Origin of the sequence: Prevotella sp. OH937_COT-195 (assembly GCF_003932845.1) — a bacterium.
Lineage (GTDB): Bacteria > Bacteroidota > Bacteroidia > Bacteroidales > Bacteroidaceae > Prevotella.
This window is the reverse complement of record NZ_RQZH01000011.1, coordinates 1-57,671: the sequence shown is the minus strand read 5'-3', so window position 1 is coordinate 57,671 and position 57,671 is coordinate 1. Positions and strand designations below refer to the sequence as shown.

Sequence of the window (57,671 nt, the reverse complement as noted above, 5' to 3'; positions counted from 1 at the left end):
CCACAAGACGATAGATAAAAGTGGCGGAGGAATAATTGGAGTTCGTGATGAGGGAGGTATAAAACTCATGTTGAACAATGTACAAAATGATATTTATTATCCTGAAATTGCAGATAAAGCAGCTTACATGATGTTCAGTTTGTGCCGTGGTCATTACTTTAATGATTGTAACAAACGTATTTCTCTAACGCTCACAATGTTCTTCTTTCTACAAAATGGCTATCTGTTCGTGGCTCAAAATTTCATGAAAAACATGGAGGAAATAGTACTGGACTTGGCTGCAGGCTGTATGGATAGAGATTTGCTTACAGAGATTATGAATTATTTGGTAAATGACGAAGATTATAGTGAGTCAATATTACTTGGTATTGCAAATGCTCGTGCTAAAAGGTTGGAAATTGAAAAGCTTAGTTATTTTTTGCTTGCGAACTATCTTATTGAGAAGTAGAGTGTTACCTTTTGAATATAGGTAAACAGGTAACGATTTAGAAATGAGCGGAGTGCTTTGAGGCACATTGTTTTGAATAGCCAAAGAACGCTCACTTTTACTGCTTGCAAAGGTACATATTTGCGAGGGAAAGTGAGCGTTCTTGCGTGATTTTCTTCTTAAAAAGTTTTGTCGCAACTGAAATACCACGATGAAAGGAAAAAGTATGCGTATTCATTTACAACCGTTGCGAGCGATTACGGTTGATAAGCTGTCTCCATTTCTGTTCGCACCAATCGGCAATGGGAAGCCCGTTGATGGTGAGGAGCGGTCGCTTCTTCTCATCCTTGATGATACGGATTTCGCTGTCCTCTTCTGTAAATTCTCTCTTGTATAATCCCGAATAGGCTTTAGCCGTTCCTCGCTGGGGAGCTTCCGTGCGATACATCTCCACTATTCTGTCGTCAGAAAAACCCATCTTTCGGAGCATCAGACGGATATTCAAAAGCTGGTAGAAGCCATTGAAGAAGCGTTTTATCCAATTCCGCTCTTCCTCGTAAATCTGCACGGTTTCTTTCAACTCGGCAATGGCTCCGTCCCTTCCCTTGACCGTATCCTGCAAGAGAGCGACTTCCTTTCGGATTTCATTCTTCTCCTTTTCCGAAAGATACCGTTGCCGTTCGGCTTCCTGCTCCAAGTCTGCAATACGCTTCTCTGCTTTGTCAAGTTCGGAGTTGCCAAAGATAGAATATAGCGTTCCTTTCATACGGAGTTTGCCTGCCTGCTTCTCCAACTCTTTTATCTTGGCAGTGAGTTCTGCTTCTTGCGCCTCTTTCTCTTTCGTGGATTTTAGGACTTCCTTGTAATACTCCATCGTGGTGCGGTGCTTGGCTTCCGAACCGTGTACGCCCCGTTCCAATCCGAACCGTTGCATTCGCTTGGCATAACTCGTCTGATAGTCTTCCAACTTTTTGGGCGTGAGCACATCATCTGCACAAAGTCGTACCTTATTCTTCTTTGTCTTGTACTTCCGCTTGCCGTTCTTGGCTTCCTCTTTGGCTTTCCGTCTTTCACCCGTGACAATCGGGACAACTGTGGCGTGAATATGAGGTGTGTCCTCATCTGCGTGCAGTGTGGCTGCGACCACATTGTCCGCCCCGAAAGTGGTGCGAAGCCAATCCATCGTTTCATTGCACCATTCGTACAGGCGTCCTTCTTGCTCTATGCGAGCCATATCTTCTGGTGAACTTGACAGGATAAAGCGTAAGGCTTTGACTTGGTTCTGTGCCACCTTTCGGTAGATACCTGCCGTGGCGATGCGATGCTCTATCGCTTCGGTACGGTTAGTTACATTTGCAGGGAATTGCACCAGCTCTCGATTGAGGTGTGTGCGGGAGGAATCGACGTTACTCGGCATGAATGTACGCGCTATGTGTGCGGTCATTGCCGAGTCGTTTCCTCTCGCCTTGTCTATATGTAAAACGGCGTAGCCCATTGCTTGAAGATTGATTTAGGGGTATCCAAAGGGGCACCGCCCCTTGGCTCAGGAGGGTATTTTTAGCGATAACGGAGTGCAGCGTAAAGAAAATACCCTAATGAGCTATGGCATTTCTTGAAATGTCCGCTCCGCCCTGCTCGTACTTCTTTCTTGTTGAGTTGCATTCTGTGAATGCCTGCACGCTTTGTTTCTAAGTTTGGCTCTGCAAACTTGCTGTTCTGAGGAACTGCCGTAGTTATCGAAACAAAGCCGTTTATTCGCATACATTTTATTTCCTGCATCTTTGAATACCTGATGATAGAATAATGTTGTTTGCTCTGTTTTGCCTTATCATCTAAGTCCTCGTTTACGAGGTGGTATCACCTGTTTTTGCCCTGTTCTTTGGGCAATGTGGTACTCATTGAGGTCTTTGTATCGGGAATAGTGTCGGCTCATATCCTCTACCTTGATGCCTGTCGATTGGATAGCTTGAAGAGCCTGCCGTCCCGCAGGGTCGTTGTCGAAGAAAGCCCGAACGGAGTCGATGCCTTTCTCGTGGAGATAGGCAACGGCTCTATGGATATTACTCACGGAGTTCAGAACGATGGAAGGCGAAATGGCTTCTTTCCCTTTCATCGTGAGAAGGGAAAGGAAGTCCATAACCCCCTCGAAAATGCACAGAGGGGCGTTGTTCGCTTGTCCTGCAATCACGGAAATATCCTTCGGAGCGATTGTGCCTTTGAATGTCTTGTCGTCCCGAAGCTCATACCCTCCTGCACGATTGGGAAAGCCGATGGCGGAGTATTCTCTTCCTCCTACCTCATAGCGAACGTGATGGAGATAGGGGCTTGCCACGGCAAGGTCTATCTTGCGTACCTCTCGGAGATAGCTTTGCAGATGTAGGGGTAACGCTTCATTGATGGAAAGAATACGCCTTGTATTATTGGGTCGCTGTTCGTCCCTTCTCTGCCCTATGTGAGCTTCACGATGAAAGGAAGAAGGGGCGAGGGTTGTTGCTTTCCCTTCGGCAAGATGCGCTATTGCTTCGTAGGCACTGCATCCTCGCATCTTCATCACAAGGTCGATGATGCTTCCGCCTTGGCTCGTGCCGTAGTCGTGCCACAGGTTTTGCCGAAAATCCACTTTCAGGCTGGCATTCGGGTCTTCTCGGTAGGGTGCGTGATAAAGGGCATAGCCGTTGTAACGCTTGGCAGGCTTGATACCGCAGGCGTGCAGATAGTCTGTTATCGGTATCGCCTTGATGTATTGTAGATCGTAAAATCTTGATTTCATAAGTTGATTCGATGATTATTGAGTGAATAAAAAGAGTGGTTCAAACGGTGAAAGGAAAAAGCTCTTTTCTTACGGAGGACGGACTTTCTTGCACTCAAAGCAAAAAGTCTTTCTCTGCTTTTTCTCTTTCACTGTATATCTCCTTTCACAGTGAAAGAAGAAAGTATCTATGGCGTTTCTTATTCGCTTGGTTCTTTTCATTGTTCGTACTTCTTCTGTTTGCTTGGTTTTGAACTTTCATCCGAAACGGGATGCTGAAACCAAGTTACAGAGGCGAACACAGAGTCCCAAGGTTAGTGTGTCTGTTGCTTCGAGGTACAGAGAAATGCTCCGAGAATGGACGACACAAGCAGGAGAAATTGGGACGAAAAGGCTCAAAAGGAGCGAACAGTGAGGAGAACGGCTCTAAAAGCGACTTCATCGGATTGCCAAAGCCTGCATCCTTTTTCTTCGGACGAAAGAGGAGCGTCTGTTTTTATTGGCAGGAGAGCCACTTCATACCATATCAGAGCCACAAGTACGCACTTAGAGAAAAGAGGGTGGAAAGGGTGGTTTGTGCTTGTACATTTGCCTCGGACTTCCTGCTGTTTCCCTCTATTTCATCGGGACTGGGAACAAGGATTTCGCCTGCGTACATTTGCACCGAACGAAGTAAAAATGACAATTAAAACGATATTGATATGAGATTTACCGCCATCGACACCTCCGCTTGGGAGGAACTGAAAAAGAGCATCGAAGAACTGGCTCTTTGTATGAGAGAAGAGTTTGGCACGAAACCCGAAGTCCCCGACCTGTTGCACAACGGGGATGTGTGCCGAATACTGAACATCAGCAAGCGAACGCTCCAACACTATCGGGATACGTCCGTGTTGCCCTTTATCCAAATCGGGCATAAGTGCTATTACAAACGTGAGGATGTGGAAGCACTCCTTGCCAAGTCCAACCGCAAAATACAATGACTATGGAACACGAAATCGTAAACAAAGAAACGCCCGAGATGAAGCAACTCATCTCAGGCATCAGAGCAGTGAGTAAACGCCTTCGGGAGATTGCCCAAACGCACCGTCCGCTCTTCGGGGGAGAAATCTACCTTACGGGGCGAGAGGTCTGCGAACGGCTTTTCGTCAGCCCTCGCACCTTGCAGGATTATCGGGACAAGGGCATTATCCCCTACACCCAAATTGCAGGGAAAATACTCTATCGACTATCCGACATCAACAGATTACTGCAAGAGAATTATCGGAGATAAAGCATTTGCAAGAAGCGTTTTCCTGCCGTTTGGTAATCACACAGAAGAACCTGCCGAATGGTCGTCCAAAAGATACCGAGCAATCTCACCATCGCTCGGTATCTTTTTGCTGATTACTCGGTATCTTTTCGCAATAAATCAAGTACATTTGCGTTATTCACATCATAAGTCTTTTCCTCATGGATTCTGACAATGTAATATAAAGATGGAAAAATGAATACCTCGAAAAAGGATATAAGTGATTTTTTTACCTCAAACGGCTTCAACTTAATAGAAATGGAAGATTTGAGTTTAGATGAGAAGCAGAGCCTGATTAACTTGTGGAATAGAGAATATCCTCAAGGGCTATCTCATTCCTCTCTAAATAGCTTTAATCACTACTTAGATGGATTAAGTAATGCCAAACACTTCCTATTGAAGGAGCTATCTGATGGACAAATAAAAGGTTGGGCTTTCAAATTTTATAGAGATAATGCTCAATGGTTTGCCATTATCTTATCTGCCACCATTCATTCAAAGGGTTTAGGTAGAATGATGATTGAGTTGCTAAAATTACAAGAGTCTGAATTAAATGGATGGGTTATAGACCATGATTTGTACAAGAAAATAGATGGAGATACCTATTTTTCACCTTTGTCATTTTATAAAAAATGTGGATTTGAAGTATTGCTCAACCAGAGAATAAAATCGGATGTTTTATCTGCTGTAAGAATTAAATGGACAACAGAACTTTCAACCAAGGACAATATTGAGTTGAAAAGTATAGTACTAGAATAGTGTAACGATTTTGCTATGTTGTATTTTGATGAGTCAGGCTATACTGGTTCGGATTTAATAAATCCAGAACAACCTTATTTCACATTAGCTTCTGTTAGACTAACAGAGGATGAGGTTGCTGTTATGAAGGAAGAGATAGGTTATGTTGAATGGGGAAAGGAACTCCATTTCAAAAGTATGTATTCAAATTATCAAGGGAGGCAGATGCTAGAAAAAATATTTACTCATCCGCTTATGAATTATGATCATGTACTTCCTTCTTTCGCAAATAAGCGATATTGTATCTATGCAAATATAGTCAATATGCTTATAGAAACTCGCTATCATAACGAAGGGATAAATCTATATGAGGGTGCTAAGAATCTTATACTTGCGAATGGCTTGTATTATTTTGCTCTTTTGCATCCAAACAAGGAGCTTATAGCCAAGATTGAAGGCAATTTCGTTACCATGGTTAGAGAACCCGCTGTTAATTCTATTGCTGATTTCTATAGAACAATAGATAGGCTAAGAAAAAATGAAGATACAGATAAGAGTTTCTGTTGTCTGTTATCTGAAATTCCGCCTACTATTGAATATATAAAGGAGGCTCTCTCTGATAATAAATTTTATATAGACCTAACCGTGCCATTGTTTTCAGCATCTATTCAAGAATGGTATAAGAAAACAGGTATCAAGGAAGATGTATTATTTGACTCTTCCGAACCTTTTTATGCAAACAAAACATTTTTGGAGAGTTTAAGAGATATGCGTGTCCCTGAAACTGAAGTCGGATATGGTAAGGGAAAGCATATTTATCCGCTGCCTGTTGGCAATATGGATATAGTGGAGTCACATAATGAATTTGGCATACAACTTGCCGACATTTATGCAAGTGCTTTAAATTTCGTCCTTACACCACGCACGGATAAGTTTGTTAGATATCAAAACGAGCTTAAAGAGTTATCTATTTTTCAATGTATCCAGTTAAATATAGCTCCGTCAACAAATGATTTTATAGAAGAAAGGATGAAGGAAATAGCAGACATTGATCCTCTTGAATTTCTTTGCAATCACGAAGATGACATCTTTAACTAATCTTTGTTGAAGAAATCAAAGATTTTGGCCTTTATATATTGATTTTTTACCTCTGATTGTGTGGCATATCTAAGATAAATAATTTGTTACATTAAAAAGCATTATGAATAGTCTTTTCTTTTGTGTTGATATTCATCGTCTTGTATTCTTATTTTTGAGAAGATGTGAGGAGTATAGAAAGTTGCGAAGTTGTCTATGTGTTTTTTAGTTTCATCAGCCTCTCCATATCCCTTGCAATCTTTTGGTCGGTGATTTGGGCGTAGATTTGCGTGCTGGCAATAGATGAATGTCCCATCATCTTGGCAATACTTTCTATCGGAATGCCTGCCTCCAAGGTCAGTGTGCCGAAGCTGTGGCGAGCAACGTGGTAGCCCAGCGAAGTACGAATGCCACACGCCAAGCCCACGGCTTTAAGATGGGTCAGTAGTTTACCTTTGCTCATCATATCGGGAAATATCTTGTAATCTTCCTTGCTCTCCTGCTTGGTGTAAAGCGAAAGTATCTGCTCCGCTATCGGATGCAAGGGTATCAAACTCTCCACTTCCGTTTTCTGTCTTGCCTTACGGATATACCGCTTCCCCTCGCTGTTCGTTTCGATTTGCGAAGCTCGCAGGCTCTGCAAGTCGGCAAATGCCAACCCCGTAAAGACGGAGAAGAGAAACATCCTTCGGCTTAGTTCCGCCCCTTCCTCCTGCAACGGGAATGCCAAGAGCCTTGCCACATCGCCCTTGCTCAGGAAACGAGGCTTGCGCTCCACGGCTTCATACTTCACCTCCTCAAACGGATTGAAGCGTATTGTTCCCTGACTGACGGCTCGATACATCAGCCGACTCAACCAACACAAATGCCTGTTTATAGTTGCAGGGGCATAGCCCTCTTTCTTCAAATGGAAACGATAATCATCAAAGAAGTCTGTCGCAAGAGCTGTTAGGGGAATATCCTCCTCTCCACGACTTCGCACAAAGGTGTTGAGCTGTCTGTCGGAACACCGATTATTGCTATACGTTCCCTCGCTCTTACTTTCTCGTTGGGCTTTGAGTTCCTCCGAACTAAGAGCAAGAAGTGTTGTCGGAGTTCTCCCGATACCTTGCAGGTGGTTCTTCAGAAGCTCGGCACTCACTGCTCCATATTTGTAGAGCAAGGTATTGTACCCTTGCTCGATTTCCTCCCGAAAGGTTTGCAGGCGTTGGTTGGTCTTCTTGTCCGTTGTCTCTCCTCGCTTCACACTCCAATCGTGAGGAAGGACACTTTCGCCTGTGGTTATCACTACGTTCGCTCCGTCAATGGTGATACGGCAAAGGATTGCCGTTGTGCCGTCCGCTTTAGTCTTGTTCTTATTGATATAGAATAGGGTTTTGAATGTACTGCGCATAGCTCTTATAGGGTTAAGGTTAGATTTTCAGTGAAAGAGAGAAACCGCTCGAACTCATCGAAGAGTTTCTTCGGGGTAACGTGGGCGTATCGCTCGGTCGTTTGGATATTGCTATGTCCCAACATTCGGCTGACCGTTTCAATGGGAACACCACGTTCCAAGGTAATCAAGGTAGCAAAAGTGTGGCGACCAACGTGTGCCGAAAGGGGAATGGAGATACCTGCCCGAAGTTGCAGAGCTTTGAGTTGGACGAGGTAAGCCGAATAGGCTATGGAAGCAAAAAGAGTGTTGCGTTCACCCGATTGATACCGCTCGATCAAACGCACCGCTTCGGATATGAGCTTCACACGGCAAAGGGTATTGGTCTTCTGTCTGCGGAACTTCAACCACAAAGCTCCCTCATCATCCGTAAAGAGGTGTTCCCGATTAAGGGCAACCATATCGCAATAGGCAACACCCGTATAACAGGAGAAGAGAAAGAGATTGCGAGCGGTCTCCAACTCCACCTCATACGGCTCAAAGGTCAATCCCAGCAACTTATCCAATGAAGCCCTATCCAAAGCCCGAGGCAATTTCTTATTCCCCCGTTCCACCTTGTTGTTCTCGAAAAGAAGTCTGTCGGCAAATCCTTTACGATATGCCAAACGACAAGCCTTCTTCAAACAGATGGAGAGGGTATAGAAATAGCTTTGTGAGAAACCTAATTCGCCTTTTATATACTGCTCAAAGAGAAGAAGAAAATCCTCCGTGATTTGACCGAAGGTTATATCGTCTGTTCTGAATTGTCGATGAATGAACGCCACAAAGTGCTGACGAGCCGAATGATAAATTCTCATTGATACGGGCTTTAGGTCAATCCCTACACGCATCTCCAACTCTTCCAACATCAGGTCATAGCACGCCAAGAAGGTTGTCTGGCTCTGCATACTGCCTTGAAACTGCTCCTTGATGTCTGTTGCCGTGAACACCGCACCTCGCTCGCAAAGGAGTCGATAAGCCGATTGTACCGAAAGAAGCAAGCGTTCCAACTTGCCATTCGTTGCCACCGCTTCACGGCTCTTGCCGTTCAATCTGCTCTCACGAGCATTCCACAGCTTCGGGTCGCACGAGAGTTTACAACTGAATTGGGCGATGGTTCGCCCACAAGTTATACGCCCCATAATCGGAGCCTGTCCCGACTTGTCCAATCCGCTCTTTTTGAGGTAGAGCAACACCTTCATTTTGTCTGTTTGCATACGCTTCTGTTTTTATGGGCAAAGTTACCCGTTATCGAAGCGTTTTCAGCTATGCAAAACGTTGTAATACAAAGCATAAGCACCGTAATTACAGGGATGAGTTACCAAACACTCTTCTATCGGTTACCTTCTCCTGCCTTTTCGTTACCATTCGAGGAATGGACTAACGATTTGGTAACGGAACTTCTGCATAAATCCACGCTTTCTGCACTTAATCCCTCTGTGCAAATCACCGAGATATGGCGCAAATCGCTCTCATTTCCATTTACTTACCTTTCATCCTCATCCTAATACCCTTTACTCGAATAGTTGCAGTATGAAAAATGATTATCGCAAAATTGTTTATCAGGCAATGCTATTTTATTTTTCAAGACATAGATTGTATGATGACATTACCATAATCCAAACGAAAGAAAAATGCAGCCCTCTGTGCTATGACTATATATTTATACAAATTATAGTTCGAGACATTTTAACCCCAATCTGTCATTAGACCGCATTTGCTTAGATTTGCCATTGCCGTCACGCTTCCCAACTGCTTTAGCCCGCTTGCTGATATCTTTGCAGCTATTACATCTCGACGTAGCCCGCTACGCCTTCGATGAAACGGCTGCACATCTGCTCAACAATCGAACAAAACCGGTTGAGGGTTCTAATGACCGATTTGGGTTTAAAACTTCAACTAAAAGATCAGTTGTTATTACAAATGGTGAAGTTTTGAAGGTGTGGTTTCGAATCTTCAACATAAGAGGTAAGGGAAAAAATTGAAATTTTAAACACCAAAAGAAGTCTTTTACAATAATATTGACTAATTTCTCACTTGCCGGTTGATTCTGCATGATTGTATAATTCTTATATCTAACTCACTTTAATAAGAATATTTTCAGTATCTTTGTCTTCATTATAACCGTCCAACGGACAAAATGACAATGAACAAAGAGAAAAATGATGATTGTTTGGTGGCACCGTTGATAGGAATTTCACGGCATCGCATAGGCATCGACGGCAAAGGCGTGGTAACGCTCGTGGCATTCCACGGGTGTACGTTGTCATGCCGATATTGTCTCAACAGGCAATGCCTGAGAGCAGACGGTGTGTGGAAAACCGTTACGCCCAACGCACTTTTGAATGAGGTAATGCAGGACAACATATATTTTCTCGCATCGGGAGGAGGCATCACTTTCGGAGGCGGAGAACCGTGTATGTACGACACATTCATAGAAGATTTCTGCCGGATAATGCCTAAGGAATGGAAAGTAAGGCTGGAAACGGCACTCAACATGGAGCGGCATCATCTTGAAAGACTGATACCCTGCGTAAGTCAATACTATATTGACGTGAAAGATTTGAATCCGGACATTTACAACAGATATACCTCGCAGCCGATCGAACGAATGGTTTCTAACCTGCGGTGGCTGCTGTCGCACGAGGGAATGGCGGCGAAAATAATCGTTCGGCTGCCTCACATACCCGGCTACAACACACCCGACGACGTTGAACGCAGTAGGAAAATACTCACAGACATGGGCGTGGAGAACTTCGACGAGCTCTATTACATCATTCCATCGCGAGAAGAAAAATGATATAAATCTTTTTGTTATACGCCTAATTTGTAGTAATTTTGCAACCGAAAAGAATTATATAACAAGATGGCATTGAAATGTGGTATCGTGGGACTGCCAAACGTTGGCAAGTCAACACTTTTTAATTGTTTGTCGAGTGCGAAGGCACAGGCGGCAAACTTTCCTTTTTGCACAATAGAACCTAACGTGGGCGTGATAACCGTACCCGATGAGAGACTCACAAGACTCGCGGAAATAGTGAACCCGGGACGCATAGTTCCCGCAACGTGCGAAATAGTTGACATTGCAGGACTCGTGAAAGGCGCATCGAAAGGAGAAGGACTGGGAAACAAGTTCCTCGGGAATATACGCGAGACCGATGCCATAATACACGTACTGCGGTGTTTCAACGATGACAACATCGTAAGAGAGGGCGGAGCGGCTGTAAATCCGGTTGAAGACAAGGAGATAATAGATACGGAACTACAACTGAAAGACCTTGAAACGATAGAAGGACAACTGGCAAAGACACAGAAAACGGCTGCCGCAGGCAACAAAGATGCCAAGGTGTTGCTCAACGTGCTCAACGCTTACAAGGAGGTGCTGGAGCAGGGAAAGAACGCACGCACGGTGTCTTTCGAGAGCAAAGAGGAGCAAAAAGCGGCGCACGACTTATTCCTGCTCACAGCGAAACCTGTGCTGTACGTATGCAACGTAGATGAAGCATCGGCAAAGGAAGGTAACGAATACAGCAGAAAAATAGAAGAAATTGCAAGGCAGGAAGATGCCGAGGCAATGGTAATAGCGGCAAAGACCGAAGAGGATATTGCATCGTTAGAGACATACGAGGACAAACAGATGTTCCTTGAAGAACTCGGATTACAAGAGAGCGGTGTGAACCGGCTAATCAAAAAGGCGTATGCGCTGCTTAATCTTGAAACGTTCATCACTGCGGGAGAGATGGAGGTAAAGGCATGGACTTATCACAAGGGCTGGAAAGCACCGCAGTGCGCCGGAGTGATACACACCGACTTTGAGAAAGGATTCATTCGTGCAGAAGTGATAAAGTATGAGGACTACATAAAATACGGTTCCGAAACGGCTGTGCGAGAGGCCGGAAAGATGGGAATAGAAGGTAAGGAGTATGTTGTGCAGGACGGCGACATTATGCACTTCAGATTTAATGTTTAAAGGCTTATGAACGAATTATTGGGTTACATAACATGGAATCCCGATGCCGAGATATTCCGTATCGGAGGACTGGCGGTGCGATGGTATTCGATGTGCTGGCTCGCAGGATTGGCATTGGCATATTTCATCGTTAAAAGACTGTACAAGGAACAGAAAATAAGGGAGGGACTCATAGACCCTCTGTTTATATATTGTTTCGTGGGAATACTCGTAGGGGCACGCATAGGGCATTGTCTTTTCTATGAGCGCGAATATTGGCTGAGTTCGCCGCAGCATGTGTTGGAAATATTCGTTCCAATAAAGTTTATGGCCGACGGTGGCTGGAAATTCACGGGATATGAGGGACTTGCAAGCCACGGAGGCACCATCGGACTTACCGTCATGCTGCTGTTATACTGGCTGAAATTTCGCAAGGAAGGGCTCGGGATATGGCAGATTCTCGACAACATTGCCATTGCAACGCCCGTAACGGCGTGTTTCATACGCCTCGGAAACCTCGTGAATTCGGAGATTATTGGCAAGGTGACCGACGTGCCGTGGGCGTTTGTCTTTGAACGGGTGGATATGCTTCCACGACACCCGGGACAATTATATGAGGCCTTGGCATACGCATTGTTCTTCCCCATAGGGTGGTATTTCTACCGCAAATATCCCTGGCGTGTGGGTACGGGCTTCTTCTTCGGATTGTGTCTCACGCTGATTTTCACTTTCCGTTTCTTCATAGAATACACCAAGGACATACAAGTGGCGAAAGAGGCTGCCATGACGCTGAACATCGGACAGCAACTGAGCATTCCTTTTGTAATGGTGGGTTTGTTCTGTCTCTGGCGCAGTTTCAAGGCGGTAAACAGGTAAAAGGTATTTTCTTCGCGTCATTCGCAGGCGGAGGTGCGGGTCACTTGCCTTTTACAATCTTTTTTATCTCGTTGAGTTTGTTCAGTGCTTCGAGCGGTGTGAGGTTGTTCACGTCGATGTTAAGTATCTCGTCGCGCACCTGCGAGAGCACCGGGTCGTCGAGTTGGAAAAACGAAAGTTGCAGTCCGTCGCGACTTCGGTTGAGTTGTTCTGCCGATGGTTTTCCCACAGTCCCTACCCCGCTGCTGTCGTTCTCTAATTGTTTCAGTATGGTGTTTGCACGCTTCACTATGCTTTTGGGCATTCCGGCAATCTGTGCCACATGGATTCCGAAGGAATGTTCCGAGCCTCCCCGTTTCAGTTTCCGCAGAAAAATCACTTTGTTATCCACTTCTTTCACCGACACGTTATAGTTCTTTATGCGTGAGAAATTCTTCTCCATCTCGTTCAATTCGTGGTAGTGCGTGGCGAAGAGCGTGCGTGCCTGCGCTTTCTTGTGCTCGTGCAGATATTCCACGATGGCCCATGCAATGCTTATGCCGTCGTATGTCGATGTGCCGCGTCCGAGTTCGTCAAACAGTACAAGCGAGCGTGGTGTTACGTTGTTGAGAATGTTGGAGGCTTCTGTCATTTCCACCATGAAGGTCGATTCGCCGAGCGATATGTTGTCCGATGCCCCCACACGGGTGAATATTTTATCCACCATGCCTATGCGTGCGCTCTCTGCCGGCACGAAACAACCCATCTGTGCCATAAGCACTATGAGTGCGGTTTGTCGCAGCAATGCGGACTTTCCCGCCATGTTTGGTCCCGTGATGATTATTATTTGTTGTTTCTCGGTATCGAGTAAGATGTCGTTCGGCACATAACTCTCGCCCGGAGGCAGTTGTGTCTCTATTACGGCATGCCGCCCTCCGCGTATATCGAGTATTTCGCTTCGGTCTATTGCGGGGCGTACATAATGATGTTCCTCGGCACCCTTTGCGAACGACAGCAGGCAGTCGAGCCGTGCTATTATATTGGCATTTACCTGTATCAAAGGAATGTATTCCTGCATCGAGGACACCAATTCGCCGAATATCCGTGCCTCAAGCGATAATATTTTGTCCTCTGCTCCAAGAATTTTCTCCTCGTATTCTTTCAATTCCTGTGTGATGTATCGTTCTGCTTGGGCGAGTGTCTGCTTGCGAACCCAATCAGGCGGAACCTTGTCCTTGTAGGTGTTTCTTACCTCGAGGTAATATCCGAACACGTTGTTGTAGCCTATTTTCAGAGACGCGATACCCGTTTGCTGTGTCTCGCGTTCCTGTATTTTCAGCAGGTAGTCTTTTCCGCTGTATGCTATGTTGCGCAGTTCGTCGAGTTCGCTGTTAACTCCTCTCCTCACTACCCCACCCTTGTTTATCATCTGCGGCGGGTCGTTCTCCACCTCTTTTTCTATGCGTTCGCGCAGTTTCTCGCACAAGTTCAGTCGCTCCCCGACCCTTACGAGAGCCTCGTTTGCGGCATTCATGCATGCATCTTTCACCGGTCGCAATGCGTTCAGTGCCACTTTCAGTTGCACCACTTCACGCGGAGTGACACGCCCCGTTGCCACTTTCGATATGATGCGTTCGAGGTCGCCCATGCAGTGAAACTTCTCATCTGTTAATGTGCGGAAGTCAGGTTGCCTGAAAAAATACTCCACTATGTCGAGACGCTCGTTGATGGCGCGTTCCTCTTTCAGTGGAAACACCGTCCACCGCTTAAGCAGTCTTGCGCCCATCGGTGACACGGTGCGGTCGATTACGTCCATCAGGCTTGCCCCGTCGTCCTGCATCGGCTGCAGCAGTTCGAGCGACCGGATTGTGAACTTGTCGAGCCTTACAAACCTTTCCTCCTCTATCCTTGCAAGCGAAGTGACATGACCTATCTGCGTGTGCTGTGTCATCTCAAGGTATTGGAGTATCGCTCCGCTTGCCGTGACACCGTTGCAGAGATTATCCGTGCCGAAGCCTTTAAGGTTTTTTACCCCGAAATGGTTCAGCAGTTTCTGCCGCGAGGTCTGTTCCGTGAAAACCCAGTCTTCCATCTCAAAGGTAAAGAACTTTGTTCCGAAAGCGCGTTCAAAGTCTGCTTTGCGTCCTCGTTCAAACAAAACCTCCTTAGGTTGGAAATTTCCGAGTAGTTTCTCTATATACTCCGGAGTTCCCTCTCCGGTGAGAAACTCTCCCGTCGATATGTCAAGGAATGCCACGCCGCAACTTCCTTTGCCGAAATGTACCGATGCGAGGAAATTGTTCTCTTTGTGATTGAGAACGTTGTCGCTCATTGCCACTCCCGGTGTTACGAGTTCGGTAATGCCCCGTTTTACCAGTTTCTTTGTAAGTTTCGGGTCTTCCAGTTGGTCGCATATAGCCACCCTCCTACCCGCCCGGACGAGTTTCGGCAGATAGGTGTCGAGCGCATGGTGCGGGAATCCTGCCATTTCGGTTACCGGTTTTCCCGTTGCGCCGTTGTTGCGCCGTGTGAGTGTGATGCCGAGAATTTTGCTTGCTGCAACGGCGTCGTCGCAGTATGTCTCGTAGAAATCGCCGCATCTGAACAGCAACAGTGCGTCAGGGTGCTTCGATTTCAGCGAGAAGAACTGCTTCATCATTGGTGTCAACTCTTCCTTCTTGGTAGCCATTCCTTTTATTTTATTGTAGAATGCAAAGATACTTCTTTCTCTTGAGAATGCCAAGAGTTAGGTTTAAACATTCAAGCAGGAAGCGTATTTTCTTAAATGTAAAGACAAATACGAGACGGAAAGATTGTGTCGGGATTATTTTTTACGGCGTAAGCGGATGAACAAAAACATTCCGGCGAGCACTGCTGCAAGTGCTCCTCCGGAGTAGTATATGGTGGTAGTGGTTGAGGTTTTGGAATTGTTGGTATATAGTTGATTGTCAACAGGGTTCTTGGTGTTGTTCATGACTGTCATTCCCTCGTATTGCAGTCCGCATTCGGGGCACTTTTTCATGTCATCGGTTCGCGTTGCTCCGCATGCCGGACAGAAACGTGCCGATGGAGGGTTTTTGTATTTCACCTCGTAGATGTTCACGGCATTGCCTCCGCAATTTTTGCGACCTTGTGACGTGACGAATACATATCGACCGTCTGAAGACAAGTCGAGTCCCACGGGATAACTGTCCACGCCAATTCGGCAGATTGTTTTCATTGTCTTGGTGTCAACCACATACATCTGACTTACGTTGTTGCAGGCGGCGAAGACATATCGTCCGTCTGGCGAGATGCTTATGGTGCGTGCGCCGGTGCCTACCTTACAGTTTTCCCAGTTATTTGCCGTGGCATTCTTTTTTGTCGTTCCGTTCATGGTCTTTGCCACTGCCATGAACTCTTTCAGCGGCATTCGCTGCACCATTCCGCCGCCGTTGATGCTGAGGTATAGGTATCCGTTCGAGATTACAAGGTGCCTCACGTTGCTCATCATGCCAAGTACGCGACCGAGATATTTCTGTTCCTTAATGTCGATTACGGCAATGCCTCCTCCTCCGCCCATGCAACCAACGATGAGATAGCGGTTGTCCGGTGTGAATACCGTGCCGCGAAGAGCATATCCGCTGCCACTGTCACGGTCTACGGCACGGTTCAGCGGATAGTTGAGTTCGAGTTGGCGATCTACCACGAGAACCATTTTGTGTTGCCACTCTTCAGGCTTTTCGGAGGATATGTCGATTAGTCCGACGGTGTTGTTGCCCCAATGAGATATGGCAACAGTCTTGCCGTCGGGCGAGGTACTTACCATTTTAGGCAACGGACCGGTTTCCATCATTCGCACCACCTTGTCGGTCTTGGTGTCTATCACAGCCACTGCCGACGGGTCTTGTGCATTGATGTCGAAAGTGCGGCGGTAATAAGGCACCCACAAGTAACGCCCTTTGTGACTGAAAGTGCTCTCCACGGGTTTCCCGGAAAAGGTGTTAACATTATTATGATAGTGCCGCCAAGGGTATAATCCCGATGGTTTCGACCATAGTGCATCATCGCGTCCGTCCTTGAACTGATGGTGTATAACGGAGAGTTTCTTGTGTGTCCGGAAATCGTAACTTATTGTGGTACAGCCCTCAAGCGAGTTTACATAGTACTTTGAGCCATCGGGGTGGATGTTGATAGACTTCGGGCTGTTGATGTCGGTGTCGCGAGTGTCGGCACTTCCGCCATAGTTCTGTTTCTTTGCAATCAGTGTCATGGTGATTGCTCCATCGGTTGATTGGGCGGTAGTGCCAATCTTTGGGTGGGAAACAGGCGGCACTTCGGCGAACGACAATGCCGCTACGACAAGTGCAAATGCTGTTGTCAATGTTCTTTTCATTGTGAAAAATATTTGTTTTTGTTTCTTTATTGTGTAAAAGTATGTTGTTTTGATATTGCTGCAAATGTACCGAAAGATAGCCAAATGGCAAAATTTTTCATGGCAAATAATGATTGATAAGTTTATTTTTTGTAATTTTACAACCCGAAAAATATAAATGTTAACATCATGATGAAAAAATTATTATCTACCACAATGTTTATGGCGGTGCTTGCAATGGCATACGCATGCAACACGAATGCACGTCCGCAGGGTGGGGCAGGGGGATCTGTTGAGGAAGACTCTGCCGAATATACCCTCTCGATACTTGTCGCCGGCGACCTTATGCAGCATCAGGGACAGATTAACGCGGCACACAACGGTGACGGAACATACAGTTACGATGAGACTTTTAAGTATGTAAAAGAGGAGGTTAGCAGTGCCGACCTTGCCGTGGCAAATTTCGAAGTGACGCTCGGAGGGAAACCTTACAAAGGCTATCCGTGTTTCTCTGCGCCCGACGAATACCTGAAAGCGTCTGTCGATGCGGGCTTTGACGTGCTGCTTACTGCCAACAATCACTGTCTCGATTCGCGACAGAAAGGATTGGAACGAACCATAGACATGATGGACAAAAACGGTGTATTGCATCTCGGAACTTATAAAAACAAGGCGGAAAGAGACAAGAGCTATCCTTTCATAATAGAACGGAATGGTTTCCGGGTGGTGATACTTAACTTCACATACGGTACTAACGGAATTCGGGTGCAGGCACCAAACGTTGTCAACTACATGGATACCACAGAGATAGCGCGCGACATAAAGAAGGCAAAGACAATGAAACCGGACATAATAATTGCCATTCCGCATTGGGGGATAGAGTACATGCTGCAGCCTGACCGACAGCAACAGGACATGGCGGCATGGCTGTTGAACAAAGGCGTTGACCATGTGATAGGTGCGCACCCGCATGTTCTTCAGCCGATGGAACTGCGCAACAAGGAGCGACGCGGCGGAAATATGGTGGCATATTCGCTTGGAAACTATGTCAGCAACATGACTCGAACAAACACCGATGGTGGAGCAATGGTACGTCTCGATTTCAAGAAACGGGGCGGGGGAGTCACTCTCGAAGACTGCGGTTACAGTCTTGTGTGGGTGTCGCGACCTGCCATTTCGGGTCACAAGAATTTCAGAATATACCCCGTGCATATACCTGACAGCATGCTAAATTCCGCAGAACGTGGAAAACGCAACCTGTTCTACAAGAACATGAAAGCATTGTTCGACAAGTACAATAAAGGGGTGGGGGAGTTGAAATAATTGTTATCTCTGTTAGGGAGTGAAAGAGTTGGAAAATCAAAGAGTTAAGACAATGATTTTTTTATAAGTCATTAAACATCAATTTAACCCGAATCGGTCATTAGAACCCTCAACCGATTTTGTTCGATTGTTGGGCAGATGTGCAACCGTTTCATCGAAGGCGTAGCGGGCTACATCGAGATGCAATGTCTGCGCAGGTGTCAGCAAGCGGGCTAAAGCAGTAGGGAAGCGTAACGGCAATGGCAAATCTAAGCAAATGCGGTCTAATGACCGATTCGGGTTTAAACAAGTGTTGTCTTAACCCCTTGATTTTCCAACTCTTTCATTTCTCAAAAATATATTCTTTACTATTGGAAAAGTCTTCCCCTTTCTCAATGTGCCTCTAACCAGTTTTTCCCCCAACCGCAGTCGGCGATGAGCGGAACACGGAGGCGGTAGGCATTCTGCATCTCTTCGAGAACGATTTTCTCCACGGTCTCTTTCTCCTCGGGAACGACGCTGAAGTTGAGTTCGTCGTGTACTTGCAGTATCATTTTACTGTTGAGGGATAGTTCTTTGAAACGTCTGTAAATGCGTATCATTGCCACCTTTATTATGTCGGCGGCAGAGCCTTGTATGGGAGCATTGATGGCATTGCGCTCTGCGAAATTGCGAACCACGGCATTGCGCGAGTTGATGTCTGACAGGTAACGTCGTCGGTGTAACACTGTCTCGGCGTATCCGTGTTCTCGTGCCATTTGTTTCGACTTTTCCATATAGTCGTGTACCTGTGGGAACGTTTGGAAAAAGCCGTCTATAAGCAGTTTTGCCTCGTTCCGTTCTATATCTAATCGCTCGGCAAGTCCGAAAACCGTTATGCCGTATATTATGCCGAAGTTTGCCCGTTTCGATTTTGTGCGTTCGTCGCGCGTAACATCTGCAATGTCTTTCTTGTATATCGTGGCTGCCGTTGCAGCGTGCAGGTCGTGTCCTTCGCAGAACACTCTAATCATGTTCTCGTCTCCCGAAAGGTGTGCCATGACACGCAGTTCGATCTGACTGTAATCGGCAGAGAAGAACAGGCAGCCGTCGTCGGGAATGAAAGCCTTGCGTATCTCTTTTCCGTCTTCGCCGCGCACCGGTATGTTTTGCAGGTTCGGATCCGACGAAGATAGTCGTCCGGTGGCGGTTATGGTCTGGTTGAATGACGTGTGTATGTGTCCGGTTTTCTTGTTTATCAATTTTGGAAGGGCGTCTATATATGTTCCGAGCAGTTTCTTCAATCCTCTGTGTTGTAATATGTTATCTACAATTTTGTGTTTGTGGCGCAGCGTTTGCAGCACCTCCTCGTTGGTAACAAACTGCCCCGTCTTCGTCTTCTTGGGTTTTTCTGTTATCTTCATCTTGCCAAACAAAACTTCGCCCACCTGTTTAGGCGATGCAATGTTGAATTCTTCACCTGCCAGCATGTATATTTTCTGTTCCAACTCGTGCATTCTGGACGTTAGTTCCTGCGATGTCTCGGCGAGTGAGTCTGTGTCAATCCGCACTCCGTTCATCTCCATTTCGGCGAGCACTTTTACCAGCGGCATTTCTATTTCGTAGAATAATTCCTCCACACCTGCCTCTTTCAGTTTCGGTTCAAGCACGTTTTTCAACTGTAGTGTTATGTCGGCATCTTCGCAGGCATATTCATACACATCGGCCGGCGGCAGCGAGCGCATCGACCTTTGATTTTTCCCTTTGGGTCCGATGAGTTCTTCTATGTGTATCGTTTTATAGTTTAAGTACACCTCTGCCATGTAGTCCATGTTGTGGCGCAGTTCCGGTTGTATCAGATAATGCGCAATCATTGTGTCCCACATCTCGCCGGCGAGGTTAATGCCGTAGTTCGCCAGAACTTCAAGGTCGTACTTTATATTCTGTCCTACTTTAAGGATTGTCGGGCATTCGTATAAAGGTTTAAAAATGTTAACGATTCTTTGTGCTTTCTCTCTGTCCTCCGGTATTGCCACATAGAATGCCTTGTGCGGTTCCACGGCGAAGCTAAGACCCACCAATTCTGCCTCAATGGCATTGGTAGAAGTGGTTTCTGTGTCCAAACTTAATATTTTGTATGTTAATAAAAAATCACAAATTTCGCATGCTTTACTCTCGTTTTCAATAAGTTGATATTCTGTTTTAACGGAATTTAACTGCGATTTTGGCGATGTTTTTTCTTCTTCCGTAGTTTCGTTCGTGAAAAAGCCGAATAAATCTTGTGTTATAACGGTATTTTTTTTCTGTTTTGTTTGGTTTTTCAAAAACTTCTCCGAGAGACTTCTAAATTCCAATTCTTCGAAAATTTTGCGCAGATTTTTTTCATCGGGTTCGGTAAGTTTGAGTTTTTCCAAATCCGGTTCGATAGGCACGTCGGTACGAATTGTGGCGAGGAACTTCGACATCTTTATATCCTCCACTGCCGACTCCACTTTCTTTTTCAACGCTCCCTTCAATTCGTCGGTACGCAACAGCAGTTGTTCTACGCCGCCAAATTGTGAGATAAGTTTCACGGCAGTCTTTTCGCCCACGCCCGGACATCCCGGGAAATTGTCGGCACTGTCGCCCATAAGTGCGAGAAGGTCTATGATTTGTAGCGGGGTGGTGATACCGTATTTTCGGCACACTGCATCGGTGTTCATTACTTCGTAACCTCCGCCGTAGCGCGGACGATATACGAAAACGTTGTTTCCCACGAGTTGTGCATAGTCTTTGTCGGGTGTCAGCATATACGTCTGTATGCCCATTTCTCCGCTTTTCAGTGCCAATGTTCCAATTACGTCGTCGGCCTCGAAACCTTCTGCCTCGAGTATGGGGATTCTCATTGCTGCGAGAATGTCCTTTATAATCGGTACGGAGGAGTGTATATCTTCCGGTGTTGCCTCGCGTTGTGCCTTGTATTCGGGAAATACCTCCGAGCGAAATGTCGATCCGTGCGGGTCGAATGCCACACCGAGATGTGTAGGCTTCTCTTTTTCAATAACCTCGTGAAGCGTGTTGCAGAAACCTAAGACGGCAGAGGTGTTGAATCCTTTGGAGTTTATTCTCGGATTTTTTATAAAGGCATAATATGCCCGGTAGATAAGTGCGTATGCGTCTAAAAGAAACAATTTCTCCATAAATATACTTATTTTACGCTCAAAATTACAAAAACTTTTCCATAAATGCGATAAAAACACTAATTTTGTCGGAAATTTAATGTTTATGGATTTCCTGTCAATCATAAAACAACCCGTCGGCAACGAACTGGAAACTTTCGTCGAATTGTTCAACTCTACCTTGAAACATGAGTATGGACTGCTAAACAACGTACTCGGTCATATACGTCAGCGTGGAGGCAAGCGCATGCGTCCAATGCTTATACTGCTCATTGCCAAGAACTATGGCGGGGTGAATGATGCTACCCTTAACGCTGCCGTGGGGCTGGAACTGCTGCACACGGCGAGCCTTGTACACGACGATGTGGTGGATGAGAGCGACGAACGACGCGGACAGGCATCTGTAAATGCCACTTACAACAATAAGGTGGCAGTGCTTGTAGGCGACTTTATACTATCTTCGGCACTGTTGCGCGTATCGGAAACGGGCGACAGCAGGATAATAAGCAATCTTGCACGTCTCGGTAGGACTTTGTCGATGGGAGAGGTGTTGCAGTTGGCCAACATAGATAACAAGGAAATTTCGGAAGACATTTATTATCAAGTAATAAGGCAGAAAACGGCTGCACTCTTCGAGGCATGTTGCGAAATGGGGGCATTGTCGGCAGGGGTAGATGAGAAAGACACTGCGGAGGTGCGCGAGTTCGGCAGCAACATAGGTCTTGCTTTTCAGATTCGAGATGATATTTTCGACTATTACGACTCGTCGGAAATAGGCAAACCCACGGGGAACGACATGACAGAAGGAAAACTTACGCTGCCGGTGATATACGCATTAAATTCTACCGGAAACGAAGAGATGCTCGCTTTGGCTCGGAAAGTGAAGGAACGTACCGTTACGACTGATGAAATCGCCCGTTTGGTGGCTTTTACAAAGGAAAACGGCGGGGTGGAATATGCTCGTGGGAAGATGGAACATTTTCGTGCTCTTGCACAACAGTTCATATCCCGCAACGTGAAAAAAGACGATGTGGCAAGGGCACTGAACGCATATATAGATTTCATAGTGCAGCGTAATAAATAACGAAAATGTGAAATTTCGTTCCTTTTATCGTTGTCATTTTATAAAAAATGCCTATCTTTGCGCATTACATTGATACAACATGACAGCGAACATTAATGTTAGATTTTGTAAATCCGTAACGATTGTTATGGCGTTGTGTTGCGTGTTGTTTTGCGGAATGATGTATATCTATTTCCGTCCGGACACGCTGAAAATGTTTCATTTTTTCAGATATATCGGTATTCTCGACATTTTGGAGAACATGAAACGAGACCCTTCCGTTGTTTCTTCGTGGGTTCTTTACAATCTTCCGGACGGTGTATGGCTGTTCGCATATACGATAATAATAGGTTGTATATGGAATTTCAAGATAAGAGACTGCTGGATGTTTATTCTCGTAATGCCGACAATATCAATCTCGCACGAGTTCATGCAGATGCCCGGAATAATGCACGGAACCTATGACCCGAATGATGTTTTTGCCTATATCGTAGCCCTTGTGGCAGGCTTTGTATATATTTATTTTATAGAAAAGTTTGCTTTCAAAACCGTAAGAAGGGTGGAACGGCGGCGTACAAGTTCTCTGAAATTATTCCTGACGATGTTTACTTTCTCCTTGTTTGTGCTGCTTGCCATAGGAAGCGACGACACGGTGGGGAGGATAAGTGCAAATACGGGTTGCTCTTTTGAGAAAGTGGAGGAAAACCACGGAGATTAGAGAAAGACTTTGGAGAGTTGGGAAATCAAAGAGATTTTCGACGGAGTTGAAGAGTTGGGAAATCAACTCTTAAGAAATCTCCATCGAAAATCTCCTTAATTCCTGAAAAGTTACCGATATTTTAGAAGAACTTGATTTCTTTTCCTTCTATTTCGCTGAGCAAAAGATTTGCCAAACGGCTTGTTCCGAGACGGAACCACTTGTTTGTGAGCCATTTCTCTCCGAGCACTTCCTTAACTATGGTATAGTATATCATTGCGTCCATAACGGTGTTGAGTCCGCCGGCGGGTTTGAAACCTATCTGGATACCCGTCTCGTCGTAGTACTCTTTGATGGCCTGACACATTACGTATGCAGCCTCCGGAGTGGCAGAAATCTTCTCCTTGCCGGTTGAAGTCTTGATGTAGTCGGCACCTGCATACATCGAAAGGATAGACGCTTTCTTTATGTTTGACGCAGTTACTATATCGCCTGTTTCGAGGATAACCTTCAAATCGTGTCCGTCGCAGGCATTTTTCATCTCCTGAATGTCGTCGCATACCCCTTCGTAGTCGCCCGAAAGGAACTTTCCAACAGACATAACCATGTCAATTTCCGTTGCACCGTCTTTGATGGCGAGTGCCGTCTCTGCAACCTTAACCTCGATACGAGCCTGCGACGAGGGGAAACTGCCGCTCACGCATGCAATCTCAACGCCGTCAACTTCGAGCGTGTCTGCCACGGTCTTGGCAAAACACGGATACACGCATATTGTTGCAATGTGCGGCATGTCTGCATATTCATCGTAAAACTTGTTCACTCTCTCGGTAAAAGCCATTACGCTCTCCTCAGAGTCGGTGGTTTTGAGGGTTGTCAGTTCGATGCTTCCAAAGAGGAATTTCTTAACCTCCATGTTATCGTTTTCCGGCACTTTCTCTTCTATAATCTTCTTTACGGCTTCTTTTACTTTGGCATCGTCAATGTTGCAATCATATTTTGCCAATGCCTGTTCGTACTTGTTTTTCTGTTCCATTGTTTTTATAAATTATTAAATACCATTACTTTAATTTCGGGTTTCTCAAGTGTCGCGTTTTGTCGCGTGTGGTTTTCTTGACGAAACTCTTTCTCAACTCTTCTGTCAGATCAACGCCGGTTTGGTTTGCAAGGCATACCAATACCCACAGAACGTCGGCCATCTCCTCTCCGAGATTAGGCTTTTCGCCCTCTTTAAAACTCTGATCGCCGTAAGTCCTTGCCATTACTCGTGCCAATTCTCCGACCTCCTCGGTAAGGCATGTCATGTTTGTAAGTTCGGAGAAATAGCGTACTCCATATTCTTTTACCCACTCATCAACAATCTCTTGCATCTCTTTGACACTCAGCGTGGGATTTTTCATTTCCATGAAATCGGCAACTTTACGCATATCTTTTTACCTTCTTATGGTTGTAATCGCTACCATGCCGGCACCGGTGGAGTGGTGCGGAGGTGGGATTTACTACTATTCCTTGTTCTTCGTATCAATGCAAATCGTGACCGGTCCGTCGTTTACAAGTTCTACTTTCATGTCGGCTCCGAACTCGCCGGTACCCACTTTTCTGCCGGTCTCTTCCTCGAGTCGGCGACAGAAAAACTCGTATAAAGGCACGGAAATGTCGTGGCGGGCTGCCCTTAGCCATGAGGGGCGATTGCCTTTCTTGGTGCTTGCAAACAGCGTGAATTGGCTTACAACGAGTATGTCGCCGCCCACCTGACCGATACTGAGGTTCATAACACCGTTCTCGTCATCGAAAACGCGCAGCCCCACGACTTTTTTTGCCAACCATTCGGCATCGCTTTCCGAGTCGGTTTCTTCCACTCCCACGAGTATCAGAAAGCCTTTTCCTACTGCGGATTTAACGGTACCGTCTATGGTTACGCTCGCGCGGCTCACCCTCTGTATCACGATTCTCATGGTGCAAAGTTACGGCTTTTTATTTGATTTTACAATTTTAGAATGTCTTTTCTGTTTTTTCGCAATTTGTGCAGGATTGTGATGTGTTGTGAAACAACCGAAATTGCAAATTAAAATCGCCTGTTTTGCTCGTCAAATTCGGCGGTTTTGTTTTCTTGTTTGGTGTAATGTGTCTGATGGTAGAATGTCAAACGTTGTCTGACTTGTGGAAATATTCATATAGAATGTTGGCTTTCGATGCTCCGATTGTTTTTGTAAGTATCTGTAAATCAGCGGTTTTAATTTGTTTTGCGCTCTTCAGCTCCTTTATCAGCAGTTCCTTTGTCTTTGGTCCTATGCCTCGTATGTCATCGAGTTCTGAATGCAGTGCGTGCTTTGACCGCTTTTCTCGGTGGAACGTTATGGCGTATCGGTGTACCTCGTCTTGTATGCGTGTGAGTACACGGAACAATTCGGAGTCGGTCTTGATGCCCACCACCGCTGCCGGGAAGCCGAACAGCAGTTCGTTGGTTCGGTGCCGGTCGTTCTTTGCCAGTCCTGCAATGGCAATGTCGAGACGCATTTCGTCTTCCACTACCTGTCTCACAACCTCCATCTGCCCCTTTCCTCCATCGGTGATGATGAGGTCGGGTAGGGGTTGTTTCTCTTCTTTCAGCCGGGTATATCGTCGTCTGACAACCTCTTTCATGGAGGCGTAATCATCGGGTCCTTCAACCGTTTTGATGTTATATTTACGGTAGTCTGCCTTACTCGGTTTGAGCCCTTTGAACACCACGCATCCCGCCACGGCGTCGCTTCCCGATATGTTTGAGTTGTCGAAACATTCTATGTGGTATGGCATTTTCCGCATACCGAGAGCATTCTGCAATTCCTTCATCAGGCGTGTCTGTTTCTGTTCGGGATTCAGTTTCTCTGCTTGTTTCAGTCGGTCGAAACGATATTGTCTGCCGTTCATTGCCGAAAGTTCCAGCAGGTGTTTCTTGTCTCCGCGGCAAGGCACGGTAATTGTTACGTTGGGTAGTCTTGTTTCGGGCTCGAACGGCAGTATTATCTCTGTTGCATCGCTACCCACCTGCTCGCGTATCTGCATTATTCCCGTGGTGAGAATGTCGTCGGCGGTTTCGTTGAGTTTCTTTTTGAATTCGTATGTAAATGCTTGATTTATTGCACCATTGGTAACGTGCATGTAGTTTATGTATGCTCTTGTGTCGTCCTCTGTGAGTGTGAACACGTCGACATTGGTAATTGTATGACTTACCACCTCGCTCTTTGATGCAAATTTTTCGAGCAAGTTGTATTTTCCTTTCAGTACCTCTGCATCTTCAAAACGCAGTTCTTCTGCTGCCTGCAACATCTTTTCGTACAGCATTTTCTGTACCTCGCGGGTATTCCCTTTTAGTATCTCGCGTGCCTGCGCGATATTTTGTTGATAGTCTTCGCTTGTCTGTTTCCCTATGCAGGGACCTTCACAATTGTGTATGTGGTATTCGAGACATGGCTTGTATTTGCCCTCTTTTATTCCTTCTTGGGTTATGGGGAAGCGGCAGGTGCGTGGGTGGTAGAGTTCTTTTATTATGTCGAGCAGTCCGTACATTGTGCCGACGTTGGAGTAAGGGCCGAAATACTGCCCCCACTTCCTGTTGATGTTGCGTGTTGAGAAAATTCTTGGGAAGTGCTCTTTCGTGATACATATACTGGGATATGTTTTCCCGTCTTTAAGCAGAATGTTATATTTTGGCTGATATTTCTTTATCAGCGAGTTCTCGAGCAGCAAGGCATCTTCCTCCGTATTTACCACAGTATATGTTATATTCCATATCTTGCTCACAAGAACCTTTGTCTTGAAACGATCAACTTCTTTGTGGAAATATGACGAAACACGGTTTTTGAGGTTCTTTGCCTTGCCCACATAGATGATGGTTCCCTCTCTGTCGTAGTATTGGTAACTGCCGGGTTGGGAGGGTAGGGAGGCTGCAATGTTTCTCAGGTGCGCCAAACGTGCTTCGTTTTCTTCCTTTGTCATAAGATTTCGGGTGCTTGTTTCACGTGAAACTTTGCCTTTGTGTATTGCCAAGAACAACAAAACACACTCTCGGAGACTGTTAAATCTGAATGAGGGTGCTTACTTCGATGTCTTTGTCGAATATGTTACGTCCCTCGAAACCCTCATTGACAAGTTCTATTATGAAGTTGACATATACTTTCTTGGGGTTGAATTTTTTCACGAGGTCGCACGAGGCTTTCATTGTTCCGCCCGTAGCGAGAAGATCGTCGTGCAACAACACTACATCGTTAGACGAGATGGCATCCTTGTGTATCTCGATAGTGTCGGTGCCATACTCCTTTTCATAACTCTCTTGGATTGTCTCCGTGGGAAGTTTTCCGGGCTTACGGCACAATATTACGCCTGCACCCAGACGCACTGCGAGTGCCGATGCCAATACAAATCCGCGACTCTCTATGCCCACAACCTTTGTTATTCCTTTGTCTTTGTAGATTTCGTATTGCTCGTCTACCATCTCTTTAAGGCATTCCGCGCTCTTAAACAATGTCGTTACATCGCGGAAGTTCACTCCCTTTGCAGGAAAATCCGGAATACATCTCAGATTGTCCATTAATAATTTGTTGTTCATAATCGATGTTATATATTATTGATTTTTAATTATTTGCATGCTGTTTGTTTCACGTGAAACATTAAGTTCCCTTTTGTTTCCTTTTCATGTCTTGTTCGGCATTGCGTTTTTCACTATCTGTTTGTCACCGCCCCATTAACACGAGTAGTACGTTGATGTCGCTTGGTGAAACTCCGGGAATGCGTGATGCCTGTGCAAGAGTCTCCGGGTTGATTCGTGACAATTTCTGTCTTGCCTCGATTGATATGTGGTTAATCGACATGTAGTCGAATTTTCCTTTAATTTTCATGCTTTCCAAACGGTGCATCTTTTCTGCAATATCCCGTTCTCTTTCAATGTAACCCGCGTATTTCATTCTTACTTCTGCGGCTTCCGCAATTTCCTCTTTTCGGTTTTCGGGTGCGTCGAGAGCCTCTTTCAGTTCGGGAATCATCTCTGCCAACTTGTATATGTCTATTTGAGGTCTGCCGAGAAGTTCTATTGCTTTGCATCCGGTGCGAAGCGGTGTCGTGCCGAATGCTTCGAGCATTCCTTCTGTTTCTTTGGGACTCATCGATGTCTTGCGGCATATTTCGATTATATGCTCTATGTGGCTGTTTTTCTCTTCCCACCAATCAAAGCGGTTGCGGCCTGCAATTCCTAATTCGTATGCCCGCTTTGTCAGTCGTGCGTCGGCATCGTCCTGTCTTAACAGTATGCGGTATTCCGCCCTCGATGTAAACATACGGTAAGGTTCGTCTACACCTTTCGTTACCAAATCATCGATGAGAACGCCTATATACGACTCGTCGCGGTGCATTACGAACCGTGTTCCGTATGATGTCTCCGTGTTGTCGTCGCCCGCTAAGAGCGCGGCGTTTGCACCGGCAACGAGTCCTTGTCCTGCGGCTTCCTCGTATCCTGTTGTTCCGTTCACTTGTCCTGCAAAGAACAACCCCTCTATTTTTTTCGATTCCAACGAATGTTTCAGCAGGGTAGGGTCGAAGAAATCGTATTCTATTGCATACCCAGGGCGATATACTTTCACGTCTCTTAGTGCGGGTATGCACTTCAATGCTTCTATCTGTGCGTTTATCGGCATGCTCGACGAGAAACCGTTGAGGTACATCTCGTTTGTGTCCATGCCTTCCGGTTCGAGGAAAAGCGGATGACTGTGGCGGTCGGGGAATGTCGTGAGTTTTGTCTCTATCGACGGGCAGTAGCGTGGTCCGATGCTGTTTATTTGTCCATTATACAGAGGAGAACTTTCCATGCTTCGGCGTAACACCTCGTGTGATTCGGCGTTTGTGGATAATGTCCAGCACGGCAGTTGTGGCAGCGGTCTTGCTTCTCCCATGTATGAGAATTTGTGGAAATCGGTTTCTCCCGGTTGCATTTCAGTATCTTCGAAATGTACCGAGCGTCGGTCTATTCTTACCGGCGTTCCCGTCTTCATGCGTGCCGATGTTATTCCGTGTCTTGTTATGCTCTCGGTAAAATGTTTTACGGCAGGTTCGGCAATTCTGCCTCCTGCCACCATCTTGTCTCCTATGTGCATCATTCCGTTTAGGAAAGTTCCTGCGGTTATGACCACTGCCTTTGCATGCAGTTCCACTCCCCATATCGTGCGCACTCCCGTCACTCTTTTTATATGACGTGGAATGTAAGTCTTGCTCCCGTTTTCTTTGTTGTTTCCGGCTGTTGCGGTTTCTTGCACAATCAGTTCGTCGGCTTGATCCTGCCAGATGTCAAGATTGTGCGTGTTGTCAAGTACCCTGCGCCATTGCGATATGAACTTTTCACGGTCGCACTGTGCTCTCGGACTCCACATTGCCGGTCCCTTCGAACGGTTCAGCATGCGAAACTGTATGGCCGTGGCATCGGTTATCAGTCCCATCTGTCCGCCCAAAGCGTCTACTTCCCGAACAATTTGTCCTTTCGCGATGCCGCCCACTGCGGGGTTGCAACTCATCTGTGCAATTTTGTTCATGTCCATGGTAACGAGACATGTCTTTGCCCCCATGTTCGCGCTTGCGCATGCCGCCTCGCAGCCGGCATGTCCTCCGCCAATGATTATGACATCGTATTTTAAAATCATATATTTCCAAACATTATGCCGTGCAAAATTACTAAAAGTTTCGTAAATAAGCATTTTATTCTCATTATTTTGAATAATCGATGTAAAAGTGTTAACAAATGGTAAACGTAAATGCTGTTTTTGTTTTCCAAGAGATAATCTGCCCGTTCTCAATGTGTTGAATTACGGTATCCGTTCCGTTGCAACATACATTTCATCGGGCTGTTATGTAAAAACACATATTTTTCATTTTTTCTCCGCCAAATGTTTGAAATATCATTAATTTATGGTATATTTGCAGCCTAAAATGAGCGTGATGATACCTAAAACAAGGTATTTTATCTTAAAAATGCTGTCATATTACATGTGAAGCAAACCTGAATCTAAAGTAATTTTAACATTTAAATAATTCAAAATCAATCATTTATGTGGTTAACAAATTCATCTATTGGAAGGAAGGTTGTGATGTCTGTCACGGGTATCTGCCTTATCCTGTTCTTGACTTTCCACGGTGCAATGAATGTTGTGGCTCTCATTTCCGGTGAGGCTTACAACGCTATTTGCGAACTGTTGGGTTCCAATTGGTATGCCGTAGCCGCCACCTGTGGTCTGGCCGGTCTGGCATTGCTTCACATTTTCTATGCTTTCTGGCTGACGATGCAGAACCGCAAGGCTCGCGGTCCTGAACGTTACCATGAAACGGCACGCAGAAGTGAGGTTTCTTGGGCATCTCAAAACATGCTTGTTTTGGGTATCATAATCCTCTTGGGCATTCTCCTTCACCTGTTTAATTTCTGGTACAATATGATGTTTGCCGAGATAATAGGCATGCATACGGCACTTAGTCCCACCGATGGTTTCGGCTGGATACAGGAGACTTTCAAGAATCCTGTCTATGTTGTGCTATATGTTGTTTGGATCATTGCTATATGGTTCCATCTCTCTCATGGTTTCTGGAGTGCCATGCAGACACTCGGTGTCAACGGCAAGGTATGGTTCAACCGTTGGAAAGTCATCGGTCTCGTATATACCACCGTGCTCATGGCTGTGTTTCTCATCGTTGTCCTCGCATTCGCCTTCGGCTGCGCCCCGAGCCTTTGCTGCGGGAAGTGCTTATGATAGGTGTTCGTCGGGACTATGAACTATTGTAGATTGTAAATTCGAAAATCGTAGATTACATTATGACAAAGACATTAAATTCAAGGATTCCAGAAGGCTCGGTAGCCGAGAAATGGACTAATTATAAAGCACACCAGCGTTTGGTAAACCCCAAGAACAAACTGAAACTCGACGTTATTGTCGTAGGTACGGGTTTGGCCGGTGCCAGTGCAGCCGCTTCTCTCGGTGAGATGGGCTTCAATGTTCTTAATTTCTGCATACAAGACTCGCCCCGTCGTGCTCACTCTATCGCGGCACAGGGAGGTATCAACGCAGCCAAGAATTATCAGAACGACGGAGACTCGGTCTATCGTCTGTTCTACGACACCGTGAAAGGCGGCGACTATCGTGCTCGAGAGGCCAATGTGTATCGTCTGGCCGAGGTCTCCAACAGCATAATTGACCAGTGTGTGGCACAGGGAGTGCCGTTTGCTCGCGAGTATGGAGGCATGCTTGCCAACCGCTCTTTCGGCGGAGCACAGGTTAGTCGTACTTTTTATGCAAAGGGACAGACGGGTCAGCAGTTGCTGCTCGGTGCTTACTCCTCGTTGATGTGTCAGGTAAATGCCAACAAGGTAAAACTCTACACACGCTACGAGATGGAAGACGTGGTAATCGTTAATGGCAGGGCTCGCGGAATCATAGCAAAGAACCTCGTTACGGGAAAATTGGAACGTTTCTCAGCAAATGCCGTTGTAATAGCTACAGGCGGATATGGCAATGCCTATTTCCTTTCTACCAATGCCATGGGCTGCAACTGTACCGCAGCCGTGCAGTGCTATCGCAAGGGCGCGTATTTCGCAAACCCATCGTATGTTCAGATACACCCGACGTGTATTCCGGTACACGGCGACAAACAGTCGAAACTTACACTTATGTCCGAGTCACTGCGTAACGACGGACGTATTTGGGTTCCAAAGAAGATAGAAGATGCCAAGGCTCTTCAGGCCGGAACAAAGAAAGGTTCGGATATACCCGAAGAAGACCGCGACTATTACCTCGAGCGTCGTTATCCCGCATTCGGAAATCTTGTGCCGCGCGACGTTGCGAGCCGTGCTGCAAAGGAGCGTTGTGACAACGGTTTCGGTGTAAACAATACCGGTCTTGCCGTATTCCTCGATTTCTCAGAGTCTATCGAGCGTCTCGGTATCGATGTTGTTCTTCAGCGTTATGGCAACCTCTTCGATATGTATGAGGAAATTACCGATGTCAATCCGGGCGAGATGGCAAACGAAATAAACGGTGTCAAGTACTATAACCCGATGATGATATTCCCGGCAATACACTATACGATGGGTGGTATCTGGGTTGACTACGAATTGCAGACCACCATCGACGGTCTGTTCGCCATTGGAGAGTGCAACTTCTCCGACCATGGTGCCAACCGCCTCGGTGCCTCTGCGCTCATGCAAGGACTTGCCGACGGTTATTTCGTACTGCCTTACACTATCCAGAATTATCTCTCCGACCAAGAGGTATGGCCGCGCATTTCAACCGATTTGCCCGAGTTTGAAGAAGCAGAGAAGGGCGTTCAGAAAGAAATCGACCGCCTGATGGGCATTAAGGGCAAACGTTCGGTTGACTCTTTACATAAAGAACTGGGTCATATAATGTGGGAACATGTAGGCATGGGACGCACCGCCGAAGGCTTGAAAGAAGGCATAGAGTTGATGAAGAAACTCAAGAAAGAGTTTGACACCAACCTCTTTGTGCCGGGAAACAAAGACGGACTCAATGTGGAACTCGACAAAGCCATCCATTTGCGCGACTTCATATTGATGGGACAACTCGTTGCTTACGACGCGCTCCACCGCAACGAATCGTGCGGAGGTCATTTCCGCGAGGAATACCAGACGGAAGAAGGTGAGGCAAAACGTGACGACGAGAACTTCTTCTACGTTGGTTGCTGGGAGTATCAAGGCGACGACACCACCGCACCGGTGCTGATAAAAGAGCCTCTGGAGTATGAAGCGATAAAGGTACAAACACGTAATTACAAGAATTAATATCATGGCAAAAAATATTTCATTCACTTTACATTTCTGGCGTCAGAACGGTCCGAAAGAAGAGGGGCACTTTGATACCCGTCAGATGAAAGATATTCCGGACGACACCTCGTTCCTCGAAATGCTCGACATTCTCAACGAGGATCTTATAAATGAAGGTAAAGAACCGTTCGTGTTCGACCACGACTGCCGCGAAGGTATCTGCGGTATGTGTTCGCTATATATTAATGGTCATCCCCACGGATCGAGTGTCGGTGCAACCACTTGCCAACTCTATATGCGCCGTTTCGAGGACGGACAGGACATTTGGGTTGAGCCTTGGCGTTCTGCTGCGTTCCCCATCATCAAGGACTGTATGGTTGACCGCACCGCTTTCGACAAGATAATTGCCGCCGGTGGCTACACCACCATACGTACGGGACAGGCTCAGGATGCCAATTCTATACTCATTCCGAAGCCCGATGCCGACGAGGCAATGGACGCTGCCAGTTGTATCGGCTGCGGTTGCTGCGTTGCCGCCTGCAAGAATGGCTCTGCAATGCTCTTTGTAAGCTCGAAGGTAAGTCAGTTGGCATTACTCCCACAGGGACGCCCCGAGGCCGCAAAACGTGCAAAGGCAATGGTTATGAAAATGGAAGAACTCGGTTTCGGCAACTGCACCAATACCCGCGCTTGCGAGGCAGAGTGCCCGAAGAACGAGTCTATATCTAACATTGCGCGTCTGAATCGCGAGTTCATCTGTGCAAAGTTCAAAGATTAGACATCTTTTTTAATCATTGCCATACGGCAAACATTTTAGGAACAGGCTGAAATCCGGGCAAGGATTTCAGCCTGTTCTGTTATTTTGTCTTTTAACCCAAATCGGTCATTAGACCGCATTTGCTTAGATTTGCCATTGCCGTTACGCTTCCCAACTGCTTTAGCCCGCTTGCTGCCATCTGCGCAGTCATTACATCTCGACGCAGCCCGATACGCCTTCGATGAAACGGCTGCACGTCTGCTCAACAATCGAACAAAATCGGTTGAGGGTTCTAATGACCGATTTGGATTTAAGACGGTTCGTTAAAATCCGAGCCAAACATTCTATATGGAATGTGTATTTGTCAGACATTATTTTCAAATAATACCCACCACCGTGTGTTGCATACGTTTTTGTGAAGTAACGGCAAGGCAGTCTACAACCTTGTGGCGGGACAGGCAACAAGTCGCGTTATTGTCATAAGTCGTATAGTACGGCAACACCACACAAATATTTCCATACGTCAAAACTACGGTTTATGTATTCATGTTGATACAATAATGCCCGACCATGCAAACGGTCGGGCATTATTTCATGTATTTTCAGATGTCTGTTCCGGTACTTATTTCACTTGTATAGCAAACGATTTGACACCTTCTTCGGTTGTCAGTTGCAGTATCGCAACCCCCTTGTTGATGTCTGCGGTACCGATGTTTTCCATGTATCCGCCCTGTTTCAGCAGTTGTCCTGTTGCAGAGAAGATGCGGAAAGTCTTGTAATTGCCGTTTACGCGTATGCCGTCGGCCGTAACCACCGGTGTCAGTGTACCGTTGTTTTCGCCTGCTGCCGTGTCAATGTCGCTCGTTCCCATTAGTTGTGCGAGCAGTTTCACCACCACCGGCTCTGCGCCTCGTGTCTGTATCATCAGTGCTGCGGCACGGGTTGTCGGGTCGTCGCTCTTGTATCCAATGGCAATTGCTCCTCCTGTTGACGGCAGTTTTTCAGTGTTATACTTGAAGAAATTCTTCATCATCGACGGCAGCAACGTTATTGTAACGGGAGAGTATGCACGTTCCGTGGTAATGTTCAGCGTTTGCGGTTCGGTTCCTATGCCTGTCTGGAAGAAGAACTTGAGGAAATCTTTGTCAACGTTAATCTTCGGCAGGTCTGTGCGTCCGTATGTAAAGTCGTCTATCATAAAGTTGAGCGACGTCTCTTTTCCGCCAACCGGACTGTAGAACGAGTATGCAACGTGGAATTTATCGTCGATGTCAAGTCCTTCAATCTTCGACAAATCTATGCGATAGTCATACCAAGCCTCCGGTTCCACTGTAACTCCCGCCGGTGCATGATCCAACAGATTGATGTAGTGCGGCTTTGCTTGTCCGTCTTTTTCCGTGATGACATACAGTCCGAAAGCCTCCTGTCCGTTCTCCGTCGGGTTGTTGAATCGCAGGCTGAACGTTACCACCTTGCTTTTGGAGTTCTTGTATGAGAGTGTCGGCGATATGAGCCAAGTCTCGTGCTCGCGTTTATCCTCCACTCCCCAGCGGAAGAACGATATTTGTGCCACCTCGTTTTCCACCTCTGTCTGTGCGGCATTTTTCTGGTGCCATGCATAGAACGGGCGTTCGCCTCTTACCGTGATGTTCTGCCATCCGTCGATACCGAGTACGCGAGTATGGCGCAGTCCGTCGAATTTCTCGTTGAGAATGGTCAGTGTTTCGGCATCAGCCGTTTTCACCATGGCATCTTCTATCTTGGTAAACTTCTCTCGTTCCTCGACTTTGTTGACATCGAAAGCCACGCTGTTAACGTTGATTTCCTTTTTGGCGACAAACCGAACGAATGTCGGGCGGTGTGTGTTCACGGTGAACTTACCCTCTGCGTCTGCGGCATTTGCGTCCGTCCAGTGTCCTCCTCCGTCTATCGAGTACTGTGCTTTGCAGTCTGCGGCAATTGTTGCCGGTGTCATAGTAACGGTGTTTACTCCGTTTGCGAGAATTTCGTCGAAGTAGAGAACACCGTCCTTGTCTATTGTTATGTTGTTTGCGGCATTCCATTTACCGTCCAGTTTCCAATATCCGAGGTCGAATTTATGGAAATTCTTCCATGCCTCACCTTTGAAACGCGGATCCATTGTCTGGTCTGCACCGAACTCCTCCACAATCGCTCCCGCGGGTGCCGCTTTGCAAACACCTTTGAGTTGAATGCGCAGTGTGTCGGCCAGAATGCTTGTCAGCATCAGCGTTGCATTGTATTCGCCTGCCTGCTTCGGCTTGAATGTTATTTTAACGGGACCTTGGTATAATGTTTCCGTAGGTTGCGAGTAATAGAACTGCGATTTGTCTATTGTGAACGTGCCTGCCACATCTTGTAGAATTGCGATGTCGACACTCGTTATCACGTTGTTGATGTCGAATTCCACTGTCTGTTCGTCGGTCTTTCCGGGTGCGGCTTTCATCTCGCGCACCATTGTTCCGGCCTTTAATTCCATGCTCGGCGTAGTTCCCGCTTGCTTGAAATATCCCATCAGGATGAGTTTACCCGAATTCTCCGTGTCTGCTCCTCCGAACATCATGGAGTAAGCGTTTGCACCCACGAAAGCCCCTTTCTTTGTCGGGGTTACCGTCAGCATTGCCTTTGTCGTGCCGTTATTAGGTAGTTTTTGCACGCTTAGTTTCATCACGTTGTCAGCATCTGTTCCGCCGAAGTTTGGTTCTTGGTCTGCTGCGAGGTGCATTCCCTGTATTGCCACGGGATATGTTGCCGGCACGCCTACCTCTCCCACTATGGTGCGGTACTGCGGCAATATTGCCACGAGCGGTGTCTTGTCTTTTGTTTCCAAACGTTTCGCGCTGAAATCGTCCATGCGCACTTTGCTTTTGGGTGCCACTACGATGTTGAATATGAGTTTCTCCGCTCCCGCCGGACATACCGTGCGGAATTTCAGTTCTCCCCAAGCCTTCATTCTTCCGAAGAAAAGTTCAGGGTTGCAGATAAAGTCTTTCTCAGCACTTTCTATGTTTTTACCTTCGGCATCCACCCAGTTCAATGCCAGTCTGAATGGTCCTCCGGGCTGTTCCGACCTTTCCGTGAAATAGTGTATGAGACATTCCACTTCATCGCCTTCAACCACCGTTTTTCCGTTTGCCTTAAGATTTATTTCCTGCTTGAGCGAACCAAATGACTCACCGGTTTCTATTCCCACTCCGAAACCGCTGTCCGAGTTATACCTGTCGGTACCTTCGAGTTTCGTCACAGTACCTTCCGTCTGCCATTTCGAAGGCTTGTTGCCGTCGAAGATATAGAAGAATTCGTCTTCGAGAAGTTCCACGGTTGGTGTGTTCGGAGCCACTCCTCCTTTTGCCGAACCTTTTAGCGTTACGGTGGCAACGGCATCTCCCGCCATTATCGTCAGTGTGGCGTTCTTCGCTCCTCCGTTTTTCGGTGTGAAATACACTCCTATTTTTCCGCCCGTTGCGGTCAGTTCCTCCGTAAGCAGCGTAAAGTCGGCAGTGTTGCCGCTCGTCAGTGTTGCAGTCGGATTGCCCGTAAAATTGGCTATCAGCACGTTGATGTCTTTTCTGTAACTCTGTTCGCCTACGTTAACCTGACCGAAGTCTATTTCTTGCGGCATTGCAGTCACAGTAACGGGGAGTTCCCCTGCAACTGTCTTTATGTTCCTTATTCTGAACTGTGCGCGGTTACTACTGTTTCCGCTCGTGGCAAAAGCGATGAAGCCCGTGCCGCTGAGGTTTGCCGGAATTTTCGCACTGAACGCTTTCCAGTCGCCCGGTTTCGAACCTTCCACCCCCGTTATTTCGCCGATTATGGCTTTGGTTGTGCCGTTCTTGTCTATGACCAGCATCTCCATCTTTACGTTGCCCTTAACCAAAGATGCCTCATACTCAAAAGTGAGTTGCTTGTCCGAGAGGTCGCCGAGCGTCATTGCCGGAGAAACGAGGTAACTCTGATAGTCGTTCTTGTCCAAAGGAGTGTTCGACTGCTGGAAATACAAGTTCTTGAAAGGTGCCATCCATCTCTTGTTCTTGTATGTGTAAATTGATTTCCACACCCCGTCGTTGAGTGCCTCCACATACTTTTCCGTAATCGAGATGTCCGATTGCGGATTCTCTTCGCTCAACGACGAGAAATCGAGCGAGACTTGTGCCTGTGTTTTTACCTGACCAAACAGGCACAGCAACAGGCATAGTGCAAGTGCCTTGGTCTTCATTGTTTTTAGTTTTCTCATTTCAGTTTAATTTTGATTTAAATATTTATAAAAGTTAAACTCTTTTTGGACAGATGCGTAAAAATACCCACCGTACAACATGAAGTTGCATGGAGGGAAATACAAAAATGCAAAATCCCGCCCACAAGGAACTGCAATGCAAACAATGGCAGAATCCAAGTAAGCGTGACAAAGTTACGAATAAAACGCCACAACATTGCATCCTTCTTATTTTTTAACATTCCTGCATGTCTCACGCGCCTCCCGTCCGTCAAACATCCCGGCGTTTCAAGCAATGCAAAACAGGTTGAATTGTCTGCCAATTTCGGCTGTTTTGATTTGCAATTTCGCCGAATTTGCACGGCAATTCCGCCTGTTTTGATTTCGCACTGAATATCTCGGGGCATTGAAAAAGATTGCTAAATGTTTATAATAAATAGGTGTTTGCTTGCAAGTAAGGAATTTTATAATTATTTTTGCAACCTAAAATTTTAGTAACAATTTTATTTTTAAACAGTAAAGAATGAACAAACTTAGTTATGGCTTGGGTCTCGGCATCGGTCAACAGTTGGCGCAGATGAACATAGAAGGCTTGAGCATAGACGACTTCGCAGACGCAATCAGAGATGTGACAGAGAATAAGCCGCTGAAGATGGAACACCGCGAAGCACAGGAAATAGTGCAGAAACATTTCGCCGAGCAGGAAAAGAAATTGCAGGCGGAACGTGCGGAGAAAGGCAAAGAGGCAAAGGCAGAGGGCGAGAAATTCCTCGCCGAGAACGCCAAGAAAGACGGAGTGAAAACCACGGCGAGCGGACTGCAATACAAAATCATAAAAGAAGGCAGCGGCAAACAGCCGAAAGCAACCGACAAGGTGCGCTGCCACTATGAAGGTTTTCTCGTAGACGGAACGGTGTTTGATTCGAGCGTGCAGCGCGGAGAGCCGGCAGTGTTCCCGCTCGACGGCGTGATAGTGGGTTGGACCGAAGGACTGCAACTCATGAAAGAAGGTGGCAAGACACGCTTCTTCATACCATACAAACTGGCGTACGGCGAAGGAGGAGCGGGAGCAAGCATTCCGCCGTTTGCAACGCTCGTGTTCGATGTCGAACTGATTGACGTGCTTTAAAACTCGCGACAAACGTCGGCAGAGATTCGTCCGCATTACTTACGTACAATGCCGACAATCCGGTACGGACAAGAAACAAAAGAAACAGAAACAAATAAACATAAAAAACAAGACAATGAAAAAATTAACTTTCTTGGCAGCAATTGCCATGACTGCCGCTTCTTTCACGGCGTGCGACAACACGGCGACAAAAGCCGACCTCAAGACAGATCTTGACACGCTGAGTTATGCCATCGGAATGGCACAGACAAACGGACTGAAAGAGTATCTCGTAATGCGACTCGGAGTAGATACCGCTTACATGGACGATTTCCTCAAAGGAGTGAACGAAGGCGTGAATGCAGGAGACGACAAAAAGAAAAACGCATACATGGCCGGACTGCAGATAGGACAGCAGATAAGCAACCAGATGGTAAAAGGCATTAATCAAGAACTCTTCGGCAGCGACTCCACCCAGACAATCTCACTGAAGAATTTCATGGCAGGCTTCTCTACGTCGGTGCTTGGAGGCAAAGGGCTGATGACATTGGAACAGGCCATGCAGACAGTGCAGACCAAGATGGATAAGATAAAAGCCGTATCCATGGAAAAACAGTATGGTGACAATAAGAAAAAGAATGCGGAGTTCGTTGCAAATTATGCCAAGAAAGAGGGCGTGAAGAAACTCGGTAAGGGCGTTTATTACACCGTTATAAAGGAAGGCAACGGCCCCATGCCGAAGGATACATCGATGGTAACGCTGCAATATGAAGGAAAACTCATCGACGGAACCGTATTCGACAGTTCGTACGAACGCGGAACTGCCGTGCCGATGCGTGTTAACCAAGTGATACCGGGCTTCACCGAGGCTCTGTTGCACATGCCGGTGGGAAGTATCTGGGAGGTATGCATACCGCAGGAACTGGCATACGGACCGCGTGAAGCCGGAAAGATAAAGCCTTTCTCGGCTCTCGTGTTCAAGATAGAACTCGTTTCTTTGGGCGAGAAAAAATAACAAACATAACCCCGGGGAATAAATGAAACCGTGGGAAACAAGGGAGTCGGGGAGCCGGGTAATACAGCGCGCAAACACAGAATGGTGTTCGAAACGCAATGTCCCGATTCCGTGACTCCCTTTATTCTTTACATAATCAAAAATCAAAAAAGTAATATTTATGAAAAAGATATTAATAATGGCAGTGCTTATGGTTGCAGGCGCAGTGGTAACCACGGCAACGGCAGGAAAGAAAGACAAGAAAAAGAAATCTTGCAAGATAACGGCACTCACACAGGTAGAACTGAACAACGACATCGACTCGCTGAGTTATGCCTTGGGATTGTCGCAGAGCAAAGGGCTGAAAGAATATCTCGCCAACCAACTGAAAGTGGATACTACGGATATCTGTCCGTTCATAGAAGGTCTGGTAGAAGTGGTTGGACAACAGTTGACGGAGGAAGATGCGACACGCTTCGCGGGACACTCCATAGGACTGCAGATGGCTAAGAGTATGATACCGTCGATGGAAAACGACATGAAAGCCGCCGACGAGAACAACACCATGAACCGGAAAGCATTCCTTGCGGCATTCGTCAGCGGACTGAAAAACATCCCGACAATGCTCACGAACGAGCAGGCACAGCAGGTTTCGCGCGAAAAGATGAACCGGCTGAAAGAGGCTGCCAACATGAAAAACAAGAAAGCGGGAGAGGACTTCCTCGCCATGAACGCATCAAAAGAAGGTGTGGTGGTACTCCCCAGCGGACTGCAATACAAAGTGCTGAAAGAGGGTACGGGTGCCATTCCAAAGTCAGACGACAAGGTGCGCGTAAAATATGAGGGACGACTCGTAAACGGAAAAGTGTTCGATGCAAGCGCAAAGCACGACGAGAAAGGCGTAACATTCAAACCAAACCAAGTGATAAAGGGATGGACCGAGGCTCTTACCATGATGCCCGTAGGCTCAAAATGGCAACTGTATATTCCGCAGAACCTCGCGTATGGTCAGCGCAATGCGGGAGCAGACATCAAACCATACTCCACACTCATCTTCGATGTTGAGGTAATTGGCATCGAGAACAACGAATAAGACATGGATAAAATAGATGCACTCGACATTAAAATCCTGAAAATATTGTCAGGAAACGCACGCATACCGTTCAAAGACGTGGCGGCAGAATGCGGCATGAGCCGTGCCGCAATACACCAGCGCGTGCAGAACCTGATAGAAGACGGGGTGATAACGGGCAGCAGTTTCGATTTGAATCCGAAATCGCTCGGATACACAACATGCACATACGTCGGCATAACGCTCGAACGAGGGAGCATGTACAAAAAAGTGGTCGAGCAACTGCTGCATGTTCCCGAGATAGTTGAATGTCATTTCACAACGGGACCTTACATGCTGCTCGTAAAACTATATGCACGGGACAACGAACAACTCATGGATCTGCTCAACAACAAGATGCAGAGCATAGAAGGCGTGGTGGCAACGGAAACGCTTATTTCGCTCGAACAGAGCATAAAGAGAAACGTGCCCGTCATTGCGCAGAAATCGTAAGAAAAGACAAGGAAAGATGCGCACATACGACCTGAGAAACCACTTGGGAGAGTTCTACAACAACTATCCGGAGGGCAGACAGCAGCCGGTAATCGGCATAACGACAAACTATGTGGAGCGAGACGCACGGCTTGCCGACAGATATTACATGTCTGTAATAGAAGCGGGAGGAACGCCCGTGCTCATACCACCGGTGGCAGACAGGGATGTAATAGTAAACACTCTCGAAAATATCGACGGACTGTTGCTAACGGGCGGAGCCGACATAAACCCACTGTGGGCGGGCGAAGAACCATCGGCAAACCTCAGCAACATCAATAGTACGCGCGACCTTCCCGAACTGCTCGCAACCCGATTGGCGTACAACCGACACATACCCATACTCGGTATATGCCGCGGAATACAGACATTAGCGGTGGCACTCGACGGGAAAGTGCAACAACATGTGGTTTCAGAGATAAAGCATTCGCAAGATGCGCCGAGAGAGGAACTCACACACAGCGTAACGATAGAACCGGGAACACTGCTGTACAGGATATTCGGAGAAAGAAAACGCATACTTGTCAACAGCATACATCATCAGGCAGTGGCTGCACCGGGCAGACGATTCTCTGTTTCGGCGCATGCCGCCGATGGTGTGATAGAGGCGATAGAGAGCGTGGAATATAAACCGGTGCTCGGCGTACAATGGCATCCGGAATGGCTGCCGGAGGGTGCTCCGCTGTTCGAATGGCTCGTTGACGAAGCCGGGAAATTCCGAATGGCGAAACAACTTCACTGCCGGGTGCTTACGTTGGACACACACTGCGACACACCGATGTTCTTCCATAAAGGCGTGGATTTCGGACATCGCGATCCGGAAATACTCTGCGACCTGCATAAGATGACCGAGGGCAGACAGGATGCGGTAATCATGGCGGCATATCTTCCGCAACCGAAAATGGGCGAAATGTTCTCGCAGAAAGTGGCGTTCGATGTTGACGGACCAACGAAATATGCCGATCTCATTTTCGACAAGATAGAGGAGATTGTTCGGAAAAACCGCCAATACCTAAGCATTGCACGCACCGCAGCCGACTTGTACGAAGACAAACGGAAAGGACGGAAATCCATCATGTTCGGAATTGAGAACGGGCTGGCACTTGGTCACAACCTGCAGAACGTGCGGCATTTCGCACAGCGCGGAGTGGTATATATCACTCTGTGTCACAACGGGGACAATGACATCTGCGACTCTGCAAAGGGCTGTAACACACATGGAGGCTTGAGCAAGTTCGGAAGAGACGTGATACGCGAGATGAACGACTGCGGACTGATGGTGGATCTTTCACACGCAGGCGAGAAAACATTCTATGACGCAGTGGAATTGAGTCGTATGCCGGTGGTGTGCAGTCACAGCAACTGCCGCGCACTGTGCGATCACCCGCGCAATCTCACCGATGACCAACTGCGTGCAATAGCCGGTAAGGGAGGCGTGGTACAGATAACACTTTACCCGGGATTTCTGAGAACACAAGGAGAAGCAACCATTGCAGATGTCATACGTCATCTCGAGCATGCCATAGAGATTGCGGGAATAGACCATGTGGGCATAGGAACCGATTTTGACGGAGACGGAGGGGTGCGCGGAATGGCGGATTCCTCGGAGATGATAAATTTTACACGGCAACTCATGGAACGCAATTACAGCGAACGCGACATACAGAAGATATGGGGCGGAAACTGGATACGCGTAATGGCTCAAGTACAATCGGCGGCAACAAAGAAATAATCATCATGTATATATATGAAAAAATGGGGAGAAAAAGTCTCATCGTGACCATTATTACGGCAATATCTCTGCCGGTATTACTCGGTAGTTGCAAAACCAAAAGACAAACAAATGACGATGCCACACTCGTGGCACAGATACCGACAGGACCTGATTTCAATGCCGACAGTGCGTATAGTTTCTGCAAGGCACAGTGCGATTTCGGACCGCGGACGATGAATTCGGCGGCACACGAAGAATGCGGTAGGTGGATTGCCGACAAGTTCAAGCAATACGGATGCACCGTGACCGAACAGAAAACCGACATAACGGCATGGGACGGAAAGACGCTGAAGTGTACCAATATCATTGCTTCTTACAAACCCGAACATACCACCCGTGTGCTGCTGTGCGCTCATTGGGACAGTCGTCCGTGGGCAGACAACGATACGGACTCCGCCAACTGGCACACGCCCGTAATGGGGGCAAACGACGGGGCATCGGGGGTTGCAGTGCTGTTGGAACTGGCTCGCATCGTGCATCAAGCGGACTCGCTCAAAATGGGCATAGATTTCGTGTGCTTTGATGCCGAAGACTACGGCATTCCTCGGTGGAGCAACGTATCCGATCAAGGCGACTCATGGGCTCTCGGAGCACAGTATTGGGCAAAGAACCCGCACCGACATGGTTACGAGGCGGTATTCGGAATATTGCTCGACATGGTCGGCGGACAAGGTGCACAGTTCTATAAAGAGGGAATTTCGGTACAACTGGCACCGGTGGTGGTCGATAAGATACATGCAGCGGCAAAAGTAGTGGGTTTCGGAAGTTATTTCCCTGACAAGATCGGAGGCAGTGTCACCGATGATCATGTGCCGGTAAACCAATACGCAAAGATACCCACAGCCGACATTATCGCATATTATCCCGACTGCGCACAGAGTTCGTTCGGTCCTGTGTGGCACACCATTAATGACACTATGGACAATATAGACCGCAACACTCTCAAAGCCGTGGGACAGACGTTGGTACAAGTTCTGTTCTCCGAAAACTGACAACCAACTCCGCCGCGGCAGTCCACAAAACATTAATCCGGGCAGAGAGGGGAGCAAATAAATCTGTATTGCTCCCCTTTCTGCCCGGACAACTTTACGACAAAGACCTGCTTGGCTTGGGTTAACACCCTTCCGGCGGTCATGGAAGGAACTCGGCAGCGTCTTTGCCGAAATGTATCAATTCGCGTATCATGCTTGATGAGATGCTGTCGTAACGCGGATCGGCATACAGTAGCAGCGTATCGATATTGCCAATGCGGCGATTTATTACAGACTGTTCTCGCTCATACTCGAAGTCTTTGATTGAGCGCACACCTTTTATAATAAAGTTTGCACCCATGCGGTGTGCGAAATCCACTGTCAGGTCGCCATAGGTATGTACCTCGATGCGCGGTTCGTCCTTGTATATCTCTTTTATCCTGCGGGATCGTTCCTCTGCCGACTGCATGTATTGCTTGCGCTCGTTTACTCCCACTCCGATAATTATGGTGTCAAACAGCGGCAATGCCCGGCTGACAATGTCGGCATGCCCGATTGTGAACGGGTCGAAACTGCCTACGAAAATACCTTTTCTACTCATAAATATCCTCCTCCGGTCTGTCCTCTTCTATTACGAGATTGTCTATTATGAAGTTCTGTCGTTCCATAGTGTTCTTGCCCATGTAGTATTCAAGCAACCGTTGCACTTGATCGGTTTTGTGCAGTGTCACTTGCTCAAGGCGCATGTCCGGACCTATGAATCCGGAAAACTCGTCGGGCGAAATCTCTCCGAGACCCTTAAATCGCGTTATCTCCGGATCCGGTCCGAGGTCGTATATCGCCTGCGCTCTTTCCTCTTCATTGTAGCAGTAGCGTGTTATATAGTCGTTCTTTTTCCCCGCAGTCTTTGTGTCGACATCTTTTATAACTTCCTTGTTCTTTATTTTGGTACGCTTTGCCCGCACTCTGAAAAGCGGTGTTTGCAGCACATATACATGTCCTTTCTTTATCAGTTCGGGGAAGAACTGCAAGAAGAACGTTATTATGAGCAGTCTTATGTGCATTCCATCTACATCGGCATCTGTCGCCACAATTACCTTGTTGTATCGCAGTGAGTCGAGACCGTCCTCGATGTCGAGTGCGGCTTGCAGCAGATTAAATTCTTCGTTCTCGTACACAACTTTCTTTGTAAGTCCGAAAGAATTGAGCGGTTTCCCCCTGAGCGAGAACACTGCCTGTGTGTTTACGTCGCGGCTTTTTGTTATGCTTCCGCTTGCCGAGTCTCCCTCTGTTATGAATATGCACGAGTCTTCCTTGCGTTCGTTTTTCGCGTCGCTGTAATGTATCCGGCAGTCTCGCAGTTTTCTGTTGTGCAGGTTGGCTTTTTTAGCCCTCTCCCTTGCAAGTTTCGTTACGCCCGCCATTGCCTTACGCTCTTTCTCGCTCTCTGCAATCTTCTGCAACATCTGCTCGGCGATATCCGGTTTTTTGTGCAGGAAGTTATCCACCTCGTTCTTTATGAAATCTCCGATGTATTTGTTCACACTTACCCCTTCGGGACTCATGGTCAGCGAGCCGAGTTTTATCTTTGTCTGGCTTTCGAACATCGGCTCCTCCACATTTACCGCTATTGCCGCCGCCATTCCGTTTCTTATGTCTCCGTATTCGAAATTCTTTCCGGCAAACTCTTTTATCGTGCGTGCTATATGTTCTTTGAATGCGCTTTGGTGTGTTCCTCCCTGTGTGGTGTGCTGCCCGTTTACGAACGAGTGGTACTCCTCTCCATACTGGTTGGTGTGTGTGAAAGCGATTTCTATGTCCTCGCCTTTCAAGTGGATTATTGGATACAAACCGTCGTTGGTCATATTGTCGGTGAGCAGGTCTTTCAATCCGTTGCGACTTTGAATCCTGCGCCCGTTGTACATTATTGTCAGTCCGGTGTTCAGGTAAGTGTAATTCCGGAGCATCGTTTCCACGAAATCGTCATGGAAGTGATAGTTCTTGAAAAGTTCGGAATCCGGTTCAAAGAATATATATGTCCCGTTCTCGTCCTGTGTATTCTCCGTGGTATCGTTCTGCATTTCGCCTTTTCTGAACACCACCGAGCGCACTTTTCCTTCGCGATAACTGCTTGCCTCGAAGTGAGAACTCAGTGCATTGACCGCTTTCACGCCCACTCCGTTCAGTCCGACGCTCTTTTTGAATGCCTTCGAGTCATACTTTCCGCCGGTGTTGAGTACGCTGACCGCTTCGACGAGTTTGCCCTGCGGTATTCCCCGTCCGTAGTCACGTATGGCAACACGCAGTCCCTCTTCGATGTCAACCTCGATTCTTTTTCCGGCGTTCATCTTGAACTCGTCGATGGAATTGTCGATAACCTCTTTCAGCAACACATAGATACCGTCTTCCGGCATCGAGCCGTCGCCAAGTCTTCCGATATACATGCCGGGACGCGTGCGCACATGCTCCATGTCGGAGAGATGCCTGATGTTCTCTTCGTCATACTGTACTGTGCCGTTGTTGTCCTTTATCGGCGTGCTGCTTTCAATAAAATTTTCTTCCATCATAGTTCTTTTCATGTTACCTGCCACGGTTTTTTATTTATCCGCGGCATGCCTTTTCCGTCATAACTTTTTCTTGTAACATCTGCGGCTCTTGTGGTGAATATGTTCGAGATACTGCCACTGACCCTGCACCTTGTCGTTTGTCTCCATCTCAACTTGGCTCTCTCCCCATTCGAGTCCGTATTCCTGATAACGCGGAATGAGGTCTGCAAACATCAATGCGTTGGCTCCTTTGTTGCGGTATTCTTTCTTTACGCCTATCAACAACAGATCGACAATCTTTGTTTTGCGGAATTTCAGTGCCATCATCACATGCCACCACCCGAACGGCAGCAACCGTCCGCGCCGGCATTTCTGCAATGCTCTTGCGAGCGATGGTATGGTTATGCCTATTCCCACCAGTTCGTGGTCGGGTGTGTTCCAGTCTTCAATTCCTGTGACAAGGTTGAAATCCACGAGCGGCATCCACATGTCGATATATTGTTTTATTTGCCTTTCGCTCATTTCGCTGTATCCGTACAAGTCTTTGAAAGCCTCGTTTATGAGTTGGAACATCTTAAGTCCGTATCCACCTTTATACACATCTTTCTTCGTGAATTTCTTGACGTGCAGATTATAGCGTTTCTCCACCATCTGCGCCACTTTCGTGTATTTCTCCGGTATATCCTTCGGTATGGGCAGTTTGAACTCCACATAGTCATTGTCTTTCTCCCATCCTCCCAGTCTCTCCATGTGTTCGGGGTAGTATGGATAGTTGTATATTGTTGCCATGGTACCGAGTTGGTCGAATCCCCATGTCAACATGCCTTCCGGATCCATGTCTGTGAAGCCCAACGGACCTATTATCTGATTCATGCCGTGCGCCTTTCCGTAATCTTCTACGGCTTTGAGCAGTGCTCCCGATACTTCTATGTCGTCGATGAAATCAATCCACCCGAACCTTACGCTTTTGCTTCCCCACTTCTCGTTCGCTTTTTCGTTTATTATTGCGGCAACTCTTCCCGCCATTTTTCCGTCTTTGTATGCCATGTAGTACTCCGCCTTGCAAAACTCGAATGCTGCGTTTTTGTCCTTGCTGAGAGTATTCATGTCATCAAGGAACAAAGCCGGCGTGTCGTAAGCATTGCCCTTATACAAGTCGTAATGGAAATCGATGAATGTCTTTAGTTCTTTTTTTGAAGAAACTTTCCTTATCTCTATGTCCGACATATAGATTTATTGGTTTTAATATGACAATATAGGTTGCAAAGTTACTAAATAACCCGCTAACCTCCAAAGGTTTTGAAATAAAGACTGGAAAAGTGACACAAAACGTCGCCTTTATGCCTTAAAAAACATATTTGTCACGGAATAATTCCTGCGTTACGGTATTTTTTCGTAACTTTGTATTTTGTTAAAGCAAGAAAACGGAAAACGAATAATGGAGATGCTGTTGCATTATTGCTGGAAGCACAAGTTGTTTCTTGCGGACAGTTTGATAACTACCGACGGGCAAATCGTCGATATAATCGACACGGGACTGCATAACAACGATGCCGGTCCCGACTTTTTCAATGCCAAGGTGAAGGTGGGCGGAACACTGTGGGTAGGTAACGTAGAGATACATAACCGCTCGTCAGACTGGTACAAGCACGGGCACGATAGCGATGCGGCATACAACAATGTCGTGTTGCATGTTGTCGAGTTTTCCGATGCGGATGTAACGACCTCTTCGGGACGCGTCGTTCCGCAGGTAAGGATAAGTGTGCCGCAATATGTCAGCAGGCAGTATGAGGAACTGTTGATGGCAGACAAATATCCGCCGTGCCATAAGATTGTGCCGAGACTGTCTCAACTAATGTTGCACGGATGGCTCAACACATTGCAGACCGAGCGTCTCGAACAGAAGACACAGGCAATCCTCGCCCGTCTCGAGCAATCGGGCGGCTCGTGGGAGGCAGCCTATTTCGTTACACTCGCACGCAATTTCGGTTTCGGTGTGAACGGCGATGCCTTTGAGACATGGGCGAGGCATATTCCGCTTACGCAGGCAGCACACCATCGCGACAATCTTTTCCAGATAGAGGCGATGTTCTTCGGGCAGGCAGGATTACTCGACGAGGCTGCCATTCCGATACACAGCCGCAACGATGCGGCGCAAGACATTTATCTGTCGAGACTGAAAAACGAGTACGCCTACTTGTCGCACAAGTTCTCGTTGCAGCCGATGGATGCCGGTGCATGGCGTTTCATGAGACTGCGACCACAGAATTTCCCGTACATAAGATTGTCGCAAATCGCCATGCTGTATTACGAACATCGTACGGAATTAAGCCGGCTGTTGGACTGTCGTACATCAGAAGAAATAAGGGAGATGCTTAAGACGCGAGTAACCCCATATTGGGAGAACCACTACACTTTCGGTCGTGCAAGCGGCAAGAGTGCGAAAACTCTCTCGCAAGCATCTTTAAACCTTGTAATAATAAACACGGCGATACCCGTACTCTTCGCATACGGGCGATACGGGCAGGACGAGTCATTCTGCGAAAGGGCTTTCCACATGCTTGAGGAAATGAAAGTTGAGGACAACGGAATAACGAGAATGTGGCGCGACTGCGGCATTGACGCATCTCATGCAGGCGACAGTCAGGCTCTTATACAACTGAAAAAGGAATACTGCGACCGTAAATACTGCCTGCGATGCCGAATAGGATACGAGTATCTTAAAGAGCCGGGGAAATGACGATGCCGCCCAATCTTGCTTTGATAGGTACAAGACATTGAATAAGAAAATTGATCACATCATTTTTAAAAACAAATAATGGCAAACGAAATTAAAATGAACGACGAACATGCAAAGCCTGCCAAAAAGGGCGGCATATTTGAAACACGTATGGAAGTGCGCGACTACGAGTGTGATATAGAAGGTATAGTGAACAATGCGAACTATCTGCATTATCTCGAACACACGAGACATTTGTTCCTTAAACAGTGCGGACTGAGTTTTGCCGAAATGCACCGAAAGGGTATAGATGCCGTTGTGGCGCGCATGACGCTGCAATACAAGGTTCCGCTGCGATGCGACGATGAGTTCATCTCGCGACTGAGCATAAAAAAAGAGGGAGTTAGATATGTTTTCAATCAGGATATAATACGTGCCTGCGACAACAAAATCAGCCTGCGGGCAAAGGTGGAATTGGTGTGCCTCATTGACGGAAAGTTGGGTCGTTCGGAAGAATACGACGCTGCTTTCAATGATTATTTCGAGGAATGACAGACCTTTTCTGTAAAGCAAATCAGTAGTAATCGGTCTGCAACACACAATCAAGTATATCTTGTTTTGATTGAAAACAAAATATGGAATGACAACGGACGTGATGGACGAGAAAGAGATTTTGGCAACGCTCGCCTTGATGCGCATCAACTATTTCAGCCTTTCGGGACTTTCGTTGATGTACCGCAAGACGGGAAGCGCGCTGGAAATATTGGAACATAGGAACAATATAAGAGAAGTGTTCCCCGATGCATCGGAGAAATTGGTAGCCGGACTGCGCGGACTCGATGATGCAATGAGACGTGCAGAGGTGGAAATGGACTTCTGTCGGAAGCACGGCATAATGCCGCTGGCGATGAACGACACACGCTATCCTGCCCGTTTGCGCGAGTGCGATGATGCTCCGCTGCTGCTTTTCTATCGCGGCAATGCCGATCTTAACCAAAAGAGGGTGGTAAACATCGTCGGGACGAGGCATTGCACAGCCTACGGCAAAGACATTGTAAGTCGCTTTGTAAAAGAACTGAAAAATGTTTGCCCGAATGTTCTCATAGTGAGCGGACTGGCATACGGCATCGACATAAATGCTCATCGGTGTGCAATGCAAAACGGTTACGAGACAGTGGGAGTGCTGGCACACGGACTCGACCAAATTTATCCGCCGCGACACCGCGACACCGCGGTACGGATGACAGAGCAAGGCGGGCTTCTGACAGAGTTTTTCACGCAAACCAATGCCGATAAAATGAACTTCGTGAGGCGCAACCGCATAGTGGCGGGCATTAGCGATGCCTGCATACTTGTGGAGAGTTCCGCCCGCGGGGGAGGACTCATAACGGCACGATTGGCACGCGATTATAACCGCGATGTGTTCGCTTTCCCCGGAAGGGTGGGCGACATGTACAGCGAGGGCTGCAACAACCTTATCCGCAACAATGGTGCGGCACTCGTTACATCGGCGCAAGACTTTGCAGAAGCAATGGGGTGGACGGACGATGCCATGCTGGGTAAGGCACGACGGCAAGGCATCGAACGACAACTCTTCCCGCAGATGTCGCCGGACGAAACATTGGTGTTCAACGCATTGCAAAAACAGAACGACATGCAGATAAACATGATTTCGGTAAAAACGAACCTGCCCATAGCCAAGATTACGGCACTGCTTTTCGAGATGGAACTGAAAGGTATTGTGAAACCATTGGCAGGAGGGCAATATCACTTGCTGAGTTAAATGAAAATAGGCAATATCACATTTCCCGAACGGCCGCTGTTTCTCGCACCCATGGAAGATGTTACGGACATCGGTTTCCGCCGATTGTGCAAACGCTTCGGAGCATCGATGGTATATACCGAGTTTGTATCGGCAGAAGCATTGGTCAGATCGGTAAAGAGTACGGTAAACAAACTTACCATTGACGACGGCGAACGCCCCGTTGGAATACAGATATACGGGCGCGACGTGCCGCAGATGGTGGAGGCTGCGAAGATAGTGGAGGCCGAGGCACGCCCCGATGTGATAGACATAAACTTCGGGTGTCCGGTAAAGAAGGTGGCAGGAAAAGGAGCCGGTGCAGGTATGTTGCAGAACATCCCGCTGCTGCTTGACATCACACGAGAGGTGGTAAAAGCGGTGAATACGCCCGTCACGGTTAAGACTCGACTGGGGTGGAACAGCGAACAAATTGTCATTGCCACTCTTGCCGGACAACTGCAGGATTGCGGTATAAAGGCACTGACGATACACGGACGAACACGTTCGCAGATGTATACCGGCAATGCCGACTGGACATTGATAGGCGAGATAAAGAACAACCCGCACATCACTATCCCGATAATAGGCAACGGTGACATAACCTCGCCCGAGGAAGCGGAGCAGGCTTTCGAAAGATATGGCGTAGATGCGGTGATGATAGGGCGCGCGACATTCGGCAGACCATGGGTTTTCAAGGAGATAAACGATTGGTTTGCGGCGAAAGGCACGGGTAAAACACTATCAACGGATGACAAGATAAATATTCTGATAGAGCAACTGCACATCAACATGGAGCATGTCAGGAACGAAAGGGGAGAAGACTCGCGCAACGAACTGCGTGCAATACTTCACACACGTCGCCACCTTGCATCTTCGCCGATATTCAAAGGTATTCCCGATTTCCGTCAAACGCGGATTGCAATGCTGCGCGCGGAAACGGTGGAAGAACTGACAACCATATTGGAAATGTGTCGCAGGCGACTTGCAGACACATCGCATTGAAGCCCGCACGGTCACGGTGCGACGGCAGCACGGCATGCCGAAGGACTAACGCATGGCGAGAGCCTTGTTCTCGGCTTGCTCCATTATTTCGCGTTCGCCCGGTCCTTTATCGTTGATGCCGCATAGATGCAGTATGCCGTGTATGATTACGCGGTGCAGTTCTTCATCGTAATCCTTGCCGAACTGTTCGGCGTTGCTGCGCACCGTGTCAAGACTTATCACGAGGTCTCCGCTGATTGTGTCGCCCTCGCAGTAGTCGAAAGTAATTATGTCGGTGTAGTAGTCATGGCCGAGATATTCGCGATTTACTTCGAGTATGCGCTCGTCGTTTACGAACATATATCCTATGTCTCCCACTTTTTTTCCGTAGGTGGCTGCCACGGCTTTTATCCATGCCGTTGTAATGCGTTTTTTTATTGACGGCATTTTTATGTCGTCATTGTTGAATGTAATCATATATTTCTTTTCTTGGGAGGAATTTTCAAGTGTGGGGGAGCAGGGAAATTAAGGAGTTGTAACAACATCTTTGTCAATGTTTGCTTTATTGGAAAACTGATAAAGGCATTGTCATTATTCCACGACTACGTAATTCTCCTTCTCCCTCATCTCTCCATTTCCTTCAATCCTTCCTTTACTATGTCGCTATGCTCGTTGAAAATGCGGAAATACTCGTTGATATTCCACAGGTCTCGTGCCACGAGAGCCTTCAACTGGAATCGCAAGGCGTCAATGGTGCGACCGAGTTCTTCGTCGTCTTTAGGCTTCACTCCTTGTTTGTCTGCCTCGGCAACTATGCCGTCGAGCAATGATTTCGGCACCTCGTAGTTGCGTTCAAACTTTGTAAAACTATCGTAGGCGCGTTTCAATGACTTTCGTTCTTTGTCGATATATTTCAGCGAAGCGTTTATGACAATGTTCTTCGCTGCCATTTTGCGGTGGAAAGCGGTGTATTGCAGTGTGTCGAGCGGTACGAACACATCCGGCATTATCCCCCCTCCTCCGTAAACGGTGCGGTGTTTGCGCAGGGTATGGTATTGCAGAGAGTCGTTGAAATGAATGCTGTCGCGGTTGGTCAGTTCGCCATGCTTGAGTCTTTTCTCAAAGTCGAGTGCATATTCTTCCCTATCTCCCTTTTTATAAGGTTTCTGTATGCAGCGTCCCGACGGTGTGTAGTAGTGTGCCACGGTAAGTCGTATCATCGAACCGTCGTTGAACTCCACCGGACGTTGTACGAGTCCTTTGGCAAACGTTCTGCGTCCCACGATGGTGCCACGGTCTTGATCCTGAACCGCTCCCGACACAATCTCGGCAGCCGATGCCGTTAGTTCGTTGACCAGTACCACCACTTTTCCCGATGTCATTATGCCTTTTCCATTTGCTTTATACTCCATTCGTTGCACTGCTCTTCCTTCGGTATATACAATGAGGTCGCCCCCGGTAAGGAACTCGCCGGCAATATCCACCGCCGCTTGAAGGTATCCCCCGCCGTTGTCCTGTAAGTCGAGTAGGAGATCGCGCATTCCCTGTTGTTTCAATTCTCGTACTTTGTCCATGAACTCGCGGTATGTCGTTGCGCCGAAACTCTCTATGCGTATGTACCCTACTCCGGGTCGAATCATGTAGGCGGCATTGATTGTATAGAGCGGAATGTTGTCACGCTTCACGTCGAATGAGAGAATCCCGTCTGCTCCGCGGCGCATTATGCCCAAGTGTACCATTGTTCCCTTCGGTCCTCGGAGTCGTTTCATTATGTCTGTGCGCGACATCTTCACGCCGGCAATGGCAGTATCGTTTACCGTAACTATTCTGTCGCCTGCCACTATTCCCACTTTTTCTGCCGGTCCGTTTATTACCGGCTGCATTACCACCAGCGTGTCTTCGACTATGTTGAACTGCACTCCAATGCCTTCGAAATTGCCTTGCAGCGGTTCGTTCATTGCTTTTACCTCTTCTGCCGTGGAGTATGTGCTGTGCGGGTCGAGTCCTTTCAGCATTCCCCGTATGGCATCTTCGACAAGTTTTTCCTCATCAATGGTATCCACATAAAGGTTTGATACGGCACTTTCTGCCACTTTCAATTTTGCGGTGGGGCTTTTCCCCCCGAAGTTTATCTTCAATTGTGCCTGCGTGGCGATGCTTGTCATCACCATAACCAGCATTATAAAATTTCTCTTTCGCATTATTATTGCAAATCTTTTTATTGTAAATCGTTCATTTCCGGATATACTCTATCCGAATAAGTCCGGTTGTGCGGCATTGCTGCCGTATATGCTCTTGCCGTAATGACGGTAAGCCAGTTCGGTTGCCATGCGTCCCCTCGGTGTCCGTTTTATGAATCCTTCCATGATGAGGAACGGCTCGTAAACCTCTTCTATCGTACCGGTATCCTCACCGATGGCTGTGGCAATGGTGGAAAGTCCCACGGGACCGCCGCAGAACTTGTCTATTATCGTGAGCAAAATCTTGTTGTCTATCTCGTCAAGACCGTACTTGTCTATGTTGAGTGCGGTGAGTGCGATGAGTGTTATTTGTGTGTCTATGCGCCCCGTACCTTTCACTTGTGCAAAGTCGCGCACCCTGCGCAGCAATGCGTTGGCAATACGCGGTGTGCCTCGCGAGCGGCGCGCCATCTCTATCGCAGCCTCATCGCTTATCGGTATGTTCAAAATCGACGCGCTGCGCTTCAATATCCGCATAAGTGTTTCCGGCTCGTAGTATTCAAGGTGCATGTTTATGCCGAAACGCGCACGCATCGGTGCGGTAAGCATTCCGCTGCGAGTGGTGGCTCCCACGAGTGTGAACGGATTGAGGTCTATCTGTATCGAACGTGCCGAAGGTCCCTTGTCTATCATTATGTCGATGCGGTAGTCCTCCATTGCGGAGTATAGATATTCCTCGACTACGGGCGACAAGCGGTGTATCTCGTCAATGAACAGCACATCGCGCGGCTCGAGCGAGGTGAGAATGCCTGCAAGGTCGCCCGGACGGTCAAGCACCGGACCGCTGGTTATCTTGAATCCCACGCCCAATTCGTTGGCAATGATGTTCGACAGAGTGGTCTTTCCCAGTCCCGGAGGACCGTGAAGGAGAGTGTGGTCGAGTGGTTCGCCGCGATATTTCGCTGCCTCGACGAATATGTCGAGGTTCTCCACGACGGTCTTCTGTCCGCTGAAATCGGCGAACTGCAACGGTCGCAGTGCGTTCTCGAAATCTCTCTCGGCAGACGACACCTCTTTCTGCCTTATGTCAAAGGTTTCTTCCATAGGGTTGCAAAGTTATGAAATAAAGTTGAAATAATGAAATTTTGACTTAATAACTGCAATGGTGTTGGAATGAAACTACAGTTGGTAGCGGCGGTGTATAACTTCAAAAGAGCTACGAGGCTTCTTTTGTGGTTTATAAAAATAATCACATAAAAGTTAGATTGGGATAACTTTTCGGTGAAGTGGGCTTTAGATTTATAGAGAGATATTTGCCAAAAGCACATTTGAAAGCATATAAAAGCATCAAATATCATACTTTTTATATTAGAAACGATGTAATTTTAAAATAAAGTTGTAATTTTGTATGCGAAATAATATAATTCTTATGGAAAAGACACAATTATCAACTGTCGTAAAGGCTCTGCGTAAGGAATATGGTCTTACTCAGGAAGACCTTGCCATGAAGTCGGGAGTAGGGCTTTGTTTCGTGCGAAATTTGGAGCAAGGTAAGCCAACGTTGAGAATGGATAAGGTAAATCAACTACTTGATTTGTTTAATTACGAACTTATTGCAACAAAGAAATCATGAGACAAGCTGAGATATATCGCAAGGACATACTTGCCGGCATCCTAACGGAAGATGGTGGAGAATACCGTTTCTGTTATGATGACGTGTATCTTGCCGGAGAAGATGCACGGCCGATAAGTCTGACTCTCCCATTACAGACGGAGGCGTTCGTGAGTCCCATTTTGTTTCCTTTCTTCGATGGTCTGATACCCGAGGGTTGGTTGCTTGATATTGCTATAAAGAATTGGAAGGAGGACAGAAAGACTTTCATCCGGGGTGTGCACGGAAGTTTTTCGGTACAAGAGAGGTTCCTCTATTGGAATATCGTCACGAAGACCTTGACCGACTTGCTGAACAAGTAATCCGTGCCCAAACATCACTGACGGGTGTGCAACCCAAGTTGTCGATGAATCTTAATAAACACGAAGGTAGCAGCCGGCTGACTATCGTGGGACTTTGGGGCGACTACATATTAAAGCCTCAGACAGATGATTATCCCATGTTGCCTGAGAACGAAGACTTGACCATGCACCTTGCAGAAGCGATCAAGATAAGTGTCGTGCCTCACAGCCTTATTCGTCTTGCAGACGGCAGACTTGGCTATATAACAAAGCGCATTGATCGTACAAAGAATGGCGAGAAGATTGATATGGAAGACATGTGTCAACTGACACTGCATCCTACGGAGTATAAATATAAAGGTTCGTATGAGCAGATTGCAAAGGCTATTTCCAAATATAGCAGTACTCCCAAACTTGACTTGACAAACTATATGTTGTTGTTGCTCTTTTGTTTTGTCACGGGTAATAATGATATGCATCTGAAGAATTTCTCTCTTTACAGACCTTCAGAGGATTATAGACTGACACCTGCCTATGACCTGCTCAATGTGGCTATTGCCAATCCTAAAGATAAAGAAGAATTGGCTTTACCCTTGTCAGGTAGGAAAACGAAGTTACGTTTGACAGATTTCTTAAATACCACAAAAACAATAGGATTAGAGGAGAATGTTGTATTGCGTCTTATTGCGAGTCTTCATAATGCTCTACCCAAGTGGCAGGCACTCATACGCAATTCTTTTCTCAGCGAAGATATGAAGAAAGCATACGAAGAACTCATAATATCACGATTGGCCAAATTACAGAAGTAAGATTCATGTTGTGTGTAAATGACCAAACAACCGAAAAGTCATAAAATCCTTTGGTTGATTGGAATCCAAACATATAACAAGTAATACTTCTTAAAAAATTAGCACTCTGTGTTCACCTCATATTCTCCGAGAAAAGAAAAATGAATCAAGACCTTATCTTAATTCCCCTGATTTTTAATGTGAACCAGCCTGAACCTGAACCGGAGACCTCCGGATTATATGTGAAGATTCCATTTAGAAACGCAACGTTTTTTGTTCATGCGCAGCCTTAAATCCATGAAAAACACTGCGGGGGCGCAAAGTCCTCGGGAGCGTCCGACGGCAATACAAAAAAAGAAGAAAGGAGACCTGAGTCTCCCTAAGATTAATTAACTTTGTATTGTATGTCCAATCATTTAACCTCG

Annotated in this window: 53 protein-coding genes (1 of these 53 running past the window's edge); 30 read left to right on the top strand and 23 right to left on the bottom strand. The window is 47.0% G+C overall.

Translation table 11 applies throughout. The features are described 5' to 3' along the window. Positions 1-448, top strand: the 3' portion of a protein-coding gene (locus EII32_RS05935; RefSeq protein ID WP_233582316.1) for a type II toxin-antitoxin system death-on-curing family toxin. It extends 44 nt beyond the left edge of the window; 448 of the gene's 492 nt are visible here — the last part of the coding sequence; its start codon lies off the left edge, out of view; its stop codon occupies positions 446-448. A gap of 217 nt (positions 449-665) precedes the next feature. Here the strand turns inward: EII32_RS05935 and mobV are convergent, their stop codons facing one another. The 3 genes from mobV to EII32_RS05920 all read right to left on the bottom strand — a co-directional run bounded on the left by mobV (position 666) and on the right by EII32_RS05920 (position 3,197). After that, on the bottom strand, positions 666-1,922 hold the full coding sequence (gene mobV / locus EII32_RS05930) for a MobV family relaxase (RefSeq protein ID WP_125234516.1): 1,257 nt from the start codon (positions 1,920-1,922) through the stop codon (positions 666-668). 62 nt (positions 1,923-1,984) lie between these two features. Beyond that, on the bottom strand, positions 1,985-2,188 hold the full coding sequence (locus tag EII32_RS05925) for a hypothetical protein (RefSeq protein ID WP_125234537.1): 204 nt from the start codon (positions 2,186-2,188) through the stop codon (positions 1,985-1,987). Positions 2,189-2,255: 67 nt separating this feature from the next. After that, entirely contained in the window at positions 2,256-3,197 is a 942-nt protein-coding gene (locus tag EII32_RS05920; protein ID WP_125234515.1) for a toprim domain-containing protein, read from the bottom strand. 251 nt (positions 3,198-3,448) lie between these two features. Between EII32_RS05920 and EII32_RS05915 the strand changes: the two genes are divergently transcribed. The 5 genes from EII32_RS05915 (at position 3,449) to EII32_RS05895 (ending at position 6,300) form a co-directional block, all read left to right on the top strand. Next, the gene (locus tag EII32_RS05915; protein WP_125234514.1) at positions 3,449-3,865 is read left to right on the top strand and encodes a hypothetical protein; all 417 of its coding nucleotides are present in this window, start codon (positions 3,449-3,451) and stop codon (positions 3,863-3,865) included. Between the two features lie 12 nt (positions 3,866-3,877). After that, complete coding sequence (locus tag EII32_RS05910) at positions 3,878-4,156, top strand: helix-turn-helix domain-containing protein (RefSeq protein ID WP_004333702.1); 279 nt, start codon at positions 3,878-3,880, stop codon at positions 4,154-4,156. Positions 4,157-4,158: 2 nt separating this feature from the next. Continuing rightward, positions 4,159-4,446, top strand: coding sequence for a helix-turn-helix domain-containing protein (locus tag EII32_RS05905; RefSeq protein ID WP_125234513.1), 288 nt, complete (start codon positions 4,159-4,161; stop codon positions 4,444-4,446). A gap of 213 nt (positions 4,447-4,659) precedes the next feature. Next, complete coding sequence (locus EII32_RS05900) at positions 4,660-5,223, top strand: GNAT family N-acetyltransferase (protein WP_125234512.1); 564 nt, start codon at positions 4,660-4,662, stop codon at positions 5,221-5,223. A gap of 15 nt (positions 5,224-5,238) precedes the next feature. Beyond that, on the top strand, positions 5,239-6,300 hold the full coding sequence (locus tag EII32_RS05895) for a DUF3800 domain-containing protein (RefSeq protein WP_125234511.1): 1,062 nt from the start codon (positions 5,239-5,241) through the stop codon (positions 6,298-6,300). A 193-nt stretch (positions 6,301-6,493) separates the two neighbouring features. Here EII32_RS05895 and EII32_RS05890 read toward each other — a convergent pair whose 3' ends face one another. Both EII32_RS05890 and EII32_RS05885 read right to left on the bottom strand, forming a co-directional pair. Further along, positions 6,494-7,672 carry a site-specific integrase gene (locus tag EII32_RS05890; RefSeq protein ID WP_125234510.1) on the bottom strand — a complete coding sequence of 393 codons (1,179 nt, stop codon included), beginning with the start codon at positions 7,670-7,672 and terminating at the stop codon, positions 6,494-6,496. Between the two features lie 5 nt (positions 7,673-7,677). After that, the gene (locus EII32_RS05885) at positions 7,678-8,907 is read right to left on the bottom strand and encodes a site-specific integrase (RefSeq protein WP_125234509.1); all 1,230 of its coding nucleotides are present in this window, start codon (positions 8,905-8,907) and stop codon (positions 7,678-7,680) included. 510 nt (positions 8,908-9,417) lie between these two features. On the opposite strand from EII32_RS05885, the gene EII32_RS05880 reads away from it, so the two are divergent. The 4 genes from EII32_RS05880 (at position 9,418) to lgt (ending at position 12,515) form a co-directional block, all read left to right on the top strand. Next, positions 9,418-9,675 carry a hypothetical protein gene (locus tag EII32_RS05880; RefSeq protein ID WP_125234508.1) on the top strand — a complete coding sequence of 86 codons (258 nt, stop codon included), beginning with the start codon at positions 9,418-9,420 and terminating at the stop codon, positions 9,673-9,675. 161 nt (positions 9,676-9,836) lie between these two features. Beyond that, the gene (locus tag EII32_RS05875; RefSeq protein ID WP_125234507.1) at positions 9,837-10,490 is read left to right on the top strand and encodes a radical SAM protein; all 654 of its coding nucleotides are present in this window, start codon (positions 9,837-9,839) and stop codon (positions 10,488-10,490) included. 66 nt (positions 10,491-10,556) lie between these two features. After that, positions 10,557-11,660, top strand: coding sequence for a redox-regulated ATPase YchF (gene ychF / locus EII32_RS05870; protein WP_125234506.1), 1,104 nt, complete (start codon positions 10,557-10,559; stop codon positions 11,658-11,660). A gap of 6 nt (positions 11,661-11,666) precedes the next feature. Further along, positions 11,667-12,515 (top strand): prolipoprotein diacylglyceryl transferase, encoded by an 849-nt coding sequence (gene lgt, locus EII32_RS05865; protein WP_125234505.1) that lies wholly within the window; start codon positions 11,667-11,669, stop codon positions 12,513-12,515. A 40-nt stretch (positions 12,516-12,555) separates the two neighbouring features. Here lgt and mutS read toward each other — a convergent pair whose 3' ends face one another. Further along, positions 12,556-15,183 (bottom strand): DNA mismatch repair protein MutS, encoded by a 2,628-nt coding sequence (gene mutS / locus EII32_RS05860; RefSeq protein ID WP_125234504.1) that lies wholly within the window; start codon positions 15,181-15,183, stop codon positions 12,556-12,558. A gap of 135 nt (positions 15,184-15,318) precedes the next feature. After that, positions 15,319-16,869, bottom strand: coding sequence for a beta-propeller fold lactonase family protein (locus EII32_RS05855; protein WP_125234503.1), 1,551 nt, complete (start codon positions 16,867-16,869; stop codon positions 15,319-15,321). A 171-nt stretch (positions 16,870-17,040) separates the two neighbouring features. On the opposite strand from EII32_RS05855, the gene EII32_RS05850 reads away from it, so the two are divergent. Further along, entirely contained in the window at positions 17,041-18,171 is a 1,131-nt protein-coding gene (locus EII32_RS05850) for a CapA family protein (protein WP_410524570.1), read from the top strand. Between the two features lie 78 nt (positions 18,172-18,249). Here EII32_RS05850 and EII32_RS12110 read toward each other — a convergent pair whose 3' ends face one another. Next, the gene (locus EII32_RS12110) at positions 18,250-18,417 is read right to left on the bottom strand and encodes a hypothetical protein (RefSeq protein ID WP_158611136.1); all 168 of its coding nucleotides are present in this window, start codon (positions 18,415-18,417) and stop codon (positions 18,250-18,252) included. Between the two features lie 125 nt (positions 18,418-18,542). After that, positions 18,543-21,308, bottom strand: a complete 2,766-nt coding sequence (polA, locus tag EII32_RS05845) for a DNA polymerase I (RefSeq protein ID WP_125234502.1) — start codon at positions 21,306-21,308, stop codon at positions 18,543-18,545. Between the two features lie 85 nt (positions 21,309-21,393). Between polA and EII32_RS05840 the strand changes: the two genes are divergently transcribed. Beyond that, positions 21,394-22,371 (top strand): polyprenyl synthetase family protein, encoded by a 978-nt coding sequence (locus tag EII32_RS05840; protein WP_125234501.1) that lies wholly within the window; start codon positions 21,394-21,396, stop codon positions 22,369-22,371. Positions 22,372-22,498: 127 nt separating this feature from the next. Further along, complete coding sequence (locus EII32_RS05835; RefSeq protein ID WP_158611135.1) at positions 22,499-23,068, top strand: hypothetical protein; 570 nt, start codon at positions 22,499-22,501, stop codon at positions 23,066-23,068. 121 nt (positions 23,069-23,189) lie between these two features. Here EII32_RS05835 and deoC read toward each other — a convergent pair whose 3' ends face one another. From deoC to mnmG, 6 genes are all read right to left on the bottom strand, one after another. Continuing rightward, entirely contained in the window at positions 23,190-24,080 is an 891-nt protein-coding gene (deoC, locus tag EII32_RS05830; protein WP_125234499.1) for a deoxyribose-phosphate aldolase, read from the bottom strand. A gap of 25 nt (positions 24,081-24,105) precedes the next feature. Then, a complete protein-coding gene (locus tag EII32_RS05825) occupies positions 24,106-24,471 on the bottom strand; it encodes a nucleotide pyrophosphohydrolase (RefSeq protein WP_410524568.1) in 366 nt (121 codons plus the stop codon). A gap of 75 nt (positions 24,472-24,546) precedes the next feature. Continuing rightward, on the bottom strand, positions 24,547-24,999 hold the full coding sequence (gene dtd / locus EII32_RS05820) for a D-aminoacyl-tRNA deacylase (protein WP_125234498.1): 453 nt from the start codon (positions 24,997-24,999) through the stop codon (positions 24,547-24,549). Between the two features lie 187 nt (positions 25,000-25,186). Beyond that, positions 25,187-27,022, bottom strand: a complete 1,836-nt coding sequence (uvrC, locus tag EII32_RS05815) for an excinuclease ABC subunit UvrC (RefSeq protein WP_125234497.1) — start codon at positions 27,020-27,022, stop codon at positions 25,187-25,189. A gap of 79 nt (positions 27,023-27,101) precedes the next feature. After that, the gene (locus EII32_RS05810; protein ID WP_125234496.1) at positions 27,102-27,632 is read right to left on the bottom strand and encodes an adenine phosphoribosyltransferase; all 531 of its coding nucleotides are present in this window, start codon (positions 27,630-27,632) and stop codon (positions 27,102-27,104) included. 124 nt (positions 27,633-27,756) lie between these two features. Further along, positions 27,757-29,709, bottom strand: coding sequence for a tRNA uridine-5-carboxymethylaminomethyl(34) synthesis enzyme MnmG (gene mnmG / locus EII32_RS05805; RefSeq protein WP_125234495.1), 1,953 nt, complete (start codon positions 29,707-29,709; stop codon positions 27,757-27,759). Positions 29,710-30,114: 405 nt separating this feature from the next. On the opposite strand from mnmG, the gene EII32_RS05800 reads away from it, so the two are divergent. From EII32_RS05800 to EII32_RS12105, 4 genes are all read left to right on the top strand, one after another. Continuing rightward, positions 30,115-30,807 (top strand): succinate dehydrogenase/fumarate reductase cytochrome b subunit, encoded by a 693-nt coding sequence (locus EII32_RS05800; protein ID WP_125234494.1) that lies wholly within the window; start codon positions 30,115-30,117, stop codon positions 30,805-30,807. Positions 30,808-30,869: 62 nt separating this feature from the next. After that, on the top strand, positions 30,870-32,852 hold the full coding sequence (locus tag EII32_RS05795) for a fumarate reductase/succinate dehydrogenase flavoprotein subunit (protein WP_125234493.1): 1,983 nt from the start codon (positions 30,870-30,872) through the stop codon (positions 32,850-32,852). Between the two features lie 4 nt (positions 32,853-32,856). Continuing rightward, the gene (locus EII32_RS05790) at positions 32,857-33,612 is read left to right on the top strand and encodes a succinate dehydrogenase/fumarate reductase iron-sulfur subunit (RefSeq protein WP_125234492.1); all 756 of its coding nucleotides are present in this window, start codon (positions 32,857-32,859) and stop codon (positions 33,610-33,612) included. 129 nt (positions 33,613-33,741) lie between these two features. After that, positions 33,742-33,918, top strand: coding sequence for a hypothetical protein (locus EII32_RS12105; RefSeq protein WP_158611134.1), 177 nt, complete (start codon positions 33,742-33,744; stop codon positions 33,916-33,918). Positions 33,919-34,213: 295 nt separating this feature from the next. On the opposite strand, the gene EII32_RS05785 is transcribed toward EII32_RS12105, so the two are convergent. Beyond that, the gene (locus tag EII32_RS05785; protein ID WP_125234491.1) at positions 34,214-37,846 is read right to left on the bottom strand and encodes a choice-of-anchor J domain-containing protein; all 3,633 of its coding nucleotides are present in this window, start codon (positions 37,844-37,846) and stop codon (positions 34,214-34,216) included. 17 nt (positions 37,847-37,863) lie between these two features. After that, the gene (locus EII32_RS05780) at positions 37,864-38,232 is read right to left on the bottom strand and encodes a hypothetical protein (protein WP_125234490.1); all 369 of its coding nucleotides are present in this window, start codon (positions 38,230-38,232) and stop codon (positions 37,864-37,866) included. Positions 38,233-38,348: 116 nt separating this feature from the next. On the opposite strand from EII32_RS05780, the gene EII32_RS05775 reads away from it, so the two are divergent. The 6 genes from EII32_RS05775 to EII32_RS05750 all read left to right on the top strand — a co-directional run bounded on the left by EII32_RS05775 (position 38,349) and on the right by EII32_RS05750 (position 44,296). Then, positions 38,349-38,954, top strand: a complete 606-nt coding sequence (locus EII32_RS05775) for an FKBP-type peptidyl-prolyl cis-trans isomerase (protein ID WP_125234489.1) — start codon at positions 38,349-38,351, stop codon at positions 38,952-38,954. 115 nt (positions 38,955-39,069) lie between these two features. Continuing rightward, positions 39,070-39,948, top strand: coding sequence for an FKBP-type peptidyl-prolyl cis-trans isomerase (locus tag EII32_RS05770; RefSeq protein WP_125234488.1), 879 nt, complete (start codon positions 39,070-39,072; stop codon positions 39,946-39,948). A gap of 160 nt (positions 39,949-40,108) precedes the next feature. After that, positions 40,109-41,020, top strand: a complete 912-nt coding sequence (locus EII32_RS05765; RefSeq protein ID WP_125234487.1) for an FKBP-type peptidyl-prolyl cis-trans isomerase — start codon at positions 40,109-40,111, stop codon at positions 41,018-41,020. A gap of 3 nt (positions 41,021-41,023) precedes the next feature. Further along, entirely contained in the window at positions 41,024-41,491 is a 468-nt protein-coding gene (locus EII32_RS05760) for an Lrp/AsnC family transcriptional regulator (protein ID WP_125234486.1), read from the top strand. 16 nt (positions 41,492-41,507) lie between these two features. Continuing rightward, on the top strand, positions 41,508-43,262 hold the full coding sequence (locus EII32_RS05755) for a membrane dipeptidase (protein ID WP_125234534.1): 1,755 nt from the start codon (positions 41,508-41,510) through the stop codon (positions 43,260-43,262). A gap of 23 nt (positions 43,263-43,285) precedes the next feature. Then, the gene (locus EII32_RS05750) at positions 43,286-44,296 is read left to right on the top strand and encodes a M28 family peptidase (protein WP_125234533.1); all 1,011 of its coding nucleotides are present in this window, start codon (positions 43,286-43,288) and stop codon (positions 44,294-44,296) included. Between the two features lie 139 nt (positions 44,297-44,435). Here the strand turns inward: EII32_RS05750 and coaD are convergent, their stop codons facing one another. From coaD to EII32_RS05735, 3 genes are read right to left on the bottom strand one after another with little or no spacing between them, the layout of a single operon-like run. After that, complete coding sequence (gene coaD, locus EII32_RS05745) at positions 44,436-44,876, bottom strand: pantetheine-phosphate adenylyltransferase (protein ID WP_125234485.1); 441 nt, start codon at positions 44,874-44,876, stop codon at positions 44,436-44,438. After that, positions 44,869-46,839: a DNA topoisomerase IV subunit B gene (locus EII32_RS05740; RefSeq protein ID WP_410524569.1), complete on the bottom strand. Its 1,971-nt coding sequence runs from the start codon at positions 46,837-46,839 to the stop codon at positions 44,869-44,871. The genes coaD and EII32_RS05740 overlap by 8 nt, the downstream gene beginning before the upstream one ends. Before the next feature lie 60 nt (positions 46,840-46,899). Next, a complete protein-coding gene (locus EII32_RS05735; RefSeq protein ID WP_125234484.1) occupies positions 46,900-48,048 on the bottom strand; it encodes an N-acetyltransferase in 1,149 nt (382 codons plus the stop codon). Positions 48,049-48,259: 211 nt separating this feature from the next. Here EII32_RS05735 and EII32_RS05730 point away from each other — a divergent pair, with 211 nt between their 5' ends. The 4 genes from EII32_RS05730 to dusB all read left to right on the top strand — a co-directional run bounded on the left by EII32_RS05730 (position 48,260) and on the right by dusB (position 52,346). Then, complete coding sequence (locus tag EII32_RS05730; RefSeq protein ID WP_125234483.1) at positions 48,260-49,561, top strand: DUF2851 family protein; 1,302 nt, start codon at positions 48,260-48,262, stop codon at positions 49,559-49,561. A gap of 78 nt (positions 49,562-49,639) precedes the next feature. After that, entirely contained in the window at positions 49,640-50,092 is a 453-nt protein-coding gene (locus EII32_RS05725) for an acyl-CoA thioesterase (RefSeq protein WP_233582314.1), read from the top strand. 103 nt (positions 50,093-50,195) lie between these two features. Then, a complete protein-coding gene (gene dprA, locus EII32_RS05720; protein ID WP_125234530.1) occupies positions 50,196-51,323 on the top strand; it encodes a DNA-processing protein DprA in 1,128 nt (375 codons plus the stop codon). Then, positions 51,324-52,346 carry a tRNA dihydrouridine synthase DusB gene (dusB, locus tag EII32_RS05715; RefSeq protein WP_125234482.1) on the top strand — a complete coding sequence of 341 codons (1,023 nt, stop codon included), beginning with the start codon at positions 51,324-51,326 and terminating at the stop codon, positions 52,344-52,346. A gap of 45 nt (positions 52,347-52,391) precedes the next feature. Here the strand turns inward: dusB and ybeY are convergent, their stop codons facing one another. From ybeY to ruvB, 3 genes are all read right to left on the bottom strand, one after another. Further along, on the bottom strand, positions 52,392-52,802 hold the full coding sequence (gene ybeY, locus EII32_RS05710; RefSeq protein ID WP_125234481.1) for an rRNA maturation RNase YbeY: 411 nt from the start codon (positions 52,800-52,802) through the stop codon (positions 52,392-52,394). A 146-nt stretch (positions 52,803-52,948) separates the two neighbouring features. After that, positions 52,949-54,526 carry a S41 family peptidase gene (locus EII32_RS05705; protein ID WP_125234480.1) on the bottom strand — a complete coding sequence of 526 codons (1,578 nt, stop codon included), beginning with the start codon at positions 54,524-54,526 and terminating at the stop codon, positions 52,949-52,951. A 48-nt stretch (positions 54,527-54,574) separates the two neighbouring features. After that, entirely contained in the window at positions 54,575-55,609 is a 1,035-nt protein-coding gene (ruvB, locus tag EII32_RS05700) for a Holliday junction branch migration DNA helicase RuvB (RefSeq protein ID WP_125234479.1), read from the bottom strand. 325 nt (positions 55,610-55,934) lie between these two features. Here ruvB and EII32_RS05695 point away from each other — a divergent pair, with 325 nt between their 5' ends. From EII32_RS05695 to EII32_RS05685, 3 genes are read left to right on the top strand one after another with little or no spacing between them, the layout of a single operon-like run. Continuing rightward, complete coding sequence (locus EII32_RS05695) at positions 55,935-56,138, top strand: helix-turn-helix transcriptional regulator (protein ID WP_125234478.1); 204 nt, start codon at positions 55,935-55,937, stop codon at positions 56,136-56,138. Beyond that, positions 56,135-56,479, top strand: coding sequence for a HipA N-terminal domain-containing protein (locus tag EII32_RS05690; RefSeq protein WP_125234477.1), 345 nt, complete (start codon positions 56,135-56,137; stop codon positions 56,477-56,479). The genes EII32_RS05695 and EII32_RS05690 overlap by 4 nt, the downstream gene beginning before the upstream one ends. Continuing rightward, positions 56,362-57,267, top strand: a complete 906-nt coding sequence (locus EII32_RS05685) for a HipA domain-containing protein (protein WP_125234476.1) — start codon at positions 56,362-56,364, stop codon at positions 57,265-57,267. Before EII32_RS05690 ends, EII32_RS05685 begins: the two co-directional genes overlap by 118 nt. Positions 57,268-57,671: the final 404 nt, after the last annotated feature.

Coding starts and splice junctions, on each gene's coding strand:
- EII32_RS05760 (WP_125234486.1), top strand. CDS start 41,024: ATGGATAAAATAGATGCACTCGACATTAAAATCCTGAAAATATTGTCA.
- EII32_RS05900 (WP_125234512.1), top strand. CDS start 4,660: ATGAATACCTCGAAAAAGGATATAAGTGATTTTTTTACCTCAAACGGC.
- EII32_RS05690 (WP_125234477.1), top strand. CDS start 56,135: ATGAGACAAGCTGAGATATATCGCAAGGACATACTTGCCGGCATCCTA.
- EII32_RS05800 (WP_125234494.1), top strand. CDS start 30,115: ATGTGGTTAACAAATTCATCTATTGGAAGGAAGGTTGTGATGTCTGTC.
- EII32_RS05920 (WP_125234515.1), bottom strand. CDS start 3,197: ATGAAATCAAGATTTTACGATCTACAATACATCAAGGCGATACCGATA.
- EII32_RS05790 (WP_125234492.1), top strand. CDS start 32,857: ATGGCAAAAAATATTTCATTCACTTTACATTTCTGGCGTCAGAACGGT.
- EII32_RS05735 (WP_125234484.1), bottom strand. CDS start 48,048: ATGTCGGACATAGAGATAAGGAAAGTTTCTTCAAAAAAAGAACTAAAG.
- EII32_RS05740 (WP_410524569.1), bottom strand. CDS start 46,839: ATGGAAGAAAATTTTATTGAAAGCAGCACGCCGATAAAGGACAACAAC.
- EII32_RS05850 (WP_410524570.1), top strand. CDS start 17,041: ATGAAAAAATTATTATCTACCACAATGTTTATGGCGGTGCTTGCAATG.
- EII32_RS05875 (WP_125234507.1), top strand. CDS start 9,837: ATGAACAAAGAGAAAAATGATGATTGTTTGGTGGCACCGTTGATAGGA.
- EII32_RS05825 (WP_410524568.1), bottom strand. CDS start 24,471: ATGCGTAAAGTTGCCGATTTCATGGAAATGAAAAATCCCACGCTGAGT.
- EII32_RS05925 (WP_125234537.1), bottom strand. CDS start 2,188: ATGCGAATAAACGGCTTTGTTTCGATAACTACGGCAGTTCCTCAGAAC.
- mobV (WP_125234516.1), bottom strand. CDS start 1,922: ATGGGCTACGCCGTTTTACATATAGACAAGGCGAGAGGAAACGACTCG.
- EII32_RS05910 (WP_004333702.1), top strand. CDS start 3,878: ATGAGATTTACCGCCATCGACACCTCCGCTTGGGAGGAACTGAAAAAG.
- dusB (WP_125234482.1), top strand. CDS start 51,324: ATGAAAATAGGCAATATCACATTTCCCGAACGGCCGCTGTTTCTCGCA.
- dtd (WP_125234498.1), bottom strand. CDS start 24,999: ATGAGAATCGTGATACAGAGGGTGAGCCGCGCGAGCGTAACCATAGAC.
- EII32_RS05730 (WP_125234483.1), top strand. CDS start 48,260: ATGGAGATGCTGTTGCATTATTGCTGGAAGCACAAGTTGTTTCTTGCG.
- EII32_RS05750 (WP_125234533.1), top strand. CDS start 43,286: ATGGGGAGAAAAAGTCTCATCGTGACCATTATTACGGCAATATCTCTG.
- EII32_RS05795 (WP_125234493.1), top strand. CDS start 30,870: ATGACAAAGACATTAAATTCAAGGATTCCAGAAGGCTCGGTAGCCGAG.
- EII32_RS05895 (WP_125234511.1), top strand. CDS start 5,239: ATGTTGTATTTTGATGAGTCAGGCTATACTGGTTCGGATTTAATAAAT.
- EII32_RS05775 (WP_125234489.1), top strand. CDS start 38,349: ATGAACAAACTTAGTTATGGCTTGGGTCTCGGCATCGGTCAACAGTTG.
- EII32_RS05725 (WP_233582314.1), top strand. CDS start 49,640: ATGGCAAACGAAATTAAAATGAACGACGAACATGCAAAGCCTGCCAAA.
- EII32_RS05785 (WP_125234491.1), bottom strand. CDS start 37,846: ATGAGAAAACTAAAAACAATGAAGACCAAGGCACTTGCACTATGCCTG.
- coaD (WP_125234485.1), bottom strand. CDS start 44,876: ATGAGTAGAAAAGGTATTTTCGTAGGCAGTTTCGACCCGTTCACAATC.
- EII32_RS05855 (WP_125234503.1), bottom strand. CDS start 16,869: ATGAAAAGAACATTGACAACAGCATTTGCACTTGTCGTAGCGGCATTG.
- lgt (WP_125234505.1), top strand. CDS start 11,667: ATGAACGAATTATTGGGTTACATAACATGGAATCCCGATGCCGAGATA.
- EII32_RS05905 (WP_125234513.1), top strand. CDS start 4,159: ATGGAACACGAAATCGTAAACAAAGAAACGCCCGAGATGAAGCAACTC.
- mutS (WP_125234504.1), bottom strand. CDS start 15,183: ATGGCTACCAAGAAGGAAGAGTTGACACCAATGATGAAGCAGTTCTTC.
- EII32_RS05695 (WP_125234478.1), top strand. CDS start 55,935: ATGGAAAAGACACAATTATCAACTGTCGTAAAGGCTCTGCGTAAGGAA.
- EII32_RS05780 (WP_125234490.1), bottom strand. CDS start 38,232: ATGCCCCGAGATATTCAGTGCGAAATCAAAACAGGCGGAATTGCCGTG.
- EII32_RS05765 (WP_125234487.1), top strand. CDS start 40,109: ATGAAAAAGATATTAATAATGGCAGTGCTTATGGTTGCAGGCGCAGTG.
- EII32_RS05890 (WP_125234510.1), bottom strand. CDS start 7,672: ATGCGCAGTACATTCAAAACCCTATTCTATATCAATAAGAACAAGACT.
- uvrC (WP_125234497.1), bottom strand. CDS start 27,022: ATGACAAAGGAAGAAAACGAAGCACGTTTGGCGCACCTGAGAAACATT.
- EII32_RS05885 (WP_125234509.1), bottom strand. CDS start 8,907: ATGCAAACAGACAAAATGAAGGTGTTGCTCTACCTCAAAAAGAGCGGA.
- polA (WP_125234502.1), bottom strand. CDS start 21,308: ATGGAGAAATTGTTTCTTTTAGACGCATACGCACTTATCTACCGGGCA.
- dprA (WP_125234530.1), top strand. CDS start 50,196: ATGGACGAGAAAGAGATTTTGGCAACGCTCGCCTTGATGCGCATCAAC.
- EII32_RS05835 (WP_158611135.1), top strand. CDS start 22,499: ATGGCGTTGTGTTGCGTGTTGTTTTGCGGAATGATGTATATCTATTTC.
- EII32_RS05915 (WP_125234514.1), top strand. CDS start 3,449: ATGCTGAAACCAAGTTACAGAGGCGAACACAGAGTCCCAAGGTTAGTG.
- ruvB (WP_125234479.1), bottom strand. CDS start 55,609: ATGGAAGAAACCTTTGACATAAGGCAGAAAGAGGTGTCGTCTGCCGAG.
- ychF (WP_125234506.1), top strand. CDS start 10,557: ATGGCATTGAAATGTGGTATCGTGGGACTGCCAAACGTTGGCAAGTCA.
- ybeY (WP_125234481.1), bottom strand. CDS start 52,802: ATGATTACATTCAACAATGACGACATAAAAATGCCGTCAATAAAAAAA.
- EII32_RS05770 (WP_125234488.1), top strand. CDS start 39,070: ATGAAAAAATTAACTTTCTTGGCAGCAATTGCCATGACTGCCGCTTCT.
- EII32_RS05840 (WP_125234501.1), top strand. CDS start 21,394: ATGGATTTCCTGTCAATCATAAAACAACCCGTCGGCAACGAACTGGAA.
- EII32_RS05705 (WP_125234480.1), bottom strand. CDS start 54,526: ATGCGAAAGAGAAATTTTATAATGCTGGTTATGGTGATGACAAGCATC.
- mnmG (WP_125234495.1), bottom strand. CDS start 29,709: ATGATTTTAAAATACGATGTCATAATCATTGGCGGAGGACATGCCGGC.
- EII32_RS05810 (WP_125234496.1), bottom strand. CDS start 27,632: ATGAACAACAAATTATTAATGGACAATCTGAGATGTATTCCGGATTTT.
- EII32_RS05755 (WP_125234534.1), top strand. CDS start 41,508: ATGCGCACATACGACCTGAGAAACCACTTGGGAGAGTTCTACAACAAC.
- deoC (WP_125234499.1), bottom strand. CDS start 24,080: ATGGAACAGAAAAACAAGTACGAACAGGCATTGGCAAAATATGATTGC.